Source organism: Aquicoccus sp. SU-CL01552, from assembly GCF_040365005.1.
GTDB lineage: Bacteria > Pseudomonadota > Alphaproteobacteria > Rhodobacterales > Rhodobacteraceae > Antarcticimicrobium.
Genome location: NZ_BAABWV010000009.1, coordinates 53,637 through 110,366, shown reverse-complemented (window position 1 = coordinate 110,366; position 56,730 = coordinate 53,637). Strand labels below are relative to the sequence as shown.

The window sequence follows — 56,730 nt, the reverse complement described above, 5'->3', positions numbered from 1 at the left end:
TCCAGATGTGCGCAGGCGCGCTGCAACTCGGCGCAATCGCCCTGTTTGCTGCAGCCCGAACAACGCAGCGCCAGGGATCGGAACCGCAGCGCCCCACGCTCGGGGTCATTCAGAACCACTGCGTCCAATTCGACGCCCAGCCGCTCGGCCATGCCGGAGACCAGATCGGTACTGTCGGAAATCCGGTCGATACTGCCGGCAATCCTGTCAAGAATGCTCATATCCCTAATCCTTCCATGACATGGGGAACCAAGAGCACCTTTGCACCGTGGCCGGGCGGGCACCTTGACTTGGGTCAAGTGGCCTGCGGGCGCCGTTTTGCCGCAGGCCTGCCGCAAATTCACTTGCGATCTGGGGCGGTTTTGGGCATCAAACCGGGAACCGTTACCAGATATCAGGAGAGATCCACATGACCCTTGCTGCAACTGACCGCGTCCTTGCCGACGTGCTCGGCCCCCGCGCCGGGACTGCGCTGCGCGTGAAACAGGTTGCCTTGGTGGTGCTGGGCATCGCGGTGCTGGCCGTTGCCGCCAAGATCCGGGTGCCGATGTGGCCGGTGCCGATCACCATGGGCACCTTTGCCGTGTTGTCGATCGGTGCGGCCTATGGCGCGCGTCTGGGGCTGGCGACGATCATCGGGTACCTGCTGGTCGGCGCGCTGGGGTTCGATGTCTTTGCAGGGTCCTCGGCCGAGATGGCCGGGATCGAGTACATGATGGGCGGCACCGGCGGCTATCTGGTGGGCTACGTGATGGCCACTCTCGCACTGGGCACGCTGGCCGCGCGCGGCTGGGACCGGTCGTTTGCCAAGATGGCGCTGGCCATGGTGATCGGCAACGCGCTGATCTATGCGCCGGGCCTGCTGTGGCTGGGCCAGCTCTATGGCTGGGACAAGCCGATCCTGCAGTGGGGCCTGACCCCGTTCCTGCTGGGCGACGTGATCAAGCTGGCGCTGGCCGCCGTGCTGCTGCCCGCGCTGTGGAGCCTGGTGGGCCGCGCCCGCGGCTGATCCCGCACCGATGACGAACAAAAGGCCCGGGCACAGCGCCCGGGCCTTTTTCGTTGTGCCGGTCTCATGGTGCCGGTTTTCGGTGTGCCGGGGGGTTAGCCCTCGGGATCGACAAGGGTGCTGTCGACCTGCGCGCCATGGCTCAGGGTGCGGTGCACCGGGCATTTGTCGGCGATCTCCAAAAGCCGGGCGCGCTGCTCGGCATCCAGGTCGCCGGTCAGCCGGATCTTGCGGGTGAACCTGTCGATCTTGCCGGGCTGGCCGTTGCTCGCGGCATCCTCGGCGTGCACCTTGTCATGGCTGATGTCGACGCTGACCCCGGTCAGCGGCCAACCCTTGCGGCGGGCGTACATTCGGATCGTCATCGAGGTGCAGGCGCCCAGCCCCGCCGACACCAGCCCGTAGGGTGACAGCCCCCGGTCGGTGCCGCCGACGCCGCGCGGCTCGTCCGCCAGCAGGTGATGGGTCGGCCCGGACTGGATGTCCTGCAGGAAGCCATCGGCGTCGGCCTCGGTGACGCGGACGATGCCCTCGGGTGCGCCACTGGGCGGCCCGACCGGTGCCAGCTCGACATAGCGCCGGGCCCAGGCGGCGATCACTTCGGCGGCATATTCGGCATCGGCCCCCCGGCTGATCAGGTGATCGGCGGTGTCGAGGGTGACAAAGCTTTTCGGGTGTTTCTTTGCCTGGAAGATCCGCGTGGCGTTGTCGATGCCGACCACTTCGTCGCGCGGGGCGTGCATGACCAGAAGCGCCGCCTTCATGTCATGAAGGGCCTGGTCCAGCTTTTCGCCGCGCACGTCCTCGACGAAGGCGTGCGAGATGCAGAATTCGCGCCCGCCAAGGTCGACCGGCGCGACGCCCTTTGCGGCGATCTCCGGCAGCGCGTCGGCGAAATTATGGGTCACGTGTTCGGGATCGTGCGGCGCGCCGAGTGTCACCACCGCCTTGACGCTGTCGATCCGACCGGCCGCGCGGATCACCGCCGCGCCGCCCAGCGAATGGCCGATCAGCAGCGCCGGCGCCATGCCGCGCCCGTCCAGGTAATCGGCCGCCTTGACCAGGTCGGTGACGTTCGAGCTGAAATCGGTATTGGCGAACTCTCCCCCGGAATGGCCCAGCCCGGTAAAGTCGAATCGCAGCACCGCGATCCCCATCGCCGCCAACCGCGCCGCGATCCGGCGGGCGGCGGGCATATCCTTGGAACAGGTAAAGCAATGGGCGAACAACGCGGTGGCCAGGTGCGGCCCCTCGGGCATGTCGAGCCGCGCGGCAAGCTCGGTGCCGTCATGGCCGGGAAAGGTGATGCGTTCGGTCGGCATGGGATGTCCTTTGTATTGCGCTCGGGATAAGGCTGGGCTGTGACGGCAGACATATCAAGCAATGTGACAGGAAGGTCACGCGGTGGTGAGGAAAATCAGGAGAATCGCGGGCGCAGGGGCGCTGATCGCGCTGGCGGCGGTGCTGGCGGGTTATGGCGGGGCGCTGCACCCGGTGGGCGACAGCCTGGCGGTGTTCCGGGTGCCGCTGGCCCTGTTGGGGGGGCTGGCGCTGCTGGTCTGGCGACCGCGCGGGGCGGTGACCCTGGCCGGTCTCGCGCTGGTCGCGCTCGCGGTGGTGCCGCGTCTCTGGGCGCTGTCGCCGGTGCAGGCGGGGCCTGCGGCACGGGTGCCCGGGCTGGTGGTGTATCAAAAGAACCTGCTGTTCACCCTGCGCGATCCGGCACCGGTGGTGGCCGACATTCGCGCCCGCGCGCCCGACATCGTGACCCTGCAAGAGGTCAGCAAGCGCAACCGCGCGGTTTTGGCGGCGCTGCGCACAGAGTACCCGTATCAGCACTATTGCGATTTTCGCGCGGTCGGGGGCACGGCGGTGCTGTCGCGCTGGCCCGCGGTGTCGGGCAGCGCCTTCTGCGCCCGGGGGATGGCCGGTCTGCAAGTGGAGACGCCGGACGGGCGAGCATGGGCAATGGCGCTGCACCTGAGCTGGCCCTGGCCGCACGGGCAGGCGGAGCAAATTGCCGAACTCACACCGCTTCTGCGCGGGCTCGACGGGCCGGTGGTGATCGGCGGGGATTTCAACGCGGTGGCCTGGTCGCGCGCGGTGGCGCGGGTCGAGGTGGCCAGCGGAACCCGGCGGGCAGGCACCGAGACGGCGACCTTCGCGCTGCCCTATGGCGGGATGGGGGTGGCGATCGACCACGTGCTGGCCAGCGGTTCCGCGCCCGGCACGATCGAGGTGCTCGACCGTCTTGGATCGGATCACCGGGGCGTGCTGGCGCGGGTGACGGTGTCGCCCTGAGTGCCTACTGCCCCATCAGCGCCGAATCGAAGGGGTAGGTGGTCAGGTTCTCGAACCCGTCCTCGGTGATCAGAACCTGATCCTCGAGCTTGATCGAGAAATCGCCCCCGACCGCGCCGGCCGCGACCTCGACGCAGAGCACCATCCCCGGCTCCAGCGCGTAGTCAAAGGCACCGGGCACCGCCTTGTCGGGATAGGCGACCAGCGGCCACTCGTCGCACAGGCCGACCCCGTGCATCATGCAGCCGTATTTCTGATCCTGGAACCGGTCGTCGAGCCGGTGGCAGTTGGCGGTCAGCTCGGGGATCGTCACGCCGGGTTTCAGCATCTGCATGTTGGTCATGATATGCTCGTGCGCGTGGCGCATGGCATGGATCATGTCGGGGCGCGGTTTCTGATCGCCGATCCACCAGGTGCGCGAGATGTCGACGCAGATGCCGTAACTGCCGATCAGGTCGGTGTCGAAGGCGACGATCTCGTTCATCTGCACGATGCGCGGGCCGCATTCCTGGAACCAGGGGTTGGTGCGCGGACCGGAGGAGAGCAGGCGGGTCTCGATCCATTCTCCGCCCCGGCGGATGTTCTCGGCGTGCAGCACCGCCCAGATGTCATCCTCGGAGGTCCGGCCCAACGGCACGTTCAGCCGTGCGAAATCCTCCATCGCGCGCATCGCCGTCTCGCAGGCGTGGCTGGCGCAGCGCATGGCCTTGATCTCGTCGGGGCCCTTGACCGCGCGGGCCTTTTCGGTGACCTCCTCGCCCTCCATGAGTTGCAAGCTCTGCGCCTGCAGCGCGCGCATCCCGTGCAGCGTCACCTTGTCGACCGCGAGGCGGGAATGCCCGGGCGCGTGCTCCGCAAGGATCTGGCGCACCTCGTTGGCAAAGGTGTCGGCGGCCACGTCCACCTTGTCGCCGCGATCGAAATAGAACAGGTCGGCGCCCGAGCGGACCTCGCGCACCAGCGGGTTGAACGAGGACAGAAACGGCGCGTTCTTGTAATCCCAGATCACCATGTAGCCATCGGCGCAGAGCAGCACGGCGCGGAACGGGTTGTGGGTGTTCCACAGCTGCATGTTGGTGCTGTCGGTGGCATAGCGGATGTTGAGCGGGTCGAACATCAACAGCCCGCCATAGCCGCGCGCGACCACGTGATCGGTCAGCCGCCCCCAACGATAGGCGCGCATCTGAGCCAGGTTCGGAAGCTCAAGCCCCGCCTGCGCCCATTCGGCAAAGGCCAGCCGCGTCGGGCCGATCTCGATCCGGTCGGGGTCGTTGGGCGTCCCGTCGCCCAGCGTGGAACCGCGCGTCGGGTCGATCTTGCGGCTGTCGCTGTAATGCAGGTTCATCGCCGGTTTCCCCTGTCGTGACAGGGCCAGTGTGAACGCCGGGAAATCGTGCGTCGCCCCCGCATGCGACGTTTGGTCAGGTCGTTTTTTGGCCGACGCGGGCCGGGCAGGGTGCTATTGCGATTCCCATGACCAGGATTTTGCAGACCCGTATCCCCTATGACATCGCCGCGCAGCGCCGGCTGCCCGGTATCCAGCCGCTCGGCCTCGAAGACTGGCTGATTCGGGACGAGGCCTTTGCCGGGCAGATGGGGTACCGAGACCGGCTGTTGGCCGAGCGGCGCGACGCCGTTCTGACGATGGATGAAAGCGCCCGCGCGGCCGCCGAAGAGCTGCTCGATATGGTGTTGGACCTGGCCTATCCCGGGGCCGGGGCACAGGTGACGCGGCCGGACGGCGTGATCGTCCGCATCGACCGGGCCGATCCGATGGGCACGCTGGGGCGGCTGGTGCAGGAGGACCTGTGCATCCTGGAAAAGCGCGGCGAGGAACATGTGCTGACCGCCGCCGTGCTGTGTTTCCCGGCAAGCTGGATGCTGCGCGAAAAGGCCATGCGCCCGCTGACCGCGATCCATGTGCCGGTGGCGGAATACGACGAGAACATTGCCGCGCGGGTGCAGCGGCTGTTCGACGGGGTCCAGCCGGGGCGGCCGCTGTGGCGGTTCAACGCGTTGTGGTATGCGGACCCGGACCTGCACCAGCCGCGCAGCGTGACCGACCGCCGCCTCGAACCGGGAACGGACGTGCCGGGATACCTGCGCAGCGAGCGTCAGTCGGTGCTGCGGCTGCCGAAAACGCGGGGGGTGGTGTTCTCGATCCACACTTTCGTGCTGGCGCGCGCCGACGCCCCGGAGGGCTGCGACGGTCTGGCGCGCGTGGACGGCTAGACCGGCGCGTCACAAGGGCAGGGCAGAGACCGCCGAAGCCAGGAAGCCGGAGCTGCTGATCGAGACGATGAACCCGGTCAGCGCCAGCACATGGGTGTTGAGTCGGAAATCCTCGCCCTTGACCAGGTTGACCGCGGCCATCGCGGCGGCCACCGGGGCCGAGAGGAACACCAGCATCCCGGTCATCCCCCAGGCAGCAAGACGGCGGATGTCGTTCTCGGCGGCCTCTTCGGGGGTGGTGATGTCGACCATGCCGACCTCTTCGTCGTCACGGAACAGCAGGGAAAGCGATTCCTCCGTGCCGATCTGGACAAGGCCATCCTCCATCTCGATCTCGTAATCGGCCTCGATGGTGTCCGCCTGGAGCGACAGGTCCGAAGCCATGTCCTCGACCGGGGCAAAGCGATGCGCCTTTGGCCCGAGAAGGCTTTGACGGCTGTGCACGCGGCGGGGCGAAACGCTGGAAAACGCGCCAAGGAACTTGGACACGGAGAGGATGGTTTCGGGATCCATCCACTCGATCTGCTGCACCGGGCAGGCGTCGACCATGCGATAGAGCATCACCACCATCATCAATTCGGTGATGTCGCGGTCTTCCTGCCCCGGTGTGATCGGCAGAACGGTGATTTCCAGCCGGTGCATCGGTTTCTTCGACTGGTCGCACATGTGTTCATGCGCGACGATGCGACCGGAATAGGGGGCCGGGTCCAGTGCCAGCTTGACGACGTACTGGCTGGTGACGACACGGGCCTGCTCGGGGTTGAGCACGCTGTGACGCTCGATCAGGTGACCATAATCCTGCAACGCGCCGGTCACGACCCGGCTGAACCGTTCGATCGCGTTTTCGGTTGTACCCAGATAAACCAGTCCACCGTGATACCTGCGGTCCTGTGACACCGTGCGGGCCCTCCGTTGACGTGCCTTGATTTGGTTAACGCTAGTCAGGCATCGGGGAAAAAATGTGTCGAAAACGGATTAACTCCGGGGCAGGGGCAGGGGAGGCAGGCGGAAACAACCTCGAAAAACCACTTGTTTCCGGCGGCTCGCTCGGGAAATGAGGCGGGAATGCGGCGCTGCGCGGGCGGGGGGACGTCAGCCGTCGATCCGGGCGGCCATGATCGCGATGGCCTGCTGGTAAACGCTGGCCGCGTTCCATTGCCGGATCACCGCGAAATTCGGCTCGCCCGGTTGATAGCCGCGGCCCGGTTTCCACCCCTTCTGGCGCAGGAAATTGGCGGTCGAGGCCAGCGCGTCGGACATGTCGTAGAAATCGACGCGGCCGTCACCGTTGGCGTCCACGCCATAGGTCAGCGCGTTTCCGGGCAGGAACTGGGTATGGCCCAGCTCGCCATGCCGAGCGCCCAGCGTGGCGCCGGTGATGGTGCCCTGATCGACCAGTTTCAGCGCCGCGATGGCATGGGGTCGGAAAAAGTCGGCGCGGCGGCAGTCATAGGCCAAGGTGGTGATCGCCGAGACCACGGGACTGTCGCCCATGAAGCCGCCAAAGGCGGTTTCCATCCCGTGCAGCGCAAGCAGGATTCCCGCTGGCACGCCGAAGCGGCGTTCGAGCGCGGCGTAGAACTCCGGGTGGCGCGTCTTGCGCTTGCGGCCCTGCGCCACGATCGTGTTCGCCCCGCGCACCTGCATGAATTTCTCGAGGCTGTAGCGAAAGCTTTTCTGGTTTCGGTCGGCGGCAATGGTGCGGGTGGCGTATTGCGCCCGGGCCAGCGCCTGAAGTCCGCGGGACCCGACGCCTTCGCGGCGGGCCTCATCGGCGAAATCGCGTTGCCAGGCGGCAAATCCTGCGCCGGTGTTGCCGCAGGGGGCGGCGAGGCTCGGCAGGGGGGCAAGGACAAGCGCGGCGGCGAACAGGATGTGAATGAAACGGGGCATGGGATGGGTAATCGTGATTGTGGATCAATGACGCCAGCCTGCCCGCGCCGGGGCGCCAAGGCAACGGGAAATGCGCGCCGTGGTCCAAACGGAAGAAGGGCGCCCGCCAGGGCGCCCTTCGGATCTTGCTCGCTGAGCCGGTATCAGCAGCTGTAGTACATGCCGTATTCGACCGGGTGCGGGGTGTGTTCGTAGGTTTCCACCTCTTCCATCTTGAGCGCGATATAGCCCTCGATCTGGTCCTTGGTGAAAACGTCGCCCTGCAGCAGGAAGTCGTGGTCGGATGCCAGCGCCTCGAGCGCCTCGCGCAGCGAGCCGCAGACGGTGGGGATGTCGGCCAGTTCCTCGGCGGGCAGGTCGTAGAGGTTCTTGTCCATTGCCTCGCCCGGGTCGATCTTGTTCTTGATGCCGTCCAGGCCGGCCATCAGAAGCGCCGCGAAGCACAGGTAGGGGTTGGCACTGGGATCGGGGAAGCGGGCCTCGACGCGCTTGGCTTTCGGGCTTTCGGTCCACGGGATCCGAACGCAGCCCGAGCGGTTGCGGGCCGAGTAGGCACGCAGAACGGGGGCTTCGAAGCCCGGGATCAGGCGCTTGTAGCTGTTGGTCGAGGGGTTGGTGAAGGCGTTCAGCGTCTTGGCGTGCTTGAGAACGCCACCGATGAACCACAGTGCCTCGTCCGACAGGTCGGCGTATTTGTCGCCCGCAAACAGCGGCTTGCCGTCCTTCCAGATCGACATGTTCACGTGCATGCCGGTGCCGTTGTCGCCGGCGATCGGCTTGGGCATGAAGGTTGCCGACTTGCCATAGGCGTGGGCCACGTTGTGGATCACGTACTTGTACTTCTGCAGCTCGTCGGCCTGTTTGGTCAGGCTGTCGAAGATCAGGCCCAGCTCATGCTGGCACGAGGCCACCTCGTGGTGGTGCTTGTCGACCTTCATGCCCAGACGTTTCATGGTCGAGAGCATTTCCGAACGCAGGTCTTGCGCCTCGTCCACCGGGTTCACCGGGAAATAGCCGCCCTTGACGCCGGCGCGATGGCCCATGTTGCCCATCTCGTACTCGGTGTCAGTGTTCCACGAGGCGTCGGTCGCGTCGACCTCGTAGGAGACCTTGTTGATCGAGTTGGAGAAGCGCACGTCGTCGAACAGGAAGAACTCGGCCTCGGGACCCATGTAGGCAACGTCGCCGATGCCCGAGGACTTCAGATAGGCCTCGGCCTTTTCGGCGGTCCCGCGCGGGTCGCGCTCATAGGGTTCGCCGGTGTCGGGCTCGACCACCGAGCAGTGAATGCAGATGGTCTTTTCGGCGTAGAACGGATCGGCATAGGCACTTTCGGTGTCGGGCATCAGTTTCATGTCCGAGGCTTCGATCGATTTCCAGCCGGCAATCGAGGAGCCGTCGAACATGAAGCCTTCCTCGAGGAAGTCCTCATCGACCTGGTCGGCCATGACGGTCACGTGCTGCAACTTGCCGCGCGGGTCGGTGAAACGGATGTCGACGTATTCCGCTTCTTCGTCCTTGATCAGCTTGAGAACTGCATCCTTGCTCATTCTGCAATGTCCTTTTCTTAGGGATTCGGTCTTGTTTCGGTGTGGGTTACAGCGCGTCCGAGCCGGTCTCACCGGTCCGGATGCGGATGGCCTGCTCGACCGTGCTGACAAAGATCTTGCCGTCGCCGATCTTGTCGGTCTTGGCTGCCGCGACGATGGCGTCGATGGCCCCGTCGACCTGGTCGTCGTCCAGCACCACCTCGATCTTCACCTTGGGCAGGAAGTCGACGACATATTCGGCGCCGCGATAGAGTTCGGTATGGCCCTTCTGGCGCCCGAACCCCTTGACCTCGATCACGCTCAGACCCTGAACGCCGACATCCTGGAGCGCCTCTTTGACCTCGTCCAATTTGAACGGTTTGATTATCGCTTCGATCTTTTTCATCGACGGTCTCCTCGCAACCTTGTCCCGAGGGGTCAGATCATTTCTAAATAAGTGCCACAATCGGATACCGGATCGCGCCCCCTGTCGGGGTCGTGGAATCCGGTGGCGAGGTCAAGGTTTGGGCGTTACGCACAAAAAATGAGCAGAGTGTGAATGAAGGGCGGGGTGCGCGGTGAAATGAGCGAGCTTCTGACAGCCGCGCAGATGCGGGCGGTTGAAACCGCGGCGATCTCCTCCGGGGCGGTTTCCGGCCTGGCGTTGATGGAGCAGGCGGGGCGCGGCGTGGTCGAGGCGGTGTTGGAGCACTGGCCCGGGATGGCCCGCGCGCCGGGCCGCGCCTGTGTCCTGTGCGGCCCGGGCAACAACGGCGGCGACGGCTTCGTGATCGCGCGGCTGCTGCATGACCGGGGGTGGGGCGTCGAGGTGTTTCTCTACGGCGATCCGGAGAAACTGCCCCCCGATGCGCGGGCGAACCACGACCGCTGGCGTGCGCTGGGGGGCGTCCGCCGCTGGGCGGCGCAGGACGTGGCGGGGTGCGATGCCGATCTGATCGTCGAGGCGGTGTTCGGCGCCGGGCTGACCCGCGCTCCGGCGGCAGAGATCCTGGAGCCGATCGCGCGGCTGTCCGGGCGCGGCGATACGCCGGCGCGGCTGGTGGCGGTGGATGCGCCGGCGGGCCTGTGCATGGACAGCGGCCGGCCCTTGGCGGAAGCGACGGTGCGTGCCGGGCTCACCGTCACCTTTCATCGGGCGCGGCCGGGGCATTACCTAGCCGAGGGGCCGGAGCATTGCGGGAACCTGCGGATCAAGGACATCGGTCTGTCGGCAGCGGGCGAGGGGCGCGCGCAACTGACGCTGGCGGCGCCTGACCCGACCACTCTGGCCAAGCATCGAAGCGGGCACAAGTACGGCCACGGGCACGCGCTGGTCCTGTCGGGTGGCGCGGGCCGGACCGGCGCGGCGCGGCTGGCGGCGCGCGGGGCGCTGCGGGTCGGGGCCGGGCTGGTGACGATGGGGGTGCCCCCGGCCGCGCAACAGGAGGTCGCCTGCCAGATCACCGCGCTGATGCTGCGCCGCGTGGCGGATGGCGCGGCCCTGGCCGAGGTGCTGGCCGATCACCGGGTCAATGCCCTGTGCCTCGGGCCGGGGCTGGGCCTTGACCGGGCGCGGGACCTGGTGCCGGTGGCGCTGGGGGCGGGGCGCGCGGTGGTTCTCGATGCCGATGCGCTCACGGGGTTGGCCGAGGATTCGGCGGTGCTGTTCGCCATGCTGCACGAAAATTGCGTGCTGACGCCACACGGGGGCGAATTCGCGCGGCTGTTCCCGGACATCGCCGAAAGGCTCTCCGCCCGGCCCGAGAGAGGCCCCGCCTATTCCAAGGTGGACGCCACGCGCGCCGCTGCCGAACGGGCCGGTTGCGTGGTCCTGTTCAAGGGGCCGGATACCGTCATCGCGGCCCCTGACGGGCGTTGTCGCCTCTGCGCGGCGGCCTATGGGCGGGCCGCGCCCTGGTTGGCCACGGCGGGGTCCGGCGATGTGCTGGCCGGTCTCATCGCCGGGCTTCTGGCGCGCGGATTCGACCCGATCGAGGCGGCCACGACGGCCGCCTGGTTGCACCAGGAGGCCGCTCGAAGTTTCGGCCCCGGGCTGATCGCCGAGGACCTGCCCGAGGCGCTGCCCGGGGTGTTCCGGGCGCTGCAAGGCTAGAGCCACGCGGGGACGATTTCCCCTCGCATCGTTTTGCGAGCTTTGCTATGAGGCACGGAACGCGCGGCCGCTGCCGCGCCGCGTGCGGGTGTGGCGGAATTGGTAGACGCACCAGATTTAGGTTCTGGCGCCTTTGGCGTGGGGGTTCGAGTCCCTTCACCCGCACCATATTGAAATCATTGAACATTCTCTGGTTTCTCCTTTGTTTGATCTTGTGACCCCGGTGAAGTTTCGCAATTTGTTTCGCACTTTCGCGGTTTGTCGCTGTTTCGTTCCCGCTTCTGTTGCGCCCGTTTCGACGCCTTTTTCTGATCCGCGCCCGAAGCATATTTCTGAGCCATCTCAAGGGTCTTGTGCCCTGTGACCGCCTGAATGTCGCGGATATCGACACCGGCATCGGCCATCTCCTTGGCCGCCGTGTAGCGCCATCCGTGGGGCACCAGCCTGCCATCCCCGTCCTTGACACCAATCGCTTCGCGCACGTCCTCTACGGCCTTCTGCACCTGCCGCTTGCCAAGCGGCTCGGTGGCGGTTTTGGCAAGAATGTGCTTTCCGCGCCGTGGGAGTGATGCGAGATAGGCTTGCAACCGCGCGGGGCAGTAAACGTCGATCTTCGCGCCCGTCTTTTGCTGAACGACCGACATATACTCGCCGTCGAAATCGTCCCACTTCATCGCCACGCAATCCCCGAGCCGCTGGCCCGTGCCGATCGCAAGCTCATAGATTGTCCGAGCGACCGACAGGCCATGCTCTTCACAGTGCCGCTCATACGCTTCCAGCTTGTCCGCAGGCCACGCTTGGTAAGATCCGCCCTTGAGCTTGCGGATATTCGCCACTGGATTGCGGTCAACCCACTCAAGATCCATGGCGCGCTGCATGAGGATCGACAGCACAGCGATCCGCTCATTGGCCTTTGACCAAGTGTCTTTCAGCTCATCCCGCACACGTAGTGCATCGGCCCGCTTGAAGTGCCGCACATCCTTGGAGCCGTTCTTTTCTCGGATATCTTCGCAGTGACGACGATAGTTCTTCTTCGTGTCCGCAGCCAGTTCTTTGAATTCTGCACAGGAATAGTAGCTGACGATCAGTGCTTCCCACGTCGTCTTGACGATCCGCTTGCTCTTGCCGTTGCGAATGGCCCAGTATTTCAGGGCGAATTCCTCGGTATCAGGGTCGTCAGGCAGCCGCTCCCGGAACTTGCCCTTGCGAAAATAGATGTAGGCTCTGCCCTTGACGGTCTTGAATTCGAGATAAGGGAGATTGGGGCGCTTCATACGACAAACGCCTCCGGCTCGATCTTGCTGCCCGTCAGGACGGCTTCGATCTCGGCCACCACCCAAAGGGTGTGCTTTCCAAGCCGGATCGGCGGCGGAAGCGCGCCTTGCTCAACGAGAAACAGGAATTCCTGCGCGGTCAGCGACAACATCCCCGCCGCGCCTTTCGCCTCTACGGCGAGCCTTTCGAGTTTGGCCATGTCATGCTCCCCGCGCCTTGGCTGCGCGTTCGAGCAGGATCGTCGCAAATTCGCTGTCGCTCAGGTTCCACGGCCCCTCCAGAGCCCTGATAATCAGCTCTGACATGGTTGCGCTCTCGCTCAGAGAGTGCATCCGCAGCGCGGCGTGGAGATGTTTCGGCAGATAGATAGATGTCTGCTGCAAGGTGTTTCGATCAAGCATAGCTCGCCCGCCCATATAATTACTGGAGAGGCACCGGTTTTCGCTAAACGTTTTGATGGATGGCTGAGAGCAACGCTCTCACTACACAAGAATTGATCGCTTTTAGAGGGGCAAGCCCCTCACTACCCAAGATGTAATAGTGCCTGAACGCTTGATAGCGCGGGCTCGGATTAAGATCAAGATATTATTGAATTTTTATAGCGTTGTCATATATTTATACGAAACCGTTAAACTTTCATTCAAGGGTAGAAAACCGCAAGAAATCATCTGAACAATGGCTTTGCGCCACCGAAATTCAGTAACTTCTAGCCGAAGCCAAGCTACACGAAGTCCACCTACGAAACAGCCAAGAGATCAAAGAAATCTGTCTGCTTTGCGCTGATCTCACCAAGAATGCGTTCTTTGGTTCTCGGGCTTCTGAACATCTGGTAATGAGCAACTGCTTTCTGCTGGCTGCAAGCTGCCGCAACACGTCGAATGGCCTCCTCTACCAGATCAAGCGCGGCGTCTCCCTCAGGCAACTCGGCCTTTTGAGACTTCACATGGAGAAGCTTGCACGCGAAGAGAATAAACCACTGCCCATAGACGAGGTACTGATGCTCGTGCCCGCTTTCGGGCGAAGATCCGAATTTTGCTTGGTAGGCGTCGCGAAGCTCTTCGATGATCCCGTAAATCCGATAGAGTTTGATCAGTTCATCGATGTTCTGGCGGCTGCCAAATATCTGATGGAAGCGGGCATCGAAAATCGAGTCTGATTCAGTCTTGGCCCGATCAGGTTCTCTGAGATCAAACGACAAGATGATCTGCCCCAACTTCAGGGCGTCGATCCTCTTATCGTCTGGCCGGTCAGAGTGCATATTCTTCTTGCGCTCGAAGAAATAGCCCTTCTCTTTGAACGCAAGCTCCAGCTTTTTCAGAATTTCATGGTTCGACATGAGATCACGGCTTTGAATCCGTGCCTGACTGTTGGTCGCAACAGCCACCCTTTCCGCGATATCTGACCGATCGGTTGCATACATGCGCACCATTACGACAACATCAGACAGCGCCTCGGGATCGGTCCGCGCAGCCTCAACCAGTGAGTGCGAGGTTTGTGCACCGTTAACGATCTGGAAGTCTTTGAAGACCAATTTCGGGTTGGTATGCCCTTTGTTGTAGGAAAAGCTCTTGCAGGTAATCGTGACGCCGTTGTTCAGATACCAAAACAGGTAGCTGTCGTTCGAGGTCGCTGTCGAAATAATGGCCTGATTGAAGCCCCCCTTGGCCCCGAGGAACACGCGCAGATTGTCATCAAACAGGTGGCGTTTGATAGTTTCGCCATCGTCCTCGGTAATCAGTTCGACAAAGGACATTGCATCAATTGACGCAATCGCCCCTCTGACATCACCGTCAGATCGCTCCAGAATTTCTCGGCCAATGACCTGCAATTGGCCATCTTCGCGCGCCCGACCTTCGCCTGCCATGGCCTGAATGACGCTCTGGCCGCCGTAGAACTCAAACGAAACAGATGAATGTGACGCCTTTATGCTCTCGATGATGCCCAAGGCAGAGGTCGAGAAGCCCTCGCCATTCGAACAGAAGATCGCCTTGTAGCGGCAGATCTTGCCCTTGTCGTGGAGTTCCCAAATTCGTCGAACAGCTTCCTGAAGCCGAAAGTTCCCGCTGCTCGCCAAACCTTCTGATTTCTCGAACAACTCGTTAAGGAAAAGGGAAACTTTCAGAATTTCAGTGTCATTGATTGTCTTGTGGCAAGTGCTTTGGCTTTCCCGATACTTCGACTGGAACAGAAAAACCTCGGCGCTGCTTTCGCTTTCAATGATATGAACGGCGTCGATCCCGCGATCATCGGGGCCATCGGTGATAATCTCCTGCAACTGATCATCATGGCCGGGAAAAATCTGGCCTAAAACGATCGCAAGGAATCCCACCGTTTTCTTGGGAAACTGATGTTTCTCGCAGGTCGTCGACACCCTCGCGTCGATGATGTCCCAATCCATCTTTGAAATCGGCTTCATGGCGTATCCTCACCCCCTAAAACGGCGTCTCCCGGCCCAATAAAATCTGTAAGGCCCCCAAGTCATCCATCAATATCCAGCTTCGGCAGCCCCCGCACGATCTCCATCGTCCGCAGGCTCACCGTGATCACGCGCTGGAACAATTCCAGCGGATAGGCGGGGTTGCCGACGGTCTCATTGGCGTAGCGGTTGGCGTCGTTGACGATGTCGCTGCCCTTCTTGGTCTTGGGGTTGTAGCTGTCCTTCAGCTCCGCCTGCCGTTCCATCACCCATTCCAGCGCGGGCTTGCCGTTGACGACATAGTCATAGGCCGCCAGCGGGATATCCTGCATGGTGATGTTGGCGTTGTAGATCACCGTCGATTTATCAAGGTTCGGGCGCTTGCCCGCGAATTTCATCTTGGTGACGCGGTAGAAGGCCTGCGGGTCGTCGATGACCCATGTGTCCGGATGGCCCTGCTTGAAGGTGACAGGATAGGGCTCGACCGTCTCGTAACCTACATGCAGATCGGCCAGATCGCGGCCCGCCTGCGCAAAGGCGCGGAAATCCTCGATCTTTTTCACGCAGGGGATGCGGGGCAGTTCCTTGGTCAGGTTATCTGCGTAGCGGGCGCGATAGTCCTCAGAATGCAGCAAGCCATAGGTGTAATAGAAGATGTCCTCGCGCGTGATCTGCTGGCTCGGATAGGCCGCTTGGAAATGGCGCAGGCCCGCGTCGGTGATGCCATCACGACGGGCGGCCTGATCCGCACCCGAGAACAGGTCATCCGCGCCCGTGTCGGCATCGTCGTAGATGTAGAGCGGGAAGCATTGCGAACCGCTCATATCGGCGGCGTGAAGGCTTGGGATGCAATCCGTCATCAGCGCCGAAACCGATCCGCGCGCGCCGGGGCTCGACATGGCGATCACGCGGTTGGGACTGTCGGCATCGGGAAACAGGCGCGGGATCTGATAAACCATCTCGTTCAGGCGGCGGCTGAAATACAACCACTCCTTCCCGAACGGACGATAGATCGACGGCACAAACTGGCCGTCCTCGATCGACAAGGGTTTGCCACGGCCATGATCCGCCAAAAGCGCCCGCGTCCAGCTTACCTGCCTCGGATCGCCCAATAGTTTCGGCGCTGGCTGGCCTGCATCCTGCGCTTGCCGTGCCTTGGCCAGTTCATCGTTGTAGGTGTCGATCATTGCCCCGATGTTGCGCTCCAGATCGGCACGAGACCGGTTATAGCACCACGCATCCCGCTGGGTTTTCACCCCTGCGGAATATGTCTCGAACAGCGTTTCAGCGGTCTTGTCCTTCTTGTCCCCGATCTTGATGAACTGATCGAAAGACGCATCCCGCTGGTTCAACCAGTCCCCGTGTTCGTCGGGCTCGATCTGGGTCCAGCCATCGGCCTCGGCAATGCCGCGCGTTGATCCGAAGTCGCGGATGATCGTCAGCTTTTCCTTTTCTTCAAGGTAGTCGCCAATGTCGCGGTAATGGATGCGACCGCGATGCGCGGCCTCGGGATTGCGGACCAGAACAGAAATCGCAACAGGGGTGCGGGTGCCCGCTCCAAAGACATTGCCCTTTTCCTTGCGGCGGCGTTCGCCCGTCAGATGCGCATCCCCCCGCAAATTGAAGATGTAGAGGTCCGAAAATTCGTTGGCAAAGCTCTTGCGCACGCCGGTTGTGGCGTTCCCGTCCAGCCACCCGCCATTGGTCACAAAGGCCACGACACCACCATCATCGCCGATCCGGTCACTGGCCCAGCGGAAAGCGCGCAAGTAGCTGTTGTATAGACCGTTCTTGTTCTGCGCCTCGGTCAGCGCGGCATAGGTGTCGCGGATGCGGCCATCCAGCGTGGGGTAGTCCACATTGGCATTGTCGTCATTGGCGCTGTCCTGCCCTTTGGAATAGGGCGGGTTGCCAAGGATCACACGGATATCGGTCGCCTTCTGCCGTTTGCGCCGCTCCGAGTTGTCGGGCATGTAATGCGAGATCAGATCATCGCTTTCATACATCTGGAAAGTGTCGGTCAGGCAGATGCCCTCGAACGGCACATAGTCCCCGCCCTGAAGCCCGTGATAGACCGCTTCGATGTTGATCGCGGCGATGTAATAGGCCAGCAGCACGATTTCATTGGCATGGATCTCGTGGCGGAACTTGTGCTCCATCTCCTCGGGCGCGATCAGGCCCGATTGCAAGAGCCGCGTGATGAAGGTGCCCGTGCCGGTGAAGGGGTCCATGATATGCACGCCTTCGGACCCGAGCGTCTGGCCGAATTCGGTTTGCAGCACATCGTTGACCGAATGGATGATGAAATCGACGATCTCGGGCGGGGTGTAGACGATGCCGAACTTGTCCGTGGTGCGCGGGAAGGCCTTTTTGAAGAACTTCTCGTAAAGCTCCTTGATCAGGTTCTGCTTGGCCGCAGGATCGGTGATGCCTTTGGCGCGGCGCTGAACATCGGCGTAGAATTTGTCGAGGTCTTCGGATTCCTTGTCCAGATTGGCCTCGTCCAAGACATCCAGAACCCGCTGCATGGCGCGGGAAACAGGGTTCTCTGACGTGAACTGGTGACCCTCGAACAGGGTCTGGAAGACAGGGCGCGTGATGATGTGCTGGGCCAGCATCTCAATCGCGTCTTCGCGGGTGACGGTTTCGTTCAGATCGTCTTGCAGCTCTTCAAGGAAGGCGTCGAAGGCTTCGCGCGCGCGGGTGTCTGGCGCGTCCAGCAGGCTTTTCAGCCTGACAATGTGGTTGCTGGCGATTTCGGCAATGTTGCCCGCCCAGTCTTCCCAATAGTCGCGCGTTCCGCATTTCTTGACGATCTTCGCCATGATCGCGCGCGAAAACTCATCGACGGAAAAGACCATCTCGGCCTGCACCGGCCCTGTCGTGACGGGATCGCGCCCAGGTGTGCCAATGCTGGCGCTGGCAGGCTGCGCACGGGTTGGCAGATCATCGACCACGGCGGTGACGGCGGCCAGCTCCGGGTGGTTGGCGGTGATGCCGACGATCTCGACCTTATGGCTGATGTCTTGGCCCAGCGAGGCTTGGTTGATCGTCGCACCCATTCCGTCTTCGTCGTGGGCGCGCAGGGCGTTCAGGATTTGCCAGACAACGCGGTATTTGTCGTTATCGGCCAGCGCCTGTTCGGGCGGGATACCGGCGGGCACACCCACTGGCAGGATGACATAGCCCATCTTCTTGCCCTCAGCCCGACGCATCACGCGCCCGACCGATTGCACCACGTCGATCTGGCTCTTGCGCGGATGGAGGAACATGATCGCATCGAGCGCGGGCACATCCACGCCTTCGGACAGGCAGCGCGCGTTGGTCAGTATCCGGCAGGTATGGTCCGGGGCATCGGCCTTGAGCCAATCGAGCAAGCGCCCGCGCTCTTTGGCGTTGAAGGTGCCATCCACATGCTCGATCTCGCAGCGCAGGCTGTCATCGTCCGGGTCGTCATCCAGCACCGGATCGTTCCCCAGAAATTCATCGACCACGGCTGAGAATTCGGTCTCGATCAGCTTCGAGCTCTTGATGTCCTTGCAGAAGGCCAAGGCGCGGCGCATCGGGTGGGGATCGGTGGACACATCGGCCTGCAAATCAGCCTTGGTCAACGCCTTGTAGCACCCCACGATCTTGGTGGCGTCATCGAGGCGCAGTTCACTGCCGCCATCGTTCAGGCGCTTTTGCACGCTGTCCGAAACCAGTTGTTCGTCCATGGCCAGCACGATGACCTTGTAATCGGTCAGCAGGTTGTTTTGCACCGCCCACGAGAACCCGCGATAGAACAGCGTTTCCCCGAACAGATCGGTGCGGTCCATCGAGCAGAGTTCAGCCCCGACATCATCCGCTTTGGACTTGGCATTCTCCCCGAAAATCCGCGGTGTAGCGGTCATATAGAGGCGCTTCTTGCCCTGAATAACGCGGTTGTCATGGACCTTGACGAAGTTGGAATCGTCCTCGCCCACCAGCGTCACGCCGGTTGTTCGATGTGCCTCGTCGCAAACGATGAGATCAAACTCAGGAAGCCCGTGATCACGTTGGGCGTCTGCGATGACCTGAATCGACTGATAGGTCGCAAAGACAACCGTCATCTTGTCAGATGCGGGATGGAGGACACCCTCGGCAAGTTTGCGCGGATCAGTCGTCGCGGGGAACGCAAGATCAAGAACGTCGATTTCGGCAATATCATCGGCTCCGACACGCCGCTTGCCGACCTGTGTATCCGAGCAAACAGCATAGGATCGAAGCGGCGTTTCGGTATCCGCCGTCCATTCCCGAACGGTCTGCGCCATCAAGGCCAAGGAAGGCACGAGGAAAAGAACCTGCTTACCGGCACCGGCCAGATCTTCTGCGATCTTAAGGCTGGTGAAGGTCTTGCCTGTCCCGCAGGCCATGATCAGCTTGCCCCGATCGGCATCCGCCAGCCCGAAGCGAACATCGCGTAGCGCTTCTTCCTGATGGGGACGCAAGCGCTTTTTGTCGGCCAGAACGACAGTCCCCTGATCGCCGAAGCGTTCCCAAAGGATCGGACTTTCCTGAAGATCATTCAACCCAATGCGAATTGTCGGGATGTTCTGGCCACGAAGCATCGCCTCGGCATTTTCGCTCCAAGGCTTCTCTGTGGTGTCGATGATAACGCGGCGTTTGAATGGATCCTTGCCGGAGGCAGAGATGAAGCTGTCGATGTCCTCTTTGCGGATGCGATAATTCGCGTTGTAAAACTTGCATTGGATCGCTGCAAAACCGTCTTCGTCACGAAGTTTCGCTACAAGGTCGATACCTGTATCACGGCCATCCCAGCCATTTTCGAGCGCCCACTGGGCGTAAGGTTTGACGTCAGAATACTGCTCGACCTGAACCGGATCATGCGCAAGAAATGCGACCGCCAAGCGCTCAAAGTAGGTTCCCTTGTCGCGCTCGGTGCGCGCGGCGCTCCGGTATGAATTCAACAAATCCTGTAACGACATCTGCTCGTTTGCCTCAAAGTGTTTTTGTGAGCAGGATTCTCCTCCTACCACTCATATTTCTAGCGGGCACGACAATCGGAATCCACCAGTGATTGTGTCAGCCTCTGGCCTCAGCCCGCGTTACGGCATCGAGGATCACTTGGCCATCACAGCCGATGGCTGTCACGATCTGGACGAATTCGACGACCTCCACCTTCCGCTCGCCATTCTCGTATTTCGCGACGAAAGACTGAGGCCGTTCGAGGCGATCTGCTAATTCAGTCTGTGTCAGACCAGCGTCCAACCGCGCCTGTTTCAAAGCAGCCATGAGGGCCTGATGCCCCGGACTGCGTAGGGTTCTTCCCATGTTTTGAACTCCGAATAAATCCGGAATTCGGATAATCCCGCTTGAGAATTATCCCATTTTGGGTTATGTATTCTGGTGTTTAAGCACCAAGGCACTTGATCATGATGACGCACGTTCGCACAGGATGGCTGGCCTTAAGGCTTCAGCAGCGTCCAAGCCTCAACGCCGAACCCCTCGGCTACCCGATACAGGTTGTCGATCGAGATGTTCTGTTCCGAGCGCTCAACCGCGCTGAGATAGGTGCGGTTCAAACCGGTCTCATTCGCCAGAAATTCCTGCGACCAGCCACGCTCGGCGCGCAGCTTGCGCATGTTGCGCGCAACGATGTCTCGCAGGGGGCTCTTGGGCGTCGTTTTCATGCACAATGCTATTGTGCTTTGACGCTTTTAACTCTACCTGTTTTAACATACATTCGACGAGTTGGAGAGTACCCATGCCCCAATGCCCCCACTGCATGACCGATATCCACGAAGAGGCGCGGGTTTGCCCGTCCTGCGGCGCAAAGAAGGGCGTTATGGGCGCAGGGTTCACCGGGCGCGATCTGAAAATGCGGGCGGGCGTCGTGGCCGCGATTGGTCTGCTGCCGCTCGTCGTCGGGCTTGGTTTTCTTGTCACAGGCGACGTCATTGGCTTCATGCTGCTGGCTGGCCTTGCCGCCATCCCCTTCGCCATCGCCGCCGGGATTTTTGTCGCATCGGAGGGACGCGAAAAATGGTATCGCTGAGCCTTCACGATCCTGACGGCGTGCAGCGCCGTTTGCGGGCCTTTCTCGTCCAGTTCACCGCGCCGCAATGGGTGACACAGACCCAGACCGACGCGACGATTGAGGATCAGGAACGCGCCGCCGAGGTGCTGGACATCGTTCTGGATATCCTGCTCGATGCGCAGCTGGGGCTGGTGGCCGATCTGGTCCCCGCCGACGAAGAACTGTTCTGGAACAGCCCGCGCCGCCTGCACGCGCCGGAAACGGGTGCGCGGTTTGACATCCGCGTGGGTGCGCGCGGCGGCTATGATCTTCGCGTCACGGCGGGCAACACCGTGTTCACCGATCACGCGATGAGCTTCGAAGGCCTGACCATGGCGCTGCGCAGTTTCGCCGCCCTGCGCCGCGAGGCCGCCGCATGAGCGAGCTGAAACATACCTCGTTCTACATCAGTGCCGAGGGCCACAAGGCCCTGCGGCTGGAGGCGATCAAACGCGGCCTGTCGATGAGCCAGCTCATAGCCCGCGCGCTGGCCGATGCGGGTGTCGATATTCCCGCAGAGGATTTGAAGAAATGAAAGCATTGTTCACCGCAGGGCTGATCGCGCTGGCCAGCCCCGTCATGGCCGGGGGCTGGTATTTCGAGGCATCGCTGGAAGGCGGGGCCGAATTCTGGACCTTCACCAACGCCAAGGGCGACGTCAGCCCCCGCCGCAAGATAGGCGACGAAATCTGGATCATCCGCTCGGACGAAGTTAACGGGCTGGGGCCGGACGGGGCCTGCACCTTCGACAATTGCGCGGTGAAAGTGACGCTGGGCGGGCAGGTTCCTGCGGCGCGGGAACGGGTGCAGATCACGTTCTCGAACGGCGAGGCACTGGACTTCGAGGCGCGCGGCGGTGAGGTTCTGTTCGACAACTATTCAGCCGCAGGCATGGGCGCGACTGCGCTGTTCGTAAGCAACATCCGCGCGGCGGAATGGGTCGAGGTCAGCTTCGGCGGGCGGGCGCACAGGTTCAGCCTTGCGGGATCAGCCAAGGCACTGGATGCGATCAGGGCATATCTACGCTAGGTGCGCGCTGGTGATATGGTGCGATAGTGCTATAACGCCACACTTTCGCTCCAAGGTTGATCTGAAAGTCGTTGCGACAGACTAAACTTAGATAATACACAGTCACGGACAGCATTTAAGCCGTTGAAATAAGTCATTTCTGAGGGAAGCCTGTGAATAGGAACCTGATCGTTGACGTTGAAGCAGCCTCTTGGCCACCGCCGGGAAATCATCCCGCATTTCCAAGCGCCTTTCACAGCGGGGCTGCGACGTGGGATATGAACTTTCCGGCAATGCTGCTCATGATCGGGTATTTGACCACGCCCACAACGTCCACAGGCGTCTCCCTGAGCGAGTTTTGGGCATGGGTGAGGTACTTGTCGGCAATCACGCCGGATCCGGACCTCAGGCTCACGAGCAGCTTTTCGGAACTTGACGCCCACCAGAAAACAATCCTGAGCGACGACTTCGGTATGGGCGCGCCTCTCCTATGGCTGAGCGAACGCTTTGATTTGGATCGAATAGTAGATGGACGATATTTCGTTGAGTTCCTGGCACCGAGATTGGGGGCAACACAACGAAGAACGGCCAAGCGCGGCCCGAACAAAACCCCGGACTTTGTGGCGCGGGATGCCAGTGGCGTATGGCATGTGATCGAGTGCAAAGGAACGCAGTCGGGCTCGGGCTACAGCGCCGGACAGCTGGGGAATGCAGGCCCGCCGCCTACGGGAGGCATTGCCCAGAAACGCTCCATCGTCTTCCCCGCCGGACACACCGGACAGCGCCTCGTCAGCGGACTTCAGATTGGGGTCCCTGACGGCGAGCCAAGCCGCCTAACCATCATCGACCCGGAACCAGAAAAGCCGTTTCGGGTTCTCGAGACGGACATGGCGCTTGCGGATGATGCTGCGGCGAGGTGCGTCGTTTCTAAGGCCTTGCGCCAAGCAGGCTATGAAGTCGCGGCGGAAACGATGGCCTCGCCGCATGATGATATTTTCTTTGAGGAACGCCGTGCAACCACGGGGCTCTCGGATGATGAGGGAACAACCAGACTACGCGACAAACGTGCCCGCGACGAGCTTGGAAGCCGAGAGCGCACGGTTGAGTTCGCAGAAAACTATGTTGGCCGCGAAAGGCAGTTCATGCTGCCCAGACCAGTGATCGTGAACTTCAAGCCCGCCTACCGCGTGATTTTGAGGCAAGGGCTTCGAAAGGAAGCCATCGACGAAATGCAATCAGATCCGAGCATAGTGGGCCTTTTGTCAGAATCCGGCGCCGATTGGGTATCTGAGCTGGGGAAGAGCGTAAGCAAGGGCAGCGAAGGCTCTGCATCTATGACGATTGGCAACATTTTTCGCTCAGAGATAATTCTGGAAGAATAGCTGCTTGGGTTGTTGTCTTGACCTCTTGACTAACCAGTCGGGTTGGTTCGCGGCCCAAGCCCCTTTGTGGGCTTGCATGGGCGTGATGGCACTATCGCCCTATCACACTGCGGAGGTGCCCCATGGCGCGGTTTCTGATCTGGAGCGATCTGCATGACGAATTCTGGGGCGGCTTCGACCTGCCTGACCTGTCCGCGCCGGTGGACGGGGTTCTGATCGCGGGCGATACGCACACGCGGGGGCGGCATCTGGATATCCCCGCGCGGGCGGCACGCAAATATGGCTGCCCGGTCGTCGTGATCTGGGGCAATCATGAACCCTATGGCTCGGTCCGGGCGGAACTGTTGATCGAGGAGGAGCGCCAGCTTGCCGAACTGCGCGCCGAAGGCCTCAATATCCGCGTGCGTCATGGAGCCATGACCGAGATCGCGGGCGTGCGCATCATCGGTGCGACGCTCTGGACGGATCTGCAACTCTACCCCGAGTTCGACGAACTCGCGCGGATCATGGTCTCGGCCTACATGCAGGACTACCGAGCCATTCGCACCGCGCCCGATACCCGTTTTACCATCGACGACATGCTGGAACGTCATGCGCAGGACAAGGCTGCGATCCTCGCTGCCCTGCGCGCGCCATATGAAGGCCCAACCGTCGTCATGACCCACCACCTGCCTCTACGCGCGCTGATCGCCCCGTGGCGCACCATCGGGGGCAATGAGAAGCGTGCGATGAACAACGGGTTTGCCTGCGACCTCTGGGACGAGATCCGGGGCTTCAACATCGACACATGGATTTGGGGCCACAGCCACGAGGGGGAGAGCCGGACCGTCGAAGGTGACCACGGCCCGATCCGCTTCGTCACGAACCAGCGGGGATATCCGGGCGAGGAGGTCGAGTTCGATCCGGCCTTTGTGCTGGAGGTCTGAGCGTGGCGGGATAGGGCGATAGTGCTATAGCACTATTGGGCTGTGACCAAACATAACCCGCTGATCTTCTTGGAAATGACACAAAGCTAGGCAGCCGACTCATAAAACTCGATCCACAGTCTGACGGATGCCAGCTTGATCATCGATAGGAAGTTGCGTGACGTCTTTTCGTATCGGGTTGCTATACGGCGGAACGAGGCTTTCAGCCTTCCAAAGAAGCGCTCGATCTTGTTGCGCTCCCGGTAGGTTTCTGCGTCGAATTCGGCGGGGAGCTTGCGGTTGGCCTTGGGAGGGATCACGTCGATTGCCCCTTGTTCCCAGATCATGTCCCTGATCCAGTCTGCGTCATATGCCTTGTCCGCCAGCACATGTTGGCCAGGTTGCAGGTTGTCCAGGAGCGTTTTGCACGGTGGCGCGTCATGGGCTTGGCCGGGCGTCAATTCATACCGGATCGGCAGCCCGTCCTGATTGGTAAGTGCATGTATTTTCGTCCCTAATCCGCCTCGTGAGCGACCTAAACAGCGGCGCGGGTCTTTTTTTGAGCGTAGTGGCAGAATGATGTGCGCGCACGCTGGTTCCATCAACCATCACCATGTCCACGTTATTCGCGTCGGCGATGGCCTCCATGATCCGGTCCCAGTGGCCTGCATAGCTCCAACGGTTGAAGCGGTTGTAGACCGTGGTCGGTGGTCCGTATTGCTCTGGTAGATCAGCCCAAGGGATGCCGGTGCGCAGGACGTAAAAAATGCCGTTGATCACGCGGCGGTCATCAACACGCTTTTTGCCTCTTGTCTTATTGGGCAAGACCGCCTTGATGAATTCCCATTCAAGATCGCTCATGTCTGATCGCGCCATTTGTATCCTCCCGCCCGATGTTCGCTCGGGAGTGAATCACAAAACTATGCAACCAAACAAGAATTAATGGGTGTGCTGCCTAATGAAGATGATCCAAAAATTTAGCCAATCGCATTGGGGGATTGTGTGCTTTCACTGGCAGTAATTGGATTTCAGGCAATGATCGCCGCGTCTCTGGTTGTGGCACGGATTCTGGGAGCCGCGAACAATAAGCCCGATTGGCTTTTGTGGGCCGCATTCGGCTGGACCGCCTTCACCTTTGCCTTCGTGTTCGCGTCCCCACTCATCCTCTTGCAACTCGTAGTGATTTGGGGCGTCACCGCGTGGATCAAGCCGAAAGACGAAGATGAGCCCAGCCCTCCCAGTAAGCTGGAAACGCTGACCGCAGACGACGAGAACTGGCACCGATATTTCCAGCACCATTGCGAATCTCCGGCGGAAGTCGCCTTTCTCGACGCTATGGTCGAAGCCTTCAATCTCACACCTGAAAAGGGCCGCTTGCGCGGCGGCGGGCTGACCTTGCAGTTGCAGGTGCCGGTGATGAATTACCGCCTAGATTTCCTGATCGACGACGGCCTGATCGTCGAAGTCGATGGCGCGCAATGGCATTCCTCGCCCAAAGCCATCGAGCGCGATGCCGAACGAGACAAAGCGCTTGCGGCGAAAGGCTATGAAATCCTGCGCATTCCCGCAAAAGTCACACTTTACAAGCCCGAAGACGCCATCAGGCAGGTTCGCCAAGCGCGCTCAGGTTGGCTGGCCCACAAGGCGAAGGCGCGCGCCAGCTGCGCGCAAGGAGCGGATGGAATAATGGCCGACCACAAGCGGCTCACGCAGGTGCCTAAATTCGGCGTATCGGGTCTCGTGGCCTCTGTTGGAACTGGCATAGATCGCATGGGGGCGGGGGTAACCAAGTTCAATGCGCAAATGGCACGGTTCAATGAGCGCGCTGCGCAAAGGATAGAAGAAGATCGCAACCGTGTGGCTCAAGAAGCCGAGGAAGAAATGAAACGCCTTCAAGCAGAACTGGATGCCGATCCAGAGCTTGCGAAGATGTTCGATCAGCTATCGGCAGAGTTTGGGGGCAAGCGCTGACGCCCGCCAGAAACCCCACAATCGCTCGATCCTTGGCGTCTCGCTCATGTGGATTTTCCGGCTACCGTTACACACACCGGCCCCGCCTGACATCGCCCTCCCACATGGCAGGGGAAGGCGGGGGCGGCGGTAGAAACCCCAAATCAAGGAACTTGGAAACCCCGTCATCAGCAGCGCAAACCCGCCCCGCAGGGCGCATGAACTTAAGCGGAGCGGTCCGGCTCGCCGGATAAGTGGTAGTGCGTTACCACTTAAAAAGTGGGAAATAGGTCATGATGGATCAAGTTGATCCAAAGCCGGGCGCGAGCATTTGCGCCATCCGCCTGAGACGCTTACACATTATCGCAACCAATTTCATTTTCCGAGCCTGATCCATGTTCAAAATCGACCCTGCCACCAACCGCCTGTCGCGCCTGAAACACCGCAGTTTTGGTGAGCTTGGCTTCCGGGAACGGGAGAACCTTCAGGAATGGCTGATCAGTTCGCCCGATGCCTTCGGGGAAGACCTGCTGATCATCCAGAAGGAATTCGACGGCTTCGACGAGACGCGCGAACGGTTGGATCTGCTGGCGCTCGACAAGAACGGCCAGCTCGTGCTGATCGAAAACAAGCTCGACGATTCCGGGCGGGATCTGGTCTGGCAATCGCTGAAATACGCGGCCTATTGTTCCAGCCTGAAAACCAGCCAGATCATCGAAATCTTCCGCTCCTACCTCGACCGTCACCATGGCGGCACGGGGAGCGAGGCCGCCACGATCATCAGCGAATTCCTCGACGGGGCCGATCTGGAGGAAACCGTCCTGAACGAGGGCAACAGCCAGCGCATCATGATGGTCGCTGCGAATTTCCGTAAAGAAGTAACGGCCACGGTCATGTGGCTGTTGGGGCACGGGCTGTCGATCCAGTGCTTCAAGGTGACGCCCTACAGCCTTGGCGACGAGCTGATCCTCGACGTGCAGCAGATCATTCCGACGCCGGAGGCAGAGGAATTCATGATCGGGATCGCCGGGAAGGAAAAGAGTGAGGCGCAGGCAGCCGGGGCCGTGCGGCGCAGTCACCGACTGCGGCTGGAGTTCTGGACGGAAACACTCGCCGCCCTGCGTTCGGCGGGCCAAACGCGATACGCGAATATCAGCCCGTCGAAGGACAACTGGATTTCGACGGGCTCTGGCGTATCTGGCTGCCACTATTCGCTTATTCTGTCGAGCAAAGAGGTCCGTGTTCAGTTGAACCTTGAAAGCGCGGAGCGTGATCAGAACAAAGCGATTTTCGACGCGCTCGAAGCGCAGAAAGCCAAAATCGAGACGGCATTTGGCGGGGCGTTGAAGTGGCTTAGGCTTGACGACAACAAAGTCAGCCGGATTGTCGCCGCGCATGACTGCGACGGCTTCAACAAAGACAGCTGGCCCGAGATGATTGCTTGGCTGGTCGATCACCGTGCGCGGCTGGAGAAGGCGATCTCCGAAGACCTGAAAACCGCCGCGCGCAAGCTGAGAACCGTTGCGATTGAGGATTGAGCAGCTGCGCTATGCCACCCGGCGCAGGGTCACAGGCCATTCGATCTCATATGCTGCGATCCCTGCGCTTTGTGCCGCCTCGCGCACTGTCGCCGATATACGCTCAGCGATCAGCACGCCGTTCAGTTTGCCAAAGGCAAATTCGTCCTTCTGACCCAATGCCAGCAGGTAATCTTCGACCTGCCGAACGGCATCCGCATTGGCTTCGGCTCGTTTGATCTCGATCACCAGCCAGTCGCCCGATTGCGGATCCTGCGCCAGCACATCGATCCGGCGGGAGTTCAGCCCGCCATCCACGGGGTATTCGTCCTGCACGACTGCATGACGGGTCGCGAATGGCGTGTCAGCCCATTGGTTCAGGATGGCCCGCTGAATGTCGTATTCGGTGGCGAAACCGGCATGACTGCGCTCGGTGCGCCCCAGATCGAGCACCCGATGGTCAAACCCGCGCAGGGCCGCAAGGGTCGGCAAAACATGCTCGCGCGCGACAACCAAGTGCCCGGCCCCCTTGTTCCGTTTTTCGAAGGTTAAGGGCAGCCCGAGTGCCAAGAACTGCTCGTGATACTTACCGTTGAACACCCCATGGCCAAAGTCGCCACTCACAGGCCGGATCGTGTCTATGGCCAAGGCCCACTGCTGATGCTCTGATGGCGAGAATGCCAGATAGACGACACCGCGCCGGTTCGGCCAGCGCGCATTGCGGCGCGGGTGATCGGTGCGGATCATCCAGTGCAGGCCTGCCGCCATTGCGGTCTCAACAAGCTCGATCACAGGTGCCGTCAGGCACCAATCGCGCGCGACATAGGCCTCATCCCCCTGCCGAACGAGTAGCCCTTCTTCGATCTCTTCCAGCAAGATACCGTTCGGGAATTCGAACTTCTTCATTCCGCGTCGAACCCTTTCTCGATCCAGAGAGATCTGGCGCGCTGCTTGACGCCTTGCGCGATGGTCTGCACCAAGTCTTCGGGAAAGTCCTGAGGCATCCGGGCAGCCGTTTCTTCCAGCGCCCCCTCCACACGCCCGGCAACCTCTGCCAGAACCTCCTCCGCCAGCGCCACACCGAACCCCGCCCCCTTGGCAGCTTGCAGGAAGTGACGCGGCACCACCTCGTTAATCCGGTAGTGCCCATCCACCGCCATAGCGAGGCGCATCCGGTTCTGGCGGATCTGCCCGTCATCGACGGCCTTCTGCGCACTCAGCACATCGTAAAGGGGCGTTATGCGGAAGCCGCCGGGGCGCAGCGCGATACTGAAGTTCTTGGCGTGGCCGTCCGTCGCGCCCAAGAGCCAGAACAGCACCTGCGCGCGGAAGAAGGCGCGCTGATCGGCCAGCGCATCATCGCTGCCTGCCAAAAGGCCAATGCCCTCGGTGATCCCCGGCCCGCCGTCCATCTGGTATTTCTGGCTCGGCGGCACAGAGAGGGCCTGACAAAAATCCTCCTGTGGCAGGCGGATGAGCCGCCCGTCACCGGTCCAGCGCCGGTCAAACCGTGTCACCACAAGGCTGCGCACATCTTCGAAATCGACGATCTCGACCTCGGCGACATCCGCGCCCATGGCGCGGCAAAAGCTCATGCAGAAGAACTCATTTTCGACACTATCCGACAGGTTGATCCCGTTTGGCAGCACCCCAAGCTGGGTCTTCAGGATATGGGTCGTGGGCGTCAGGCCCGAGGGCCGGACCCATTCGCCATTGTGGCGCAGCAGCGCGGTTTTCTCCTGCGCGCCCGCTATGGAAATGCGGAAATCATCGTCTTCCTCAAGGCCAAGCGGGGCGCTCGCCAGATTGCGCAGCAGGGCGGCAATCTGGGCATCCGTGACCGGCTCGCCCTCCAGCCCGTGCGCCTCGGATACCTCGCCCGAGACGAATTGCAATGCCCCCACACAGTCGCGCCCGATCTTTTCCAGCATGTTCCAAGCATCGGTGCCACCCGCGCGCACCCGCGCTGCCACACGCTCACGGATCGCCTGATTGTCGGGCAGAAGATTTTCCAGATAGGCGATGACCGGCGCGCCCTGATGTGCCTCTTCGCGCAGGGGCAGCGACAGCGAGATCGGCATGGCATGTTCCCACGCCAGCCAACCCGGATCATAGGCAAAGCTGATCGCGCCGGAGCTGGCAAGGCGCAGATGCCCCACCAGCCGCCCGTTCAGAAGCGCCTGCATCGTGCCGCTGCGCCCGCGTTTCGTCATCAGAAGATGTCCTCAATCTCGACCGAGCCGCCACGTTCGACCAGCCGGAACTCCAGCCCGAGCGCCGCCATGACAGCCAAGAGCGTTGCCAGCTTGGTGCCCGCATCGCCGTTTTCCAGCGACGAAATCGTCGCCACGCGCAGATTGGTGCGCGCGCTGATATCGCCCTGCGTCCAGCCACGCGCCTTGCGCGCGCGCCGGATCGCTTCACCGATCTGTTCGGCCGTTCTGGCTGAGAGGTCCATGACGCGACTCCTTTTACGGCAGAGCGTAAATTAAAACGAATTACGCTTCAACGTAAAATTTCATAATTTACGCCGCACCGCAAATCATACATCAAGCGCTCGTCCGCGGTCCGCCAAGCGCCGATAGACAGGTTCCGCCGCTCGCAACTCCTCGGCTTCGCGCTCCGCCCGCGCTTCCAGATCGACCAGCTCCGCCGATCCCAAGCACAGCCGCGCGGTTTTCACATCCCATTTATGCCCGCCATCCTCGCGCGTCCAATAGCGCAACAGATGCGCCTCGACGGTCTGAACAATGCGCTGCAACAGCCGCCGCATCAGTTCGGAAATCCGCTCAATCATATCGAGGCCGATGCCCGCGCCGCTGATCTCCTCGGTCAATGCCGCCGCGACATAGCGATCGGGGTCCGGTTCGGCATTACGCAGTTCCGACAGGAAGCGGCTTTGCTCGGGGTAAAGCCGCCCGTCGCGTTCCGCCCGCAGCGCCGCGCGATAGCGGCCCACGACCATGCGATGCAGGTCATAGGCCTGTTCCTCTGCCTCGCTCAGATCCTCCAGCAGCAGCCCGTGATAGGGGCCGCTTGCCGCTTTGGCCCAGAGGAGCAGCGCCTCGCTTGCGGCCTTGGCTTCGGCCTCTGCCCGCGCGGTGGCTTGCCGTTTCTCGACCTCTACCGCCGCCATGGCGGCCTGATGCGCGGCCCGCTGCTTTTCGCCCTCCGCGCGCAGAATATCGGCATGGATGTGTTTGCGGCGGGTTTGATCTGAACTCTTCCCGCGTTCGATCCGCAGATCGAGGCGGTCCTTGCACCACGCATTCCAGCTCGACTGCATCGCCTGACCGGAATTCTTGGCCTTCATCGCTTTCCGCAGCTCTTCCTTCGCCATCCGCGTCGAGATCGTCAGCACCTCTTTTGCCGCCGCGTTCTTGCGGGTTTTGCGGCGCTGCATCCGCACCGGCACGACCACCAGATCGACATTGCCGCTGCCTTGCTCATCAAGATCAAAGCGCGTGTGAATGACCGCGCCTTCGCCCGCCCAGCTTTCTGCCCAAGCCTTGGCCTCATCGAACAGCCGCTGGATGCGGTCGTTCTCAGCCGAATGCGCATCGCGCCCGTCCTCTTCCAGCCATTCCCGCGATACGCCTACCAGCATGTGCAGGGCCAATGACGCACCACCGCGTTCAACCGCGCGGGTCTCTTCCTTGTGCCGCTTGAAGGCATCCCAGAGGTCGCAACCGCCCGCGTTGATACCCGATCCCATCTTCGACCATGCCAAGGGGTCAAGCTCACGGACGCGGCGCAGCAACGAGGTCTTGTCGAGCCGCTTGGCATGGGCCTCGATCCCACCCATCGACGTTTTCCCCGTCGATCCGGCCTTCACATTCGCCGCGCGGACGAAGGATTTGAAGCTACCCCCACTCATGCTGCGGCCCTCGCTTGGGGCTGCCCAAAACCGGTGGCCAGAAGGTCTGCCCGAAACGCTGGCCAATCCGCACGCCGCAAAGGTGGCTTAGCACACGGCAAGAGATATCCTCTCTGACCTTCCCGCATAATCTCCTCGACCAGCCGATTCAGGTCGCGACCAAACATGTCACTGCAAAACTCTCCCCAGCATTTCCCAGCCCATGAAAACTGCGCAACGAAGACGGAGGCAGAGCCTGCGCGCGGCGGGGCGGATGGCTTGCCATCCCGCCGATCCGGCCCGCCCGCGCTTTTTTGTTCAAAGGATTGTTCTTTATAGGAAGGCTCAGCCATGACCCCTTTTTCGGTCACAGGTGATCCCTTTTCCTGCGCCTGAAGGCTCGGTGATGAACCCTTTTTGCGGATACGGAATGGAATGATCTTGCAGGGAGATTTCAGCAGGTAGCGGGTGAAGTTTCCGGCCCCACGCCCCTCTGTGCGATCGAGCCACCCCAAAGCGACCAGCTCACGGATCGCCCGCTTGATCGTCGCAATGGACAGCTTCAGATACTCCGCCAGCGTTGTCAGCGCGGGGCAAATCTTGCCCGTCTCATCATTGGCGAATTCAATCGCCAAGGCGGCTGCGACGTTTTTCGTCGATGCGGCCACCTCGGGCAGTTGGAGCACGGCCTTGAGCCATTCGAAACGGTTGAGCTCAGCCATGGCTCCCTCCCGTCATCGCAGAGGTTGCGGGGGCAGCCCGAGGCGTGATAATCTCCTGATCACACAGGATGCTTTTCGAAGAGCATTGAACCCCGATTGCGCCCGCCAGCGCGTCGGGGTTTTTCTTTGGTCCATCCCCGATCTGGTGTTTCGCAGGTTCACAAGGCGTTCTGCCTATGTCCTGCGAAACTTTTTCGCCAAGTGTTTGAGCGTCTGAGAACTTCGCCCAATTTAGGTTCTGGCGCCGCAAGGCGTGGGGGTTCAAGTCCCTTCACCCGCACCAACCTATCCCATTGAGATTAAAGAAAACCCTTGCATCACAGGGCCTTTGCCCGTTTCAAGGTTACAACTTTGGTTACAATCGGGGTCATCATGGCGGGCAAGGTAAAACATCTAGTCAACCGCGGAGGGCGGTATCACGCCCGGCTTGTGGTTCCGAAAGACCTACGCGGAATCGTCGGCAAGACTGAACTGCGCGCCCCTCTGGGCGGCGACCATCGGGATGCGCTCAAGCTGCTGCCGGGCGCGGTGGCCCAGCTTCAACACCGGATCGCCCGGGCTGAGCAGCAAGCCGGGGAGGGGCAGGTGCCGGCCGTCCCGGCGCGCTATCCGCTTGCTCCGGCGGAGATCGCCCTGAGCCACTACATGCAGCGACTGGCCTTTGACGATGAGCTTCGGAACGATCTGCGTTATGCGGCGGTGGGCATTGATAATCTTCTTGTCAGCCGGTATCGTGAGGCCGTGGCGGGAAGGGCCGACGATGCGGAGCTAGGCGCGCTGGTGGGTGCCCAGATCGAGCGTTTTCGAGCCGCTGGCAACCTTGATGCCAAACCGGGAAACCCTGAGCGGCGCGAGATTGCCCGTGCCCTCTGCCATGCCGAGCTAGGAGCGCTGGCACGGGCCGCTGAGCGCGATGAGGGGCATCCACGCCATAAACAGAGCCCACGCAGGTCGCTGTGAGGATGGGCGTCGCCGGGCACGATATTCTGCGTGATTGCTTGGATCTGTTGTGTGTTGTCGAGCAGCCGCTCGCCAAAATCAGTGAGGACGACGCCACGCGATGAGCGCGCAAAAAGGGCGATTCCCAGTATTGTCTCCAATCGGGCGATGCGGCGGCTGACTGTCGCGGGATCAAGCAGTAGCGCATGTGCGGCCTGCGAAATGCCACCATGGTGGGCAACGACAGCAAACACCCGAAGGTCGTCCCAGTTCATCCAACTTGCCCATGATATTTTTCATGCAACTGCCCATCTTTCTGTGATGGCTGTTGGTTTTTTGCAAGGGTTCATCTGTAGCGCTTTCTCCCGCGTCTTGAACAGGTGCGCCCTGCGAATGTACTGTCCGGGCACCGCTTGGTCTTGTGCCGCAGCATAGTCCACCAAGGACGAAGAAGGGTTGAAAACGCGGTTTCTAACCACGCAGATTCACCACCTTTGACTCGGACTGCGGTCAACACGGTCTGATCGATCACCAAACCCTTCCGGAACTACGGGTATCGCCATGTCTCGACCGAGACGTGGCATCGCCGGGTCAGGTTCGGAACCCGTGGATCTGCCAGCAGGTCGCGGTACAAGAGGCAAGCAGAGGGCGGGTCACTGGGCAGAGCGAATACGTCCTGAACAGTCAGGCCAAGACCTGGGGCGTACGGCGCTTGGCCGCCGCCGGATGGCCTGCATTCCGGCGCCGGTTTGCCACCGTGCGTCTGGACACCGCGACCCCGCGTTCCGCCAGCCGCTCGGAGATTTCGCTGTCGGTCAGAGGGGCGGTCTTGTCTTCGTCGCTTATCAGCTCCGCGATCATCGCGGAGAGCGCTGCTGCGGGCACCTTCGATCCGTCGCCCTGTTCGGTGCCGCCGCGCGCGAAGAACGCGCGCAGGGGCATCCCTCCGGACGGGGTCTGAAGTAACAGGCCGTTGCGCACCCGACCGACGGTGGTTTCATGCAGCCCGAGTTCTTTGGCGACACCGGCGCAGCTGAGCGAGCGCAGATGCGCCGCGCCGTGATCCAGGAAGTCCCGTTGAGCCGCCAGAACATGGGCGGCGACCCGCAGGATCAGTGCGTTGCGGCGTGACAACGTCCGGTCGATCCAGCGCGCCTCGGCCCGGGCGGCGCGATGCTCGGCCCCTGACAGGGGCTCGACCGTGATCTTCGCGGCGGTCTCGGCGTTCAACTCCACCTGCCACTTTCCCTGTGAATCGCGCGTGGCCATCAGATCGGGGGGGCGGCGCAATTCCGGCGTCGCGTCGAACCGGATGCCTGGCTTCGGATCGAGCCGGCGCAGGCGGGTAACCAGCGCCGCGAGAGTTTCGGCGTCGACCTCGCATGTCGCCATGAGCGCCTCCGTGTCGCCCTGCGCCAACTGGGGCAGCGCCTGCAACAACCGGGCCATTGGCGGGCTGAGCGCCTCCTGATCCAGCAATTGCAGCCGCAGGCATTCGGCCAGAGACCGGGCAAAGAGACCGGCGGGTTCCATTTGCTGAAGCCGTGCAAGGATCTCCTGCGCCTTGCGGATGGAACAGGCGGCCTGCCGCGCGATCTCATCGAGTGTGCTGCCCAGCCAACCGCTTGGCTCCAGCGCCTCGGAAAAAATCGTGGCGATGCGGATGTCCTCGGCGGTACGGAACAGCAACCCGATCTGGCGCGTCACATGCGCATAGAGCCCGTCGGCCTGCGCGGCCAACCGGTCGACCTCCTCACCGCTGCCCAAGAGGGCCGGGCGCCAAGCTCGCGGCGCGGCGCGGGGGGCTGGGTCAGGGGAGGGCAGCGCGACCTTGAGGCAGGGGTTGGTCGCCGCCTGCGTGATCAGGTAGCCGGCCAGATCAGCGTGATCCATTTGCAGCAGCCCCATCGCCTGCTGCATCACCTGCGACATGCGTTGTGACGTGCTTTGCTGCAGGCGAAGCCCGATCATTATCTGCCTCTCCTTCGCTGCTGTGGTAGCCTTCCTGAAAGATCAGCCATGGCGTCGGGCCTCGCCCAGAAAACGCGGCTGAATCACGAATGCCTCTGACGCCAACCCGGCGTTGGGGGTCAGTGGCAACCGTTCGGCCAGCCATGCGCGGGTCGCCAGATCACGTCGCGCCGCCGCCTGGCGTAGCGCCGCGCGATCGCCGGGCACATCGTTCAGCCGGGTTCGGATTTGTACCTCGTCCTCAGCGGTCAGATCCTCGCCGATAAACACCAGTCGCCCGCGCCGGTCTGCCAGCGGTCCGGTCTTGGGCCAGTCATCCAGCCGGACCGGCGCATAGGCGGTTTCTTCAACGCATTGCACGGCCATCGGGACGTCTAGGCCGGGCAGCGCCACCAGCCCTTTCACACGCAGGAGCTTGCCAGCCCAATCCGACAGGATCTCTCCCAGTGCGACGGAAAATCCGCGCCACCCGGGGGCGGTGTCGAAAGTGACGACGAAACTGCGGACCCGGCCGCTGTGCGGTGCGGCATGTGCCATAGACCCGACTTCGGCCGGCGTCGGAAGCGCCACGAGCCCGTGACCGACCTTCGCCGCAGTGGTTCCGCCTTTCCACAAGGGTCCGCCCAGCCAACTGTTCAGATCATCCGGCCTGTCCTCCGTCGCGTAGAGGCCGCTTGCAAACAGATCCTCAGGATCGGCGGCCCCATGATCCAGGACGACCCGCTGCGCGGTTGGATTCAGCACCGCAAGCGCCCGGTCCACTGCGTCGCGTTCCACCTGTCCGGCCAGATCGCATTTCGACAACAGCAACCGGTCCGCCATGCTGATCTGCACCACGGCCTCGCGGTGGCGGTCAATCTGGTCGCGCGCGCGGGTCGTATCCACCACCGTCAGGATTCCATCACAGCGATAACGCGCCGAGACCTGCCGGTCCTCCATCAGTGCCCGCAGCACGGGTCCCGGGTCGGCCAGCCCCGTCGTCTCGATCACCACCCGGCTCACCGGGGGGATTTCACGTCGTGCCATGCGGTCGTGCAGACGCATCAGCGCGGCCATCAGATCCCCCTGCACGGTGCAGCACAGGCAGCCCGAATCAAGAATCACCAGCGCATCATCGATTCGCTCCACAAGGTGGTGATCGATGCCGATATCGCCCAATTCGTTGATGAAAACCGCGACACCGGCCATATCCGGCCGACGGACGAGTTCGTTCAAAAGAGTGGTTTTCCCGGCCCCCAGAAACCCTGTCAGAACCGTGACCGGCACCCGTCCACCGGCCTGCGGTCGCATCGTTTCGCCCAGGATGAAATCGTTCCTGTTCATGTTTCTCCTCCCTCTCTTCCCATAGGGGAAGCAGGTTTCTTACCGTTGCCGCCTGAACGTGATAGTGCAAGCCCTTGGCGAACCTGGTTGCTGGGACCTGCGCGGGCAGGCGTCCGGATACCGGACGGCTGCGTCCGGTATCCGGACGGGTGGACGGGCCGTACCCTGGCGCCAGGTCGCCACCGGGACAAGGCACGCAAGGGGGGATCGGTCGCGCGAGGGGGCCCAGCCCGAAGTGATCCGGCCCACACCTCTTGGGCAGCCACCCGATCCGGTGCGATAGGGCCCTGATCTTCAAAAGTTTTGTGCAGATCGCAAACGGTGGTAGTCTGCCGCCCAGTGGACGGTGCGCGCCCGGATGACGGGCGCCGAAGCCGGGCGCAATGCTCTTGGGAGGGGGCGCGTTCGGCCTCGAGGGAACACCAGGATCCGCGATCAAGAGGAGGAGACAGCGAGTGCCTGGTACCGCTTTGCAGCAGAGACTTTCTCGGCCTGAAAACGATGCACAGATACGGGCGTCCTGGGAGAGATTCATGGACGGGCAGGAGGTCGGGTCGGACGCGCTGCGTCGGCTGATCGACGATTCATGGCAGCGCTGCCTTGGCGAGGTCGATCCGAAACGGGACGGCGCACCACCGCCGGCACAGGGGGATGCGCTCTATGATCTTCTGACCGACAATGACGAACTGGTGCAAGCCAGCAGCGCGGTCACGGCCTCGGCCCGCGACTTCCTGTTTGAAACCGGCACGGTGATGGTCCTGACCGACGCGACCGGCGCGGTGCTGAACGTCGAGGGGGACAACTCCCTGCGCGACCCGACCGAGGCGATCCACCTCATGCCCGGCGCGAACTGGAGCGAGCAGGCCACTGGCACCAATGCCATCGGCACCGCGCTGGAAATTGGCCAGCCGATCCAGATCCACTCCGCCGAACACTACTGCTCGGGTATCCAACGCTGGTCCTGTGCCGCCAGCGTGATCCGCGAACCCTCCAGCGGGGCGATCATCGGTGCCCTCGACCTGTCCGGTCTGAACGAAAGTTACAGCCGTCATACGCTGTCTCTGGCGATTACCGCCGCAGGACGGATCGAGAACCGCCTGGCACAGCGGGATCTCAAACTTCGTTATCGTCTGCTTGACCTTTGTCTCGACCGGCTGCGGTCGCCGGGACGGGATGGCGTGATCGTGTTCGACCGCACCGGCACGCCGATCAAGACCAACGAACGCGCCGCCGCCCTGATGACCGAACTGGCCAAGGACCACGATGGCCGGGACATGGCAATCCGGGATCTGACAATGCCCTGGCGCAAGGGGCAGATCGCGCCAGAGAACATGCCCGACTGGGTTGACCGCGACTGGATCGAGCCGATCATGGTCGACGGACAGCGGCTGGGCGCTGTGCTGGTGTTGCCTGATCGCTCGGCCGTGGTGCAGCGCACACCCTGTCGGACGGTATCGCGGGGGACCGCAAAGGTTGATCCCTTTGATCGGCTGAGCGGGCAGGCACCGGCCTATCGCGAGGCGGTCCGCCGTGCGCGGCTGCTGGCCAAAAGCCCGGCGCCGGTGTTGCTTCTGGGCGAAACCGGGGTGGGCAAGGATGCCTTTGCCCAGGCCCTGCACGAAAGCGGACCAAAGGCCGACGGACCGTTCGTCGCGGTCAACTGCGGCGGCTTCTCGCGCGAGCTTTTGACCAGCGAACTGTTCGGTTACGCCGAGGGGGCATTCACCGGGGCCCGGCGCGGCGGCATGATCGGCAAGATAGAGGCGGCGGACGGGGGCGTGTTGTTCTTGGATGAAATCGGGGAAATGCCGATTGACCTGCAACCGCATCTACTGCGCGTTCTGGAGACCGGAGAAGTCTATCGCATAGGCGAGAACGCGCCGCGCAAGGTGAACCTGCGCCTGATCGCGGCCACCAATCGCGACCTCAAGGCGGCAGCGGCGGAGGGGGCCTTTCGCATGGACCTGTTCTACCGGATCGCGGTGACGACGCTGGAACTGCCGCCCTTGCGGGCGCGGGTAGGGGATCTGCCGGTGCTTGCCGCGCATCTCCTCAAGGAGATCGGCAAACGCTATGAAACCGCCCCGCCCGAGATTGATCCGGCGCTTCTGACGGCGCTCGGGTCGCACGACTGGCCGGGCAATATTCGTGAGTTGCGCAATGTGCTCGAAGGCATGTTCCTGGAAAGCGGCGGTGACAGGTTGGAACCCCGGCATTTGCCGCAGGAGTTGCAACAGGCGGAGGCGCAGGCCGTCGCGGTGCAAGGGCTGACGCCGCTGCAACTGGCCGAGCGCGAGGCGATCCTTGCCGCCATTGCGCATAACCGGGGCAACCTGACCTCGGCGGCGCGTGATCTCGGAATCGCCAAAAGCACGCTTTATGTCCGCCTCGACAAGCTGGGGCTGAAAGACGGGGTGGAGCAACTCCGGCAATGATGCGCGAAAAGGCACCCCGAACCCGGGATGCCGGTCCGCCAAGAGGATCCGTCGGGGTCGGAGCGGTCAGGCCGGACCCCCCTGAAGCCGTGACACCGCGTCCAGTACGGCCTCGGGTGGGTGATCCACGGGAACCTGCGCATAGAGGAATTGCGCCGGGCCCGCCTTTGGCAGCTCTCCACCAGAGAAAAGCGCCGCACTGATGTCGCGACCGGTGACGTTGTCGCCCTCGCCAATCACGGCGTCGAACCGGGCCGCATCCTGTAACGCCACGCCGCGCCCCACCACGGACCAGCGGTAGTGCCGTGCGGCGTTCAGCAGCGGGCCATAGCGATCCGCCGGCCCCGGCGTTTCCTCTTCTTCGATCAGGAGGCCACCAACCGGCCGTTGCGACACGCAGCGGATGAAATCGGCGACATACATCGCCGCGTCCTCTGTCGTGTCCGCGTCGACGGCGGGCTCTCGTCCGGCCATCCGCTGCGCCTCTGCCAGCCAGGCCCCCGGGGCGGGCGTCGACAGCACCAGCGGCACCTGCCCTTGCAGGTGGGCGCCAACAGCCTCGGCCACTTCGTCCAGCAGGGCACGCGGACCTTCTTCCTCAAGCATGCGCCGCAAGGGATAAGTGGCTCGCCGTTTCGAGCCCATCTCGGCGGCCAGCTCCGGATGGTGCGCCAACCAGGATCGGAACAGATCGCCGACATTCACGACCGCCACGTCCGAGCGCAGCAGTCCGCGGGCCTGGGTAAAGAACGACAGGTATTTCGCCGCGCCCTCGGCCCAGGGGTCGCCCTCCGCGCCCAGCAGAAGCCGCCGGGCATAGCCCGACGACTCCAGCCAGACCCGCAGCGCCTTCGTGCCCGTGGCGTCGGGCAGATCATCTGCGAGATGCTGACTCATTGCTTTTCGTCTCCTGCGACACCGGCGGCCGTCAGGCGTGCCTCAAGCTCGGCGATGCGGACATCCTTGGGGTGCATCATGTAGTTGGGCCGGGGCTCATCCGCGCGACGGGTGATATCCGGAGCGCCCATGTAAAGCGTGTCGATGTCATCCCCCCAGCACCCGAAATAGGGCAGGTGCGCCGGCGGCTTGGGCTGGTTCCAATCCTTGATGAACTCGGCATAGGGCACCGAGCGTGCGATGCGAGCCTTGCGTTCCTCGGCGCGGGCCTGTTCGGTCGCCTCGAAGTCGATGGCAAGCGTTTCGGGATCAAAGACCACCTTGTAAAGCCGCGCCGCCACTTCGGCCGACATCAGCCCCTCTTCGATGTCCTTCACCACGTTTACCGGGTCACGTTCCAGAAGATCGCCATAGCCCGCACCGGCACCCTGGCTGATCATGAACAATTCCCCGCGCTTCGATATCTCGAAGCCCATCCCCATGTGATGGGTGCTGTACTTGGCGTTGTCAAAGGGCTGCTCGTTCATGATCTCTTCGATCGAGTGGCGGAATTTCTCCGGCTGGTTCATCAGGACATCGTAGACGTCCACATCCTTGACCTTGCACAGCGGGTAGGTGCCGCAGGCATAGCCGCCGAACAGACCCTGCAACGGCGGGATCTTGGCACCCTCGGCGGTGGTCATGAAGCCCCACTGTTCGGAGTCCTTGGTTGCCACCATCATCGAATAGCCCTGGCCGCCGCGAAATTTGCCCGGTGCAATGGCGTCGCGGGTCATCTTCTTGGACACCAGTTGCAGGAAGGGAACCTCCTCTTCGTTCAGTTCCTGTTCGCCGATGTCGGCCATGGTGGCAAAGATCGGCGCCAGCGCGTGTTCGCCATCGCGGTCCGATGTGGCGCCCGCCCCCATGCCGTTAAGGTCGGCGCAGAGGTTGCCCAGGGTCTCGCCATGCTGGCTGACACCGCCCCAGATGAAGGTGTTGATCATGTTGAAGGTCGGCGCATGCACCTTGGTGAACTTCTCCGGGCAGGAGTAGAGGAACTTGGCCACCGCATGCTGCCCGGCGGTGAAGCCGGTAAAGATCGACATCAGCGATTGCGAGTTCGGTGCATCATAGGAACAGTTCACGATCGAATGCGGATCGGTGATCACCTCAATCGGTGCAAAGGCCGCCTGTCCGCGCGGCAGGTCCGGCCAGACATAGCACAGGAACACCTGCGCCAGCATGCCCTTGAGACCGGCAACGATGGTGTTGGTCGCCCGGTTGGTGAATTCCGGGCTCGAACCACGGAAATCAAAGATCAGCCGGTCGCCGGTCTTGGTAAGCTTGCAGTTGATCTTGACCACGCAGTTCTCGCGCAGCGTCGAATCCTGGATGATATAGCTGCGCACGGTCATGTCCGGCCATTCGGAAATCCGCCGCTTCACCTCGGCGCGCACGTCCTCCATGGTCAAGCGCAGGGTCGAAACCAGCGCCTCCGGCCCATCGGAATTCAGTGTCTCCTCGATGCGCTGCTTGATGCGCAGGCAGGCGAAAAGTTTTACCTTCATGTCCTCGTATTGCAGTTTCGGCTCGCGCACCGAGTTCTGCAGGAAGGTCAGGATGTCGCGCTTGATCTGGTAGTTCTCGACCACCTTGAACGGCGACATCTTCAGCCCTTCGTCGCTGGGGCTTTCGGCCATCGAGGGCATGCCGCCGGGCTCGATCGCGCCGTTCTCGCCCTCGTGCACGGTCGAGGCCACCCAACACAGCAACTTGCCGTCATGAAAGATCGGCAGGATCATCGACTGGTCGGTGTTATGGACGTTGCCATAGCGGCTGTCGTTGTGGATGAACCCGTCGCCTTCCTTCACGCCCACCGTGGGATCGTTCATCCAGTTCTTGATGATGAACTTGATCGGGTGGTGGACCAGCGCCGAAAAGATCAGGACGCCGCCCGCCGAGGCAATGGCGAGATCGCCGCTGGCCGAATAGACGCCGGTGATCACGTCGCCCCATTTGGCGCCGGGGGCCGCCCCCATCTGTTCGACCATTTCAAAGCCTTCGTCGCAGCCCGACTGAAGCCGGTCGCGGATCTTGGCGACGATATGGGTGTCGGACACCTTGGCGATGGCCGCGTTCTCGTCCTCGGTGCGCGGCATCAGGTCATGGTTCTGCATGATCTCGGGATCGGGCCCGAGAAACAGCGTGGTGTCATCAAGGAACTTCTTGATGAGGTTCATTTCTTCCAGCGACGGGGCCGTGGTGCTCATGTCTTTCATGTCTGTCTCCTCCTGTCGGATTACGCGTGCGTTCCGGCGCCCCTCCTGGCGCCGGAACTGACCGGTTTAGTGGCGGATGGCCGGGGTTTCGTTGCGCAGGAACCAGGTTGCGCCTTGTTTCGCCGCCACCAATGTCCAGCCCGGATTGACCAGAAAGGTCGTGACCTCCGAGGTGACGATGGCGGGTCCTTCGATCTCAACCCCCGGGTTCAGGTCCGTGCGGGTCCAGACCGGTGTGTCGATCGGCCCGTCCTGTCCGACGAAATGGCAGGTGCGGCGGCTGGCCGGGGCCGGTGCGGCGCTGCGCTCCGCCTTGGGCAACGGCTTGATGTCCTCGAACTTGACCGTTTCGTGCCGGGCATATGTCGCCACGCGGATGGTATTGATCCGGATGCCCGCCTCTGGCGCCTGCGACCCTTCGCCAAAGCGTTTGCCGTAGTCGGTCGAGAACTGAGAGATCATCGCCAGAACGTCGGCGGGACCGTGCAACTCGTGGGTGGGTACCACCGCCGTGGTCTGCACCAACTGGTTGCCATAGCGCATGTCCAGTTCAAGATCGTGGCGGATATCTTCGGGCGCAACACCCTGACGCAGCAGGTCCTGCCGGCCCTTTTCCTTCAACTCGGCAATAATCGCGTTGAAGCGGTCGTAGTCGTCAAAGATGTGGCGGGTGTTGCTGTCGTAGAGCACCAGATAGAGCGACTGCTCGTGAATATGAAGCTGGTGCATGTTGCCCGCCCCGACGGCCGAGAACACCGAAGACAACGGCGGCGCGAGGATCTTGTCGATGCTGAGATTCTGCGCGATGCCGCAGCAATGCAGCGGGCCGTTGCCACCATAGGCCAGCATGGTGAAGTCCTTGGGGTCATATCCCCGCGCGCGCAGCTCGGTGAACAGCCCGTTGGCCATGTTGTCGTCGACCTTTTCACGGATCAGCTTGGCCGCCTCGATCACCTCGCAATCGAGGTCGTCGCAGATCGTGTCCTCGATCGCCGCCTTGGCCCGGCGCGGGTTCAGCGGGATCGAGCCGCCAGCGTAATTCTCGGGGTCGAGATAGCCCAGCAGCAGGTCGGCATCGGTCACCGTGGGTTTCATGCCACCCCGGTCATAGCAGGCCGGACCGGGATCGGATCCGGCACTTTCGGGCCCGCATTGTACGGTCTTATACATCCGGTCATAGGAGGCGACCGAGCCGCCCCCGGCCCCCAGTGTCACTAGGTGGACCATCGGAACCGACACCAGCCAGCGGTCGATCACCGGGTTGAAGTCATAGTGCTTGACCCCGCCCTCGACGACGATGCCGATGTCATAGCTGGTGCCGCCCATGTCGGTGGCGATCACGTTGCCCAGTTCGGCCTGCAACGACAGGTGCTCGGACGCACCGATGCCGGACACCGGGCCAGAGTGGATGGTTTGCAGGGCGTCCGTGGAGTTGAGCTGCGCCATGCCACCGGAGTTGTGGATCACCAGCATCGGTTTGTCATAGGTATGCGCGCGCAGGTTCTGCTCGAGCTGCGACAGCGCGTGGTACATGGTGGAGTGGAGATACCCGTCGACGATGGCCGAGGTAGAGCGCACGTATTCGCCCTTACGTCCGGCCACTTGGTGCGACAGAATCACCGGGATCGCGCCCAGCAGGTGCGAGGGGTATTCCTCCAGCAGGATTTCCTCGATGCGCTGCTCGTTCACCGGGTTCACCACCGAGTTGACCAGTGCGACAACAATGATCTGCGCGCCACGGTCGACCAGTTCGCGCAACTGGCGCCGCACGTCCTCTTCGTCCAGGGGCATCACCACATTGCCCTGGAAATCCAGACGCTCGCGCACGCCGCGGATCATATGCGCCTCGACCAGCGGGTCCGGGCGCTGTGCATTCGGCATGTCCTGCTGTCCGAGGGTGTCCAGCCCTTCGCCATAACCGCGCGCGCGGCTCAGCGGGACGGTGGCCTCGTAACCGGCGGTGACCAGCATTCCGACCTTGGGGCCCTTATGCTCGATCAGCGCGTTGGTGCCCAGCGTGGTGGCATAGCGCACACTGTCCACCTCAGTCAGGACATGTTCCAGATCCACGTCAAGCACGTCGCAGGCCTTGCCCAGAGCCTCGTTGAAGCCCATGGCCAGGTTGTGATGCGTGGTCAGTGCCTTGGTTTCGATATACTGCTCGCCCCAGACGACGAAACAGTCGGTGAAGGTACCACCGATATCAACGGATACGCGTTTCATTCTCGCTCCCTGTGTCTGCCCGGGGGCCGTCCTCCTCGACGGTCGCTCCCGGTGGTGTCCGTCCGCCCGCGCCCCGCAGGGCACCGACGGACATGTCATGTGAAATGGTCAGTGGGTATGGGCCCGGCCCGCCACCACCGAGGGGCCGGCATCGGGCAGCATCTCGGGGCCGCGCGCGGCCCATTGCGCCTTGAGCGCGGCAACATCGACCTGTATGTCCCAAAGCGGCGGATGGCCGGGGATGGCATATTCCGTCTCGACCTGCGTGCCGCAGGAGGGGCAGCAGAATTCCAGGATGCGCACCCATTCCGGGTCAGGGCTGAAGGTGAACTTGTACTTGTCCGGATCAATCACCGGCGGGTGGATCTCACGCGGGTCACGGTTATGAACCAGAAGTCCCTCCTTGTAGTTGCCTTCCGCCGGCGCGATCACGTGATCGCAGACGCGGCATTCCCACTTTTCGGTTTCAAGATTGATGCGCAGGTATTCGGTCATCGGTATCTTCATCGGTCTTACTCCTCCCGGTCCAGAATGACGTCGCCGGCCTCCGAGACGACGAGCGTCCAGCCCGCAGGCACGCGGGCGGTGAAATAATCCTCCTCAAGGATGGCGGGCCCCTGCGCGTAATCGCCCGGGGTCATCGTGTTCAGATGATAGACCGGCAAGTCGATCCGGCCCTGCTCGGGGACCAGCACCTTGCGGGTATCGGCGGGCGTTGCCTTGGTCGCACGATGGACAGAGACCGCATCCCCGCCGCCGTGACGCAGGCCCTTGACCGCGTTGAGTTCCAGCTCCACCGCCGTGGCCGAAGCCAGCGCTTGCGGGAACTCGGGCGATCCGTCCAGATCATGCACAACGTCGCCCTCGGGGGTTTCGGCGACAAGGCGGGCGGTGACGGTATAGCTGCCCTCGTCAAAGCCTTCGGCGAACATGTCTCGCGCGGCCTTTTTCGTCAGCGTGTCGATTGCAGTGCGCAGGGTCTCGCTGTCATGGGTCTCCAGCCCCACGACATAGCGTTGCGACACGTCGCAGGTGCCGATTCCAAAGGCCGAGAACACCGCGGCCATCGCCGGGATCGCCACCCGTTTGATCCCCGCCTTTTCGGCCACGCCGCAGGCGTTGAGCGGCCCAGCGCCGCCGAAGGCCATCAGCACCGTGTCTGGCGAGATCTGGGTAAAGCGATGCAACTCACCCGCGATCTTGGTTTCAAAGGCATCCGACATGGCCAGTACGGCAGCGTCCAGATCAAGGCCCAGCGGGTCGGCCACATTGGCCATGACCGCCGCCTCGGCCCTGGTCGCGTCAAGTCCCATGCCGCCGCCGAAATAGGAGGCCGGATCAAGCAGGCCCGCCAGCAGGCTGGCATCGGTGATCGTCGCCTCCTTGCCGCCGCGCCCGAAACAGGCCGGGCCAGGCAGGGCGCCGACGCTTTCAGGGCCGATGGTGATGGTGCCGTCGGCGCCTTTGAACACCGAGCTACCGCCGGCCCCGGCGCTGGAAATCTCGCACAGGGGAAAAGAGACGCTGATCCCCTCGACATTGCCGCGCCGGATCTCGGCGACCTTGCCGTCGGTGCATTGGCCGATGTCCGTGGTGGTGCCGCCCACGTCGATCGAAACGGCATCGCGGAACCCGTAGAGGCCGGAGAACGCCTTGAGTCCCTCCATCCCGCCACGCGGACCGGAGCTGTAGGTCTTGATCGCAACCGTTTTGGCCACGCGCGAGGCATCGCCGTCATTGCGGAAGATCAACAGCGGGTTCTTGGTTCGATAGTCCCGCAGCCGGTTCTCGGCCTGGTAGAGAAACGCCTCCATCGAGGTATGCAGGAAAGAATTGATCAGGGCGGACCAGGCGCGCCGTTCGGGGTTGCGGTCGACTGTCAGGTCGGATGCATAAAGCACCGGCACCGCGCCCAGCAGGTGACGCGGATATTTCCGCAGCACGATCTTTTTCACCACGTCCTCGGCGGCATGGAAATCCGATCCGCCGAAACAGACCACCAGCCGGTTCGCCCCCTTGGCGGTAAGCTGGTTGATGGTCTTGACGATCTCGACCTCGGCCTCGGCGGTATCGAGCACGGCGGTGTCGAAAAAGGCCACGCGATTACCGACCAGCGCGTCATAGACATCCGGATCATGGGCCTGCAACGCCTGCGGCAGATCGGCAGAGGCGGCGTCGAGCACCAGCCCCAGTTTCGGCCCCTTGCGTTCGCAGATCGCATTGGTTCCCTGCGTTGTCGAATAGCGGATCAGCTCCACCTCTTCGAGAAGCCGCTTCACATCCTCGGCGCCGTAGAGGGTCTCGGACGCCTTTTGCAGACCTTCGAAAAAACACTTCGACAGGTCATAGGGCGTGGTCAGAACCTTGGTCTTTTTCACGCCGTCATCCGACATGATGCAGACGTCGGTCAGAGTGCCGCCGTTATCGATATTGATCTGAAATGCCATTCCGCACTTCTCCTCCCGTTCCTGTTACGCTGGCCAAGCGGCCCCGACGGCGCAGCCTGTGCGCCGGGTCCGATCCTTGAGCGAACGAGTCTCCTGTCCCGTCCGGCCTTCTGACCGAGCCTGCCCAGAGGAGAAGCAGGAAGCTTACCAATATCGCGATATCTGGGGGAAATTTCAGGGAGGCCCTTGAAATTAATGGAAATAAAATATGCGAAGGCATTACCCCGGAACTCCGGGATTTTCCTGACGTCCGGATTTCGAACAGGTTGAGGACAGGCCCGTCCGAAGTTCTTTGGACCCTGACCGGCTCTGCTACGCAAATCAGGTTGTGGACTCATCTCGTGAATCCGGCGAAATAGCTGGCGGGCATGAGCAGGCCGACACCCCAACCTACAAGATCAAGTACGGGACGGCCTACAATGAAGCGCTCAAGCGTCATGGCTCATCGACCATCCAATTGCCGTAAGGCTGGTTTGATCCTGAAATGACATGGGAGGCCAAGCCGACCGGCAAGCGAGGCCGCCAGCCCACCTACAGCGACGCCGCGATCCAGACCTGCCTTACGATGAAGGTGCTGTTCGGCATGGCGCTCAGGCAGACGACCGGTTTCGTCGAAATCCCTCGGCCGAGCGCTCTGGAAAAAGTGGAGTGGCTACCACCGCCGAAGTCGCGTCGAGACGAAACCTCTCGTGACAGTGCTGCGCAATGCACTGACGGTCAGCGGATGCACTGCATGAAGCTGCTGGGCCAACGACCGATGGCAAGGGCCCCTGAGCGTCAGGTCGCCGAGCTTCAGGTTCGCGTCGCCATCATGAACGGCTTCACCGCGCTCGGCATACCCATCACAGAGGCCGTGGGACAAGTGTGTCCTGGGAAAGGGGAAGCTTGGCCGTCAATCGAATTCCACAACGGAGTCCCTGGAATTGGGGGCCAACTTGATTGTCAACGGCGGTCACGCCGGGCGGATACACCGAATTGGACTAAGAGCCACGACTGCGTGCCGGTTGTTTTTCAGGGCTGAGCTGACCGCACATTTGGGCACGAGGGTGGCAAGGATGCGCCTCTTGGCCCACTCAATCGTGGCAACGGCAGCGGCAACAAGAACTTTTTGGGGGCCGGACGGTGAACGTATCTGAAACCCGTATTGGTCAGGTACGCCAAGTTCATGGCACTTCCTTGCTACCTGTGCAGTTTCACCACCTTTGCTGCGGATCGAGTGACGAAATCCCCCCATTTCTGCATGAGGATGCGCCGCCGATCGAGAAGATCGGAGCGGGCATAGGATCGCTCCACCTTGTTGCCGATGGTGTGGGAAAGTGCGGTTTCAGCAACCTCCCAAGATGCCGCTTCCGTGTCCTGTACCCACGATCGGAATGACGACCGGAACCCGTGCGGCCGGCCCGCCTCGCCCAACTGCTTGAGCGATTGGGTCAGCATCTCTTGCGAAATGAACCCAACGCGAGGCGACGGGAACAGGAGGATACTGGTCGCGTATTCCCGGCACGTGTCAAGCACATCGAGGGCAGCGGATGAGAGCGGCACCCGGAAGTCCTTAACCTTTCCGCGCTGGCCCTTCATCCGATCCGCCGGCACAATCCACACGTCGCCGTCAATCTCGCTGAACCGCGCCCCCCGGGCTGGCGTCCCGCGCGTTGCGGTCAGGATGATCCAGCGTAGCGCCAGATAGGAAGGGAAGGGCTTGTCCAGCCGGGCGAACAGATCGGGCACCTCCTGCCAGGGCGTAGATGGAATCGGTGTTTCCACGGCTTCCACGTGACCGAGCATGTGCCGGGCCGCATCGCACACGAATGGATCGACGGGGTATCCCATCAGTCGCGCGTCTTGGAAAATCATCCGCGTCCTGTTCATCGCCTTGTCTGCCGTCTCATGCTTGGTGTTCCAGATCGGCGCAATCGCCGTGTGAATGTCGCGCTGGTGGATGGTCGACAGCCGTTTCTTTCCGATCTTGGGGATCACGTGGATCTTGAGAGGGGAGAACCAGCGCCCGCGCTTTCTGTTGTCCCTCAGTTTCGCCTTGCGTGCTTCGAACACGATGTGCGCCATTTCTTCGAACGTCGGATCCTGTTGGTCCTGGCGCTTTGCCTCGTCGTCTATGGCTTTTTGGCGCTCCGTGATCGGGTCGAGCCCGTCTTGCAGAACGGCAGCCCATTTTGCCCGCGCCTTCCGCGCATCCGCCAGGGACACGTCACGCAGCGATCCAAGGCCCATCTTCCGGCGCTTGCCATTGAGTTGAAACTGGAACTCTTATTTTCCTCCTGATCCAGTCCCGATGAACCTGAGCCCGCCACCGTCTTCCAGCTTGTCGCCGGGTCTCGCGTTCTTGATTTGCGTTGCTTTCAGCTTGTTGATGCCTGCCATTGGCCCCCCAATCCAGCCCCCCGCTTGGGCTGCACCATGTTGCGACATCGCGCAACACCTTGCGAGTTGCGCCGTGCAACAAAGGGGGTCAACACACATTGAAACACTACGCAATTTGCTACAGGTTCCCTTCACCCGCACCATGAGATCAGCATATCACACTGAAATCGCCATAAGAAACGGGATGGAAATCCCGCCCCATTCAGCCCCGAACTTGTTTGTCGCCAGACCATCGCGCGGCGGGGTCTCTCAAGATGTTTCCCAAGTTGTCGATGCGGAGGCTCCAGCCAAGGTGCACATCCGAGTGCCGACGTAGTTTGACCTGTATGGCGGCGCTACACGATCACGCGCGATCACGTTGCCTGGCGCGCCCGCGACTCGGTCTGGTGAAATCCGGAACGGACGGTTACGCGCGACAGCAAGCAGAGGGCATAAAGCCGGTGCTGGGCGCGATTCAATCAGCTTTTCCAACACCATAAAATCATTGAGGAAACGCGTTTCAAGATCTGTGACGTTACGATGATTGTGCAGTTCTGCACAACCTGCTGTTCCGGGTGATGCTGCATTGCAACAGGTTTTGTGCAAGTGCAGAAATAAACCGAACTGTTCAGTTTAGGTCTGGCGGCCAGATAGGAGACTCCTAGGTAGGGGGTCCAACCAACGGAGACCAACAAGATGTCTAACCTTCTCCTCAAAACCCTGTCCCTGACGGCCGCGACAGCGGTTCTGGGCAGCCCGGCGCTTGCCGGCCCGACCTACGAGAGCGCCAGCGGCGGCAGCTTTACCTTCTACGGTCACTTGAACCCGTCCTTCCTGTCGGTCGATGACGGCGTGAACGATTATAGCGACGCCGCAGACAACTCGAGCTCGCCCAGCCGGATCGGGTTCTACCTGCGCCAGCCTCTCGGCCAAAACACGTTCCAGTTCAACTTCGAAACCGGGCTTTCCCTGCGCGGCACCAGCGATTTGAGCCAGGGTACCGATCCGAACTGGGTGGATTGGGATCGCACCGACATCCGTAAGGTCGACTTCAGCCTGTCGGGCAACTACGGGACGTTCTCGGCTGGTCAGGGCAGCATGGCAGCCGATGGCGCGGCCTTTGCCGACCTGTCCGGCACTGACCTTGCCGCGTCCGCATCGGTCGAGGACCTGGCAAGCAGCTTTGAGCTGACAACCACCGCCGGGGCGCTCTCGGGGATCTCGATCGGCGACGCCTTCCCGACCTTCGACGGCGGCCGCCTGGGCCGTGTCCGCTATGACACCGTGTCGCTGAACGGGTTCACGCTGTCGGCCTCCTACGGGACCGACATCCTGACCGTCGGCGACGAAGACGAGGCCTATGACGTGGCCGTGCGCTATGGCAAGCAGTTCGGCGACGTGAAAATCGACGGTGCCCTGGCCGTGACCTGGAACGACAATGCGGGGGCTACTGCTGATACACGTGACACCGTGGCGTCGTTGAGCGCGATGCACAGTTCCGGTTTCAACGCTGCCATTTCCTATGGCGACCGCGACACCACCGGCAACTATGGCTACATCAAGCTGGGCTACACCGCCGACCTGTTTGCCATCGGTTCGACCGCGGTTTCGGTCGACTACTATACCGGTGACGACCTCGTGAGCGCGGGCTCGGAATCGGAATCCTACGGTGTCGCCCTGGTGCAGAACATCGACGACGCCAACATGGAAACCTACCTGGGGTACCGCGAGTATTCCTATGAGGATTCCTCGACAACCACCTACAACGATCTGAAAGCGGTCATCTTCGGGGCCCGCTGGAAGTTCTGATCCGGTTCCTTTCCCTCGGACCGATCAGGCAGCTCGCCGCTTCGGCGGCGGGCTGTTTTTCGTGTATGGGACAGGGTGGGTTTCCGCCGGTGTTTCCGCAATGGCCCTTGCACAGCCGGGCGAGGGCAAATAGAAGGCCACAAATTTGCCGCGCGCGCCGTTTTCGCGCGCTATCGACTCTATGGGGAATATGATGCAGGTCACCGAGACGCTGAACGAAGGTCTGAAGCGCGCGTACAAGCTGATGCTTACGGCACAGGAACTGGACGACAAGATCAACGAGAAACTGGCCGAGGCTCAGCCCGAGGTCGAGATGAAGGGCTTTCGCAAGGGCAAGGTCCCGATGGCGCTGCTGAAAAAGCAGTTCGGCCCGCGCCTGATGGGCGAGGCCATGCAGGAAGCCGTTGACGGCGCAATGAACAAGCATTTCGAGGACAGCGGCGATCGCCCGGCGCTCCAGCCCGAGGTCAAGATGACCAACGAGGATTGGAAAGAGGGCGACGATGTCCTGGTCGAGATGTCGTACGAAAAACTGCCTGAAATCCCCGAAGTGGACCTGGCCTCGGTCAGCTTGGAGCGCATGGTGGTCAAGGCCGACGACGCCGCCATCGACGAGGCGCTGAGCAGCCTGGCCGAAACCGCGCAGGACTTCAACGCCCGCGAAGAGGGCGCCGCGGCGCAGGACGGCGACCAGGTCGTGTTCGATTTCGTCGGCAAGGTCGACGGCGAGGCCTTCGAGGGGGGCTCGGCCGAGGATTACCCGCTGGTGCTGGGCTCCGGTCAGTTCATCCCGGGTTTCGAAGAGCAACTTGCCGGCGTCAAGGCGGGTGAGGAAAAGGACGTGACCGTTTCCTTCCCCGAGGATTACCAGGCCGAGCATCTGGCCGGCAAGGAAGCCGTGTTCTCCTGCACCATCAAGGAGGTGAAGGAACCGGTCGCCGCCGAGATCGACGATGAGCTGGCCAAGAAGTTCGGCGCCGAGGATCTCGCCGGGCTGAAGGCGCAGATCGGCGAGCGGCTGGAGGCCGAATACGCCGGTGCCGCCCGCGCCGTGCTCAAGCGCGGTCTGCTGGATACGCTGGACGGGATGGTCAAGTTCGAGCTGCCGCCGAGCCTGGTCGAGGCCGAGGCCAAGCAGATCGCGCACCAGCTCTATCACGAGGAGCACCCGGACGATCACGGTCACGATCACGGCGAGGTCGAGCCGACTGACGAGCACAAAGCCCTGGCCGAGCGCCGCGTGCGCCTTGGCCTGTTGCTGGCCGAGCTGGGCCAGAAGGCCGAGGTAGAGGTGACCGACGCCGAGATGACGCAGGCGATCATGAACCAGGCTCGTCAGTATCCGGGCCAAGAACGCCAGTTCTTCGAGTTCGTGCAGCAGAACCAGCAGATGCAGCAGCAACTGCGCGCGCCGATCTTCGAGGACAAGGTCGTCGACTACGTCTGCGAACTGGCCTCGGTCACCGAGAAAGAGGTCTCCAAGGACGATCTGCAAAAGGCCGTCGAAGAGATGGAAGACGAAGACTGATCCGTTTCACTGCGGTGAAATGCAGCGGGCCGCCCGGTGGGCGGTCCGTTTTCGTTTGCGACCTCAGGATGCAAGGGCGCCGCCCGGGCAAGCGTCCAGACTATTTCGCGGCGACCAGGACCGATTTCCGCGTCGCCTGTGCCTCGACGCGTGCCAGGCGGGCCAGCTCGGCGGCGCTGGTCGTGCCAAGCGCGTCCGATAGCGCCTCGATCAGGGCCTGCGCCGCGTCGACGTCAGATTGCGACTTGGCGTTGAGGACCTGCTCGTAGCAATACTGCTGCAGCGCATTGCTATGGGGGGCACGGGGGAGCTTGGGCATCTGGTCCGCCTTTTCGGTCTTGGATTCGGGGAATGGGGCAGGGGGCGCGGTTCGCTGTGCCGGAGCCTCTCGGTTGGATCGGAACAGCGCCTCCGCCTCGTCTTCGGTCAGGAACACGTCGTGGCGGATATCGGCAAAGTCACGAATGGCCTGAATGCGCTCTTCCGAGCAATCCATCAGCGCCGCCATCGCGGTGACCTTGCCCATCGGTTTCGGCGTGCCAAGGTAATCGTAGGGCGCGTTGGCCGACCGGCACATGACCCGGTTCATCACCGGGTCGATCACCGCCACGGCGTCCAGAACCCCGGCCTCTCGGGCGTATTCAAAGGCCGCGATCATCACCTCGCTGGTCACGTAGGAGATCGAATTCCGGGTCTTGCCACCGTTCAGCTTTTTGGTGTCGACGCAGAACCTCGTGGCCTCCCAGATCCGCGAACTGCGAAGGGGCGGTTCACCGTCCAGCAAGCCATGAAAGACATCGGCCAGCATGTGTGGACCCGTCGTTTGCAATAGGCGCATGCAGCCGACCACATCCCCATCGGCGTCGAGACAGACCACATGCGCGGGATCGAGCGCGTCGAACTCGTCGACCTCGCGGCCGTTGCGCACCATCACGTCCCATCCGAGCCGGTCGCAAAAGACACGCGCCCTGAGCCTGTGCATCTCGTCCAGAAGCCCTTTGAACCTGTGTCGGTTGAGTGCGTCTATCACTATGATCATGTCCATCCCCATCCGTCGTCACGTTAACGCATGGTTATCCATAAGGATGACTGCGCCTATTAGGGATTTCCCGTAGTCTCGCAGGGCGCGCACGGGTGGTCCGGCGGTTGAATTCGCCGTCAGGGTGTACGGTGAGGGGGCAGGGGGTGGCCTTAGCCGGGGTAGATCAACCCGAGGCCGATCGCCCGGCCGATGGCCTGCGCGGTGGTCAGGGCGCTGAGCTTTTCGCGGCTGGAACGCAGGTGCACCTCGACGGTGCGGTGTGAGATCGACAGGATGTCGCCGATGTCCTGCTGGCTCTTGCCGGCGGCGACCCATTGCAGGATCTGCAACTCGCGCGAGGACAGCCGCGGGCGGTTCAATGCCTGCTGCAGCACGCCGGAGCGCATCACGTTGTCATGCAGGTGCACGGCGGCGAATTGCAGGTCGCCGATGACGTCGCGCTTGTGCTTTTTCCAATCCTGGTCGCGGCAGTCGCGGGTGACGCTGAGCAACCCGCATTCGCCGTGGGGGCCGCGCACCGGCACCGTCAGGCCGCGGTTGGAGATGCCGAAGTCATGGGCGTCAAAGAACACGTCGTGGAAATGCGGGTGGTCGGTAAAGCGTGTCCAGTCGACCGGGGCGATGCTTCGGGCCGACAGGTAAAGGGTCGGGTCGACCCGGTGCATGCCGCGCCGGCCATAGTGCAGTTTCCATTCGTCGGGGTAATTGGCATATCCCTGAACGTCCCCGGTGATCGGGTGCGAGGTCGCGTAGGAGGCATAGTCGAACCCGAGTTCGCGGCACAGGTCGTTCAGAAAGGACGTGAAATTGTCGTCCGTGTCAGGGACCGTGCTCAGGTCGATCAGGTTCAAGTCCGGCTCTCCTTCGGGGGGCGCCCGGTTGGGACGGACCGCGCACCTGCCTCAGGTCGCCATCCGCAGATTCTGTCCAACCGGAGTTTCGGACATTGACCTGACAATTGCCAGTACCGCGCTGCGCTGCGCGCTTGGGAGTTGATGAAACATCTCCATCATCTGGATCGACTCCTGGTCGGACAGGAACGCCATCTTGTTTTCCGGCTTGCCGCCGATGCCGTCGCTGTCCCGATCCGTGCGGATCCCCTGAAAGAAATACTCGATCTCAACGCCCAGTTTCTCGGCCACGGCCCAAAGCCGTGAGGCGCTGACCCGGTTGGCGCCGGTTTCGTATTTCTGGATCTGTTGGAACCGCACGCCGATCGCCGCGCCAAGTTCCGATTGGCTGATCCCGAGGGCAAAACGCCGCGCGCGGATCCGGTTGCCGACAAAAACGTCAATCTCATTCATGAAACACCTATTGCCTTTCCACCCCGTCAGATCAGGTGCGACTGGCGGATTCACCAATACCAACGCAAACACCGTCACAAATTTTTATGTTAATCTTTGTGCCCGAAAGAAGGCTGCGAGGCAATTGTAATCACCTCAGGGTAGCAACGGGTGGAGCGGTGCAAGCAAGGCGGCGAGGCCGGGTCAGATCAACCCGGTCTCCTTGAGCATGCCCCGGCGCTTGGCCTCGTAGTAGTAGCCGCGCGCGTACCAGCTCACGGCCTTGTCATAGCTGCCGTCCGAAACAAGCCAGGCGCCGCGCAGGTATTTTACCGCGTATTTCAGGTTGGTGTCGGCATCCAGAAGTTGATCGGCGCTCCCCCGGAATCCCATGCCGCGGGCGGTGTTGGGGAGGATCTGCATCAACCCGTAATAAGGGCCGTTGCGCGCCCAGGGGCGATGGGTGCTTTCGCGGATCACAACCCGGTGCACCAGCGCGCGGGGCACCTCGTAATGGTCGGCCCACTTGTTGATGAGCCGCCGCAACTCCGGCGTTTCGTTCGGGTAGAGGGGCGGATCGAAGGGGGCGTTCCGGCTGGAACGATGAACGCGCTGTCCGCCGCAGGCGGCGACCAGCAGCGGGGCGGAGAGGAGAAACAGCGCACGTCGGCGCGTGGGATCGGTCATGGGATACCTGCGATTTGCTTTGGCGCAGTCTACATCGGCTGCGTGGCAGCAAGAAGGTGGCGGTTGGGGCTGGGCGGCGAATTGCCACCGGCAAGGGCCGCGACGTGCGCGGCTCGCAACGAAAAAGGGCCGCGCGATGCCCGCGCGGCCCCTGAATGTGGTCGTGGCCAGGATCAGGAGGCGGATTCGTCGCCTTCGGGGGCGGCCTCTTCCTGGGGGCGGTCGCCCAGATCGTCGTCGTCCGACGCGGCGCTGCCGATGTCGTCGAACAGTTCGGAGATCTCGAACTCGGCCTGCGCCTCTTCTTCGGCGGCCAGTTCCTGGATCGACTTGCCCGACGCCTGAAGCTCGGCCTCTTCGGGCGAGCGGGCGACGTTCAGCGCGATGGTGACCATGACCTCGGGGTGCAGGTGCACCTCGACCTCGTGCAGGCCCAGCGTCTTGATCGGCTGGCGGATGATGACCTGCTTGCGATCGAGGCTGAAGCCTTCCTCGGTGGCCACGTCGGCGGCGTCACGGGTGGTGACCGACCCGTAGAGGTTGCCGCCGTCAGAGGCCTGGCGAATCAGCACGAATTGCTGACCGCCCAAGCGGCCGGCCAGATCCTCGGCTTCTTTCTTGGTTTCGAGGTTGCGTGCCTCGAGCTGGGCTTTCTGCGCTTCGAAAGAGGCGATGTTCTCTTTCGACGCGGTCAGCGCCTTGCCCTGCAGCAGCAGGAAGTTGCGGGCAAAGCCGGGCTTGACGTCGACGACGTCGCCCATCTGGCCCAGCTTGGCCACGCGTTCCAGAAGGATAACTTGCATCAGGCTTTCTCCTTACTTCACGGCGTAGGGCAGCAGGGCGAGGAAGCGGGCGCGCTTGATCGCACGGGCCAGTTCACGCTGCTTCTTGGCCGAGACGGCGGTGATGCGCGAGGGCACGATCTTGCCGCGTTCGCTGATGTAGCGTTGCAGCAGGCGGGTGTCCTTGTAGTCGATCTTGGGTGCATTGTCGCCCGAGAAGGGGCAGACCTTGCGGCGGCGGAAAAACGGTTTTGCGGCCATGTCTTAGCGTCCTTTCTTGTGACGGGTGTCAGCGGCGTTCGCGGCGGTTGTCGCGCTCGTCGCGCTTCTGCATCTGGATCGACGGGCCTTCGGCGTGCTCGTCGACCTTGATGGTCAGAACCCGCATCACGTCGTCGTGCAGGCGCATCAGGCGTTCCATCTCCTGGACCGCCGGCGCGGGCGCGTCGGTTCTCAGAAAGGCGTAGTGGCCCTTGCGGTTCTTGTTGATCTTGTAGGCCATCGTCTTGACGCCCCAGTACTCGCTATCCACGAGTTTGCCGCCGTTGTCGGCGAGGACGGTGCCGAAATGCTCGACGA

General features: G+C 62.1%; 51 protein-coding genes, 1 tRNA gene and 3 pseudogenes (2 of these 55 running past the window's edge). 18 read left to right on the top strand and 37 right to left on the bottom strand.

Annotated elements, in window-relative coordinates; genetic code table 11:
• Positions 1-221, bottom strand: the 5' portion of a protein-coding gene (locus ABWV23_RS11970) for a DUF6455 family protein (RefSeq protein WP_353347979.1). It extends 61 nt beyond the left edge of the window; the window shows 221 of its 282 coding nt (coding positions 1-221); it begins with the start codon at positions 219-221; its stop codon lies beyond the left edge, outside the window.
• A gap of 188 nt (positions 222-409) precedes the next feature.
• On the opposite strand from ABWV23_RS11970, the gene ABWV23_RS11965 reads away from it, so the two are divergent.
• The gene (locus tag ABWV23_RS11965) at positions 410-1,009 is read left to right on the top strand and encodes a biotin transporter BioY (protein WP_353347977.1); all 600 of its coding nucleotides are present in this window, start codon (positions 410-412) and stop codon (positions 1,007-1,009) included.
• 95 nt (positions 1,010-1,104) lie between these two features.
• Here the strand turns inward: ABWV23_RS11965 and ABWV23_RS11960 are convergent, their stop codons facing one another.
• A complete protein-coding gene (locus tag ABWV23_RS11960; protein ID WP_353347975.1) occupies positions 1,105-2,331 on the bottom strand; it encodes a bifunctional alpha/beta hydrolase/OsmC family protein in 1,227 nt (408 codons plus the stop codon).
• Between the two features lie 85 nt (positions 2,332-2,416).
• Between ABWV23_RS11960 and ABWV23_RS11955 the strand changes: the two genes are divergently transcribed.
• Positions 2,417-3,310, top strand: a complete 894-nt coding sequence (locus ABWV23_RS11955) for an endonuclease/exonuclease/phosphatase family protein (protein ID WP_353347973.1) — start codon at positions 2,417-2,419, stop codon at positions 3,308-3,310.
• A 4-nt stretch (positions 3,311-3,314) separates the two neighbouring features.
• On the opposite strand, the gene dddP is transcribed toward ABWV23_RS11955, so the two are convergent.
• Complete coding sequence (gene dddP, locus ABWV23_RS11950) at positions 3,315-4,655, bottom strand: dimethylsulfonioproprionate lyase DddP (RefSeq protein ID WP_353347971.1); 1,341 nt, start codon at positions 4,653-4,655, stop codon at positions 3,315-3,317.
• 128 nt (positions 4,656-4,783) lie between these two features.
• On the opposite strand from dddP, the gene ABWV23_RS11945 reads away from it, so the two are divergent.
• The gene (locus ABWV23_RS11945) at positions 4,784-5,542 is read left to right on the top strand and encodes a heme-dependent oxidative N-demethylase family protein (protein WP_353347969.1); all 759 of its coding nucleotides are present in this window, start codon (positions 4,784-4,786) and stop codon (positions 5,540-5,542) included.
• A gap of 9 nt (positions 5,543-5,551) precedes the next feature.
• Here the strand turns inward: ABWV23_RS11945 and ABWV23_RS11940 are convergent, their stop codons facing one another.
• From ABWV23_RS11940 to ABWV23_RS11925, 4 genes are all read right to left on the bottom strand, one after another.
• Positions 5,552-6,439, bottom strand: a complete 888-nt coding sequence (locus ABWV23_RS11940; RefSeq protein WP_353347967.1) for a hypothetical protein — start codon at positions 6,437-6,439, stop codon at positions 5,552-5,554.
• A gap of 195 nt (positions 6,440-6,634) precedes the next feature.
• On the bottom strand, positions 6,635-7,435 hold the full coding sequence (locus tag ABWV23_RS11935; protein WP_353347965.1) for a lytic murein transglycosylase: 801 nt from the start codon (positions 7,433-7,435) through the stop codon (positions 6,635-6,637).
• A gap of 143 nt (positions 7,436-7,578) precedes the next feature.
• Entirely contained in the window at positions 7,579-8,985 is a 1,407-nt protein-coding gene (glnA, locus tag ABWV23_RS11930) for a type I glutamate--ammonia ligase (RefSeq protein ID WP_353347963.1), read from the bottom strand.
• A gap of 46 nt (positions 8,986-9,031) precedes the next feature.
• Complete coding sequence (locus ABWV23_RS11925; protein WP_353347961.1) at positions 9,032-9,370, bottom strand: P-II family nitrogen regulator; 339 nt, start codon at positions 9,368-9,370, stop codon at positions 9,032-9,034.
• A 177-nt stretch (positions 9,371-9,547) separates the two neighbouring features.
• Between ABWV23_RS11925 and ABWV23_RS11920 the strand changes: the two genes are divergently transcribed.
• Both ABWV23_RS11920 and ABWV23_RS11915 read left to right on the top strand, forming a co-directional pair.
• Entirely contained in the window at positions 9,548-11,077 is a 1,530-nt protein-coding gene (locus tag ABWV23_RS11920) for an NAD(P)H-hydrate dehydratase (protein ID WP_353347959.1), read from the top strand.
• Between the two features lie 84 nt (positions 11,078-11,161).
• Positions 11,162-11,245: transfer RNA gene (locus ABWV23_RS11915), tRNA-Leu, on the top strand.
• Positions 11,246-11,253: 8 nt separating this feature from the next.
• Here ABWV23_RS11915 and ABWV23_RS11910 read toward each other — a convergent pair.
• The 7 genes from ABWV23_RS11910 to ABWV23_RS11880 form a co-directional block, all read right to left on the bottom strand.
• Positions 11,254-12,351, bottom strand: a complete 1,098-nt coding sequence (locus ABWV23_RS11910; protein ID WP_353347957.1) for a site-specific integrase — start codon at positions 12,349-12,351, stop codon at positions 11,254-11,256.
• The gene (locus ABWV23_RS11905; protein WP_353347955.1) at positions 12,348-12,551 is read right to left on the bottom strand and encodes a hypothetical protein; all 204 of its coding nucleotides are present in this window, start codon (positions 12,549-12,551) and stop codon (positions 12,348-12,350) included. Before ABWV23_RS11905 ends, ABWV23_RS11910 begins: the two co-directional genes overlap by 4 nt.
• Before the next feature lies 1 nt (position 12,552).
• Positions 12,553-12,753 (bottom strand): hypothetical protein, encoded by a 201-nt coding sequence (locus ABWV23_RS11900; RefSeq protein WP_353347953.1) that lies wholly within the window; start codon positions 12,751-12,753, stop codon positions 12,553-12,555.
• Positions 12,754-13,088: 335 nt separating this feature from the next.
• Complete coding sequence (locus ABWV23_RS11895) at positions 13,089-14,750, bottom strand: AIPR family protein (protein WP_353347951.1); 1,662 nt, start codon at positions 14,748-14,750, stop codon at positions 13,089-13,091.
• A gap of 80 nt (positions 14,751-14,830) precedes the next feature.
• On the bottom strand, positions 14,831-19,786 hold the full coding sequence (locus ABWV23_RS11890; protein ID WP_353347949.1) for a DEAD/DEAH box helicase: 4,956 nt from the start codon (positions 19,784-19,786) through the stop codon (positions 14,831-14,833).
• Positions 19,787-19,832: 46 nt separating this feature from the next.
• Positions 19,833-20,042, bottom strand: coding sequence for a helix-turn-helix domain-containing protein (locus tag ABWV23_RS11885; protein ID WP_353347947.1), 210 nt, complete (start codon positions 20,040-20,042; stop codon positions 19,833-19,835).
• Between the two features lie 173 nt (positions 20,043-20,215).
• Entirely contained in the window at positions 20,216-20,440 is a 225-nt protein-coding gene (locus ABWV23_RS11880) for a helix-turn-helix domain-containing protein (RefSeq protein WP_353347945.1), read from the bottom strand.
• 95 nt (positions 20,441-20,535) lie between these two features.
• On the opposite strand from ABWV23_RS11880, the gene ABWV23_RS11875 reads away from it, so the two are divergent.
• The 6 genes from ABWV23_RS11875 (at position 20,536) to ABWV23_RS11850 (ending at position 24,142) form a co-directional block, all read left to right on the top strand.
• On the top strand, positions 20,536-20,805 hold the full coding sequence (locus ABWV23_RS11875; protein WP_353347943.1) for a hypothetical protein: 270 nt from the start codon (positions 20,536-20,538) through the stop codon (positions 20,803-20,805).
• On the top strand, positions 20,793-21,206 hold the full coding sequence (locus ABWV23_RS11870; RefSeq protein WP_353347941.1) for a hypothetical protein: 414 nt from the start codon (positions 20,793-20,795) through the stop codon (positions 21,204-21,206). Before ABWV23_RS11875 ends, ABWV23_RS11870 begins: the two co-directional genes overlap by 13 nt.
• Positions 21,203-21,361 carry a hypothetical protein gene (locus ABWV23_RS11865; protein WP_353347939.1) on the top strand — a complete coding sequence of 53 codons (159 nt, stop codon included), beginning with the start codon at positions 21,203-21,205 and terminating at the stop codon, positions 21,359-21,361. The genes ABWV23_RS11870 and ABWV23_RS11865 overlap by 4 nt, the downstream gene beginning before the upstream one ends.
• On the top strand, positions 21,358-21,855 hold the full coding sequence (locus ABWV23_RS11860; RefSeq protein WP_353347937.1) for a hypothetical protein: 498 nt from the start codon (positions 21,358-21,360) through the stop codon (positions 21,853-21,855). Before ABWV23_RS11865 ends, ABWV23_RS11860 begins: the two co-directional genes overlap by 4 nt.
• A gap of 272 nt (positions 21,856-22,127) precedes the next feature.
• Positions 22,128-23,216 carry a hypothetical protein gene (locus ABWV23_RS11855; RefSeq protein WP_353347935.1) on the top strand — a complete coding sequence of 363 codons (1,089 nt, stop codon included), beginning with the start codon at positions 22,128-22,130 and terminating at the stop codon, positions 23,214-23,216.
• Positions 23,217-23,338: 122 nt separating this feature from the next.
• Positions 23,339-24,142, top strand: a complete 804-nt coding sequence (locus ABWV23_RS11850) for a metallophosphoesterase (protein ID WP_353347933.1) — start codon at positions 23,339-23,341, stop codon at positions 24,140-24,142.
• An 86-nt stretch (positions 24,143-24,228) separates the two neighbouring features.
• On the opposite strand, the gene ABWV23_RS11845 is transcribed toward ABWV23_RS11850, so the two are convergent.
• A protein-coding gene (locus ABWV23_RS11845) for an IS5 family transposase (protein ID WP_353347931.1) occupies positions 24,229-24,997 on the bottom strand; the annotation gives its coding sequence in 2 pieces (ribosomal slippage) (positions 24,229-24,676 and positions 24,675-24,997; 771 coding nt in all).
• 159 nt (positions 24,998-25,156) lie between these two features.
• Here ABWV23_RS11845 and ABWV23_RS11840 point away from each other — a divergent pair.
• Together ABWV23_RS11840 and ABWV23_RS11835 are read left to right on the top strand one after the other, a co-directional pair.
• Entirely contained in the window at positions 25,157-26,092 is a 936-nt protein-coding gene (locus ABWV23_RS11840; RefSeq protein WP_353347929.1) for an endonuclease domain-containing protein, read from the top strand.
• Positions 26,093-26,466: 374 nt separating this feature from the next.
• On the top strand, positions 26,467-27,609 hold the full coding sequence (locus ABWV23_RS11835; RefSeq protein ID WP_353347927.1) for a DUF4268 domain-containing protein: 1,143 nt from the start codon (positions 26,467-26,469) through the stop codon (positions 27,607-27,609).
• Positions 27,610-27,618: 9 nt separating this feature from the next.
• Here the strand turns inward: ABWV23_RS11835 and ABWV23_RS11830 are convergent, their stop codons facing one another.
• The 5 genes from ABWV23_RS11830 to ABWV23_RS11810 form a co-directional block, all read right to left on the bottom strand.
• Complete coding sequence (locus tag ABWV23_RS11830) at positions 27,619-28,494, bottom strand: endonuclease NucS domain-containing protein (RefSeq protein ID WP_353347925.1); 876 nt, start codon at positions 28,492-28,494, stop codon at positions 27,619-27,621.
• Positions 28,491-29,801, bottom strand: coding sequence for a type II toxin-antitoxin system HipA family toxin (locus ABWV23_RS11825; protein WP_353347923.1), 1,311 nt, complete (start codon positions 29,799-29,801; stop codon positions 28,491-28,493). The genes ABWV23_RS11830 and ABWV23_RS11825 overlap by 4 nt, the downstream gene beginning before the upstream one ends.
• Positions 29,801-30,046: a helix-turn-helix domain-containing protein gene (locus ABWV23_RS11820; RefSeq protein ID WP_287262640.1), complete on the bottom strand. Its 246-nt coding sequence runs from the start codon at positions 30,044-30,046 to the stop codon at positions 29,801-29,803. The genes ABWV23_RS11825 and ABWV23_RS11820 overlap by 1 nt, the downstream gene beginning before the upstream one ends.
• Before the next feature lie 84 nt (positions 30,047-30,130).
• Complete coding sequence (locus ABWV23_RS11815; RefSeq protein WP_353347921.1) at positions 30,131-31,393, bottom strand: plasmid recombination protein; 1,263 nt, start codon at positions 31,391-31,393, stop codon at positions 30,131-30,133.
• A gap of 68 nt (positions 31,394-31,461) precedes the next feature.
• Positions 31,462-32,166 (bottom strand): helix-turn-helix domain-containing protein, encoded by a 705-nt coding sequence (locus ABWV23_RS11810; protein ID WP_353347919.1) that lies wholly within the window; start codon positions 32,164-32,166, stop codon positions 31,462-31,464.
• A gap of 372 nt (positions 32,167-32,538) precedes the next feature.
• Between ABWV23_RS11810 and ABWV23_RS11805 the strand changes: the two genes are divergently transcribed.
• Positions 32,539-33,126, top strand: coding sequence for a DUF6538 domain-containing protein (locus ABWV23_RS11805; RefSeq protein WP_353347917.1), 588 nt, complete (start codon positions 32,539-32,541; stop codon positions 33,124-33,126).
• 80 nt (positions 33,127-33,206) lie between these two features.
• Here ABWV23_RS11805 and ABWV23_RS11800 read toward each other — a convergent pair.
• The 3 genes and pseudogenes from ABWV23_RS11800 to ABWV23_RS11790 form a co-directional block, all read right to left on the bottom strand.
• Positions 33,207-33,380: pseudogene (locus tag ABWV23_RS11800) on the bottom strand (helix-turn-helix domain-containing protein); the annotation flags it as partial.
• Between the two features lie 409 nt (positions 33,381-33,789).
• Positions 33,790-35,076 (bottom strand): RNA polymerase factor sigma-54, encoded by a 1,287-nt coding sequence (gene rpoN, locus ABWV23_RS11795; protein ID WP_353347915.1) that lies wholly within the window; start codon positions 35,074-35,076, stop codon positions 33,790-33,792.
• Positions 35,077-35,118: 42 nt separating this feature from the next.
• On the bottom strand, positions 35,119-36,399 hold the full coding sequence (locus ABWV23_RS11790; protein ID WP_353347913.1) for a CobW family GTP-binding protein: 1,281 nt from the start codon (positions 36,397-36,399) through the stop codon (positions 35,119-35,121).
• A 455-nt stretch (positions 36,400-36,854) separates the two neighbouring features.
• On the opposite strand from ABWV23_RS11790, the gene ABWV23_RS11785 reads away from it, so the two are divergent.
• Complete coding sequence (locus tag ABWV23_RS11785; protein WP_502901650.1) at positions 36,855-38,834, top strand: sigma-54-dependent Fis family transcriptional regulator; 1,980 nt, start codon at positions 36,855-36,857, stop codon at positions 38,832-38,834.
• Positions 38,835-38,900: 66 nt separating this feature from the next.
• Here the strand turns inward: ABWV23_RS11785 and ABWV23_RS11780 are convergent, their stop codons facing one another.
• The 5 genes from ABWV23_RS11780 to ABWV23_RS11760 form a co-directional block, all read right to left on the bottom strand.
• Positions 38,901-39,731: a hypothetical protein gene (locus tag ABWV23_RS11780; protein ID WP_353347909.1), complete on the bottom strand. Its 831-nt coding sequence runs from the start codon at positions 39,729-39,731 to the stop codon at positions 38,901-38,903.
• Positions 39,728-41,992 (bottom strand): hydantoinase B/oxoprolinase family protein, encoded by a 2,265-nt coding sequence (locus tag ABWV23_RS11775; protein WP_353347907.1) that lies wholly within the window; start codon positions 41,990-41,992, stop codon positions 39,728-39,730. The genes ABWV23_RS11780 and ABWV23_RS11775 overlap by 4 nt, the downstream gene beginning before the upstream one ends.
• A gap of 66 nt (positions 41,993-42,058) precedes the next feature.
• Positions 42,059-44,215, bottom strand: coding sequence for a hydantoinase/oxoprolinase family protein (locus ABWV23_RS11770; protein WP_353347905.1), 2,157 nt, complete (start codon positions 44,213-44,215; stop codon positions 42,059-42,061).
• A 108-nt stretch (positions 44,216-44,323) separates the two neighbouring features.
• A complete protein-coding gene (locus ABWV23_RS11765; protein WP_353347903.1) occupies positions 44,324-44,722 on the bottom strand; it encodes an acetone carboxylase subunit gamma in 399 nt (132 codons plus the stop codon).
• Between the two features lie 5 nt (positions 44,723-44,727).
• Entirely contained in the window at positions 44,728-46,662 is a 1,935-nt protein-coding gene (locus ABWV23_RS11760) for a hydantoinase/oxoprolinase family protein (RefSeq protein WP_353347901.1), read from the bottom strand.
• 368 nt (positions 46,663-47,030) lie between these two features.
• Here ABWV23_RS11760 and ABWV23_RS11755 point away from each other — a divergent pair.
• Positions 47,031-47,521 (top strand): annotated as a pseudogene (locus tag ABWV23_RS11755) (transposase); the annotation flags it as partial.
• A gap of 320 nt (positions 47,522-47,841) precedes the next feature.
• Here the strand turns inward: ABWV23_RS11755 and ABWV23_RS11750 are convergent.
• Positions 47,842-48,777 carry a tyrosine-type recombinase/integrase gene (locus ABWV23_RS11750; RefSeq protein WP_502901653.1) on the bottom strand — a complete coding sequence of 312 codons (936 nt, stop codon included), beginning with the start codon at positions 48,775-48,777 and terminating at the stop codon, positions 47,842-47,844.
• Between the two features lie 12 nt (positions 48,778-48,789).
• A pseudogene (locus ABWV23_RS22405) lies at positions 48,790-48,912 on the bottom strand (integrase arm-type DNA-binding domain-containing protein); the annotation flags it as partial.
• Between the two features lie 804 nt (positions 48,913-49,716).
• On the opposite strand from ABWV23_RS22405, the gene ABWV23_RS11745 reads away from it, so the two are divergent.
• On the top strand, positions 49,717-50,829 hold the full coding sequence (locus ABWV23_RS11745; RefSeq protein WP_353347899.1) for a porin: 1,113 nt from the start codon (positions 49,717-49,719) through the stop codon (positions 50,827-50,829).
• 193 nt (positions 50,830-51,022) lie between these two features.
• On the top strand, positions 51,023-52,357 hold the full coding sequence (gene tig, locus ABWV23_RS11740; protein WP_353348105.1) for a trigger factor: 1,335 nt from the start codon (positions 51,023-51,025) through the stop codon (positions 52,355-52,357).
• A gap of 100 nt (positions 52,358-52,457) precedes the next feature.
• Here the strand turns inward: tig and ABWV23_RS11735 are convergent, their stop codons facing one another.
• From ABWV23_RS11735 to rpsF, 7 genes are all read right to left on the bottom strand, one after another.
• Entirely contained in the window at positions 52,458-53,396 is a 939-nt protein-coding gene (locus ABWV23_RS11735) for an acyl-homoserine-lactone synthase (RefSeq protein WP_353347897.1), read from the bottom strand.
• Between the two features lie 152 nt (positions 53,397-53,548).
• Complete coding sequence (locus ABWV23_RS11730) at positions 53,549-54,250, bottom strand: autoinducer binding domain-containing protein (protein ID WP_353347895.1); 702 nt, start codon at positions 54,248-54,250, stop codon at positions 53,549-53,551.
• Between the two features lie 51 nt (positions 54,251-54,301).
• Complete coding sequence (locus ABWV23_RS11725; RefSeq protein WP_353347893.1) at positions 54,302-54,781, bottom strand: helix-turn-helix domain-containing protein; 480 nt, start codon at positions 54,779-54,781, stop codon at positions 54,302-54,304.
• Positions 54,782-54,886: 105 nt separating this feature from the next.
• Positions 54,887-55,369, bottom strand: coding sequence for a transglycosylase SLT domain-containing protein (locus ABWV23_RS11720; protein WP_353347891.1), 483 nt, complete (start codon positions 55,367-55,369; stop codon positions 54,887-54,889).
• Between the two features lie 173 nt (positions 55,370-55,542).
• Positions 55,543-56,172 carry a 50S ribosomal protein L9 gene (rplI, locus tag ABWV23_RS11715; protein ID WP_353347889.1) on the bottom strand — a complete coding sequence of 210 codons (630 nt, stop codon included), beginning with the start codon at positions 56,170-56,172 and terminating at the stop codon, positions 55,543-55,545.
• A 12-nt stretch (positions 56,173-56,184) separates the two neighbouring features.
• Positions 56,185-56,412, bottom strand: coding sequence for a 30S ribosomal protein S18 (gene rpsR, locus ABWV23_RS11710; RefSeq protein ID WP_005982441.1), 228 nt, complete (start codon positions 56,410-56,412; stop codon positions 56,185-56,187).
• Between the two features lie 28 nt (positions 56,413-56,440).
• On the bottom strand, positions 56,441-56,730 hold the 3' portion of the coding sequence (gene rpsF / locus ABWV23_RS11705; protein WP_353347887.1) for a 30S ribosomal protein S6. Its footprint extends 64 nt past the window's final position; only the last 290 of its 354 coding nucleotides appear in the window; the start codon falls outside the window, past its right edge; its stop codon occupies positions 56,441-56,443.

Coding starts and splice junctions, on each gene's coding strand:
- ABWV23_RS11765 (WP_353347903.1), bottom strand. CDS start 44,722: ATGAAGATACCGATGACCGAATACCTGCGCATCAATCTTGAAACCGAA.
- ABWV23_RS11935 (WP_353347965.1), bottom strand. CDS start 7,435: ATGCCCCGTTTCATTCACATCCTGTTCGCCGCCGCGCTTGTCCTTGCC.
- ABWV23_RS11835 (WP_353347927.1), top strand. CDS start 26,467: ATGTTCAAAATCGACCCTGCCACCAACCGCCTGTCGCGCCTGAAACAC.
- ABWV23_RS11825 (WP_353347923.1), bottom strand. CDS start 29,801: ATGACGAAACGCGGGCGCAGCGGCACGATGCAGGCGCTTCTGAACGGG.
- ABWV23_RS11900 (WP_353347953.1), bottom strand. CDS start 12,753: ATGCTTGATCGAAACACCTTGCAGCAGACATCTATCTATCTGCCGAAA.
- glnA (WP_353347963.1), bottom strand. CDS start 8,985: ATGAGCAAGGATGCAGTTCTCAAGCTGATCAAGGACGAAGAAGCGGAA.
- ABWV23_RS11760 (WP_353347901.1), bottom strand. CDS start 46,662: ATGGCATTTCAGATCAATATCGATAACGGCGGCACTCTGACCGACGTC.
- ABWV23_RS11805 (WP_353347917.1), top strand. CDS start 32,539: ATGGCGGGCAAGGTAAAACATCTAGTCAACCGCGGAGGGCGGTATCAC.
- ABWV23_RS11920 (WP_353347959.1), top strand. CDS start 9,548: ATGAGCGAGCTTCTGACAGCCGCGCAGATGCGGGCGGTTGAAACCGCG.
- ABWV23_RS11905 (WP_353347955.1), bottom strand. CDS start 12,551: ATGGCCAAACTCGAAAGGCTCGCCGTAGAGGCGAAAGGCGCGGCGGGG.
- ABWV23_RS11720 (WP_353347891.1), bottom strand. CDS start 55,369: ATGACCGATCCCACGCGCCGACGTGCGCTGTTTCTCCTCTCCGCCCCG.
- ABWV23_RS11745 (WP_353347899.1), top strand. CDS start 49,717: ATGTCTAACCTTCTCCTCAAAACCCTGTCCCTGACGGCCGCGACAGCG.
- ABWV23_RS11840 (WP_353347929.1), top strand. CDS start 25,157: ATGATCGCCGCGTCTCTGGTTGTGGCACGGATTCTGGGAGCCGCGAAC.
- rpsR (WP_005982441.1), bottom strand. CDS start 56,412: ATGGCCGCAAAACCGTTTTTCCGCCGCCGCAAGGTCTGCCCCTTCTCG.
- ABWV23_RS11855 (WP_353347935.1), top strand. CDS start 22,128: ATGCTGCTCATGATCGGGTATTTGACCACGCCCACAACGTCCACAGGC.
- ABWV23_RS11910 (WP_353347957.1), bottom strand. CDS start 12,351: ATGAAGCGCCCCAATCTCCCTTATCTCGAATTCAAGACCGTCAAGGGC.
- ABWV23_RS11790 (WP_353347913.1), bottom strand. CDS start 36,399: ATGAACAGGAACGATTTCATCCTGGGCGAAACGATGCGACCGCAGGCC.
- ABWV23_RS11880 (WP_353347945.1), bottom strand. CDS start 20,440: ATGAAAACGACGCCCAAGAGCCCCCTGCGAGACATCGTTGCGCGCAAC.
- ABWV23_RS11895 (WP_353347951.1), bottom strand. CDS start 14,750: ATGGATTGGGACATCATCGACGCGAGGGTGTCGACGACCTGCGAGAAA.
- ABWV23_RS11850 (WP_353347933.1), top strand. CDS start 23,339: ATGGCGCGGTTTCTGATCTGGAGCGATCTGCATGACGAATTCTGGGGC.
- ABWV23_RS11815 (WP_353347921.1), bottom strand. CDS start 31,393: ATGGGTGGGATCGAGGCCCATGCCAAGCGGCTCGACAAGACCTCGTTG.
- ABWV23_RS11885 (WP_353347947.1), bottom strand. CDS start 20,042: ATGGCTGCTTTGAAACAGGCGCGGTTGGACGCTGGTCTGACACAGACT.
- ABWV23_RS11865 (WP_353347939.1), top strand. CDS start 21,203: ATGAGCGAGCTGAAACATACCTCGTTCTACATCAGTGCCGAGGGCCAC.
- ABWV23_RS11960 (WP_353347975.1), bottom strand. CDS start 2,331: ATGCCGACCGAACGCATCACCTTTCCCGGCCATGACGGCACCGAGCTT.
- tig (WP_353348105.1), top strand. CDS start 51,023: ATGCAGGTCACCGAGACGCTGAACGAAGGTCTGAAGCGCGCGTACAAG.
- rplI (WP_353347889.1), bottom strand. CDS start 56,172: ATGCAAGTTATCCTTCTGGAACGCGTGGCCAAGCTGGGCCAGATGGGC.
- rpoN (WP_353347915.1), bottom strand. CDS start 35,076: ATGATCGGGCTTCGCCTGCAGCAAAGCACGTCACAACGCATGTCGCAG.
- ABWV23_RS11775 (WP_353347907.1), bottom strand. CDS start 41,992: ATGAAAGACATGAGCACCACGGCCCCGTCGCTGGAAGAAATGAACCTC.
- ABWV23_RS11735 (WP_353347897.1), bottom strand. CDS start 53,396: ATGATCATAGTGATAGACGCACTCAACCGACACAGGTTCAAAGGGCTT.
- ABWV23_RS11830 (WP_353347925.1), bottom strand. CDS start 28,494: ATGAAGAAGTTCGAATTCCCGAACGGTATCTTGCTGGAAGAGATCGAA.
- ABWV23_RS11945 (WP_353347969.1), top strand. CDS start 4,784: ATGACCAGGATTTTGCAGACCCGTATCCCCTATGACATCGCCGCGCAG.
- ABWV23_RS11870 (WP_353347941.1), top strand. CDS start 20,793: ATGGTATCGCTGAGCCTTCACGATCCTGACGGCGTGCAGCGCCGTTTG.
- ABWV23_RS11875 (WP_353347943.1), top strand. CDS start 20,536: ATGACCGATATCCACGAAGAGGCGCGGGTTTGCCCGTCCTGCGGCGCA.
- dddP (WP_353347971.1), bottom strand. CDS start 4,655: ATGAACCTGCATTACAGCGACAGCCGCAAGATCGACCCGACGCGCGGT.
- ABWV23_RS11860 (WP_353347937.1), top strand. CDS start 21,358: ATGAAAGCATTGTTCACCGCAGGGCTGATCGCGCTGGCCAGCCCCGTC.
- ABWV23_RS11770 (WP_353347905.1), bottom strand. CDS start 44,215: ATGAAACGCGTATCCGTTGATATCGGTGGTACCTTCACCGACTGTTTC.
- ABWV23_RS11925 (WP_353347961.1), bottom strand. CDS start 9,370: ATGAAAAAGATCGAAGCGATAATCAAACCGTTCAAATTGGACGAGGTC.
- ABWV23_RS11780 (WP_353347909.1), bottom strand. CDS start 39,731: ATGAGTCAGCATCTCGCAGATGATCTGCCCGACGCCACGGGCACGAAG.
- ABWV23_RS11965 (WP_353347977.1), top strand. CDS start 410: ATGACCCTTGCTGCAACTGACCGCGTCCTTGCCGACGTGCTCGGCCCC.
- ABWV23_RS11810 (WP_353347919.1), bottom strand. CDS start 32,166: ATGGCTGAGCTCAACCGTTTCGAATGGCTCAAGGCCGTGCTCCAACTG.
- ABWV23_RS11820 (WP_287262640.1), bottom strand. CDS start 30,046: ATGGACCTCTCAGCCAGAACGGCCGAACAGATCGGTGAAGCGATCCGG.